General features: G+C 51.0%; 57 protein-coding genes and 1 pseudogene (2 of these 58 only partly in view). 37 read left to right on the top strand and 21 right to left on the bottom strand.

Features of this window, described 5'->3' with window-relative positions; translation table 11 throughout:
- Nucleotides 1–841, top strand: the 3' portion of a protein-coding gene (locus KZ483_RS02875) for an ABC transporter ATP-binding protein (RefSeq protein ID WP_220351280.1). 884 nt of this gene lie to the left of the window's left edge; the window shows 841 of its 1,725 coding nt (coding positions 885–1,725); its start codon lies beyond the left edge, outside the window; the stop codon is at nt 839–841.
- Nucleotides 838–2,850 carry an ABC transporter ATP-binding protein gene (locus KZ483_RS02870; RefSeq protein ID WP_220351279.1) on the top strand — a complete coding sequence of 671 codons (2,013 nt, stop codon included), beginning with the start codon at nt 838–840 and terminating at the stop codon, nt 2,848–2,850. Before KZ483_RS02875 ends, KZ483_RS02870 begins: the two co-directional genes overlap by 4 nt.
- A gap of 347 nt (nt 2,851–3,197) precedes the next feature.
- Here the strand turns inward: KZ483_RS02870 and aroC are convergent, their stop codons facing one another.
- On the bottom strand, nt 3,198–4,253 hold the full coding sequence (gene aroC / locus KZ483_RS02865; RefSeq protein ID WP_220351278.1) for a chorismate synthase: 1,056 nt from the start codon (nt 4,251–4,253) through the stop codon (nt 3,198–3,200).
- A 121-nt stretch (nt 4,254–4,374) separates the two neighbouring features.
- Here aroC and KZ483_RS02860 point away from each other — a divergent pair, with 121 nt between their 5' ends.
- Entirely contained in the window at nt 4,375–5,262 is an 888-nt protein-coding gene (locus KZ483_RS02860; RefSeq protein ID WP_258881514.1) for a LysR family transcriptional regulator, read from the top strand.
- A 176-nt stretch (nt 5,263–5,438) separates the two neighbouring features.
- Here KZ483_RS02860 and KZ483_RS02855 read toward each other — a convergent pair whose 3' ends face one another.
- The 3 genes from KZ483_RS02855 to purM form a co-directional block, all read right to left on the bottom strand.
- Nucleotides 5,439–6,188, bottom strand: a complete 750-nt coding sequence (locus KZ483_RS02855; protein ID WP_220351277.1) for a class I SAM-dependent methyltransferase — start codon at nt 6,186–6,188, stop codon at nt 5,439–5,441.
- A gap of 335 nt (nt 6,189–6,523) precedes the next feature.
- On the bottom strand, nt 6,524–7,720 hold the full coding sequence (locus KZ483_RS02850) for a hypothetical protein (RefSeq protein WP_220351276.1): 1,197 nt from the start codon (nt 7,718–7,720) through the stop codon (nt 6,524–6,526).
- 92 nt (nt 7,721–7,812) lie between these two features.
- Nucleotides 7,813–8,856, bottom strand: coding sequence for a phosphoribosylformylglycinamidine cyclo-ligase (gene purM, locus KZ483_RS02845; protein ID WP_220351275.1), 1,044 nt, complete (start codon nt 8,854–8,856; stop codon nt 7,813–7,815).
- Between the two features lie 190 nt (nt 8,857–9,046).
- On the opposite strand from purM, the gene KZ483_RS02840 reads away from it, so the two are divergent.
- Nucleotides 9,047–10,462, top strand: a complete 1,416-nt coding sequence (locus tag KZ483_RS02840) for a MocR-like pyridoxine biosynthesis transcription factor PdxR (RefSeq protein WP_220351274.1) — start codon at nt 9,047–9,049, stop codon at nt 10,460–10,462.
- Between the two features lie 360 nt (nt 10,463–10,822).
- Here KZ483_RS02840 and KZ483_RS02835 read toward each other — a convergent pair whose 3' ends face one another.
- Nucleotides 10,823–11,623, bottom strand: a complete 801-nt coding sequence (locus tag KZ483_RS02835) for a GNAT family N-acetyltransferase (RefSeq protein WP_220351273.1) — start codon at nt 11,621–11,623, stop codon at nt 10,823–10,825.
- A gap of 79 nt (nt 11,624–11,702) precedes the next feature.
- Here KZ483_RS02835 and KZ483_RS02830 point away from each other — a divergent pair, with 79 nt between their 5' ends.
- Nucleotides 11,703–12,158 (top strand): hypothetical protein, encoded by a 456-nt coding sequence (locus KZ483_RS02830; RefSeq protein WP_220351272.1) that lies wholly within the window; start codon nt 11,703–11,705, stop codon nt 12,156–12,158.
- 64 nt (nt 12,159–12,222) lie between these two features.
- On the opposite strand, the gene KZ483_RS02825 is transcribed toward KZ483_RS02830, so the two are convergent.
- A complete protein-coding gene (locus KZ483_RS02825) occupies nt 12,223–14,118 on the bottom strand; it encodes an outer membrane protein assembly factor BamB family protein (protein WP_220351271.1) in 1,896 nt (631 codons plus the stop codon).
- A 7-nt stretch (nt 14,119–14,125) separates the two neighbouring features.
- Between KZ483_RS02825 and KZ483_RS02820 the strand changes: the two genes are divergently transcribed.
- The 4 genes and pseudogenes from KZ483_RS02820 to KZ483_RS02805 form a co-directional block, all read left to right on the top strand.
- Complete coding sequence (locus tag KZ483_RS02820) at nt 14,126–14,368, top strand: hypothetical protein (RefSeq protein ID WP_220351270.1); 243 nt, start codon at nt 14,126–14,128, stop codon at nt 14,366–14,368.
- A 149-nt stretch (nt 14,369–14,517) separates the two neighbouring features.
- Entirely contained in the window at nt 14,518–15,594 is a 1,077-nt protein-coding gene (locus KZ483_RS02815) for an S-layer homology domain-containing protein (RefSeq protein ID WP_220351269.1), read from the top strand.
- 172 nt (nt 15,595–15,766) lie between these two features.
- The gene (locus tag KZ483_RS02810; RefSeq protein WP_220351268.1) at nt 15,767–16,315 is read left to right on the top strand and encodes a GNAT family N-acetyltransferase; all 549 of its coding nucleotides are present in this window, start codon (nt 15,767–15,769) and stop codon (nt 16,313–16,315) included.
- A gap of 134 nt (nt 16,316–16,449) precedes the next feature.
- Nucleotides 16,450–16,845, top strand: a pseudogene (locus tag KZ483_RS02805) (CHRD domain-containing protein); the annotation flags it as partial.
- Between the two features lie 194 nt (nt 16,846–17,039).
- Here KZ483_RS02805 and add read toward each other — a convergent pair.
- The 3 genes from add to KZ483_RS02790 all read right to left on the bottom strand — a co-directional run bounded on the left by add (nt 17,040) and on the right by KZ483_RS02790 (nt 19,852).
- Entirely contained in the window at nt 17,040–18,086 is a 1,047-nt protein-coding gene (gene add, locus KZ483_RS02800) for an adenosine deaminase (protein WP_220351267.1), read from the bottom strand.
- Between the two features lie 109 nt (nt 18,087–18,195).
- Nucleotides 18,196–18,744: a glutathione peroxidase gene (locus KZ483_RS02795; protein ID WP_220351266.1), complete on the bottom strand. Its 549-nt coding sequence runs from the start codon at nt 18,742–18,744 to the stop codon at nt 18,196–18,198.
- Nucleotides 18,745–19,039: 295 nt separating this feature from the next.
- Nucleotides 19,040–19,852 carry a class I SAM-dependent methyltransferase gene (locus tag KZ483_RS02790; RefSeq protein WP_220351265.1) on the bottom strand — a complete coding sequence of 271 codons (813 nt, stop codon included), beginning with the start codon at nt 19,850–19,852 and terminating at the stop codon, nt 19,040–19,042.
- Nucleotides 19,853–20,157: 305 nt separating this feature from the next.
- On the opposite strand from KZ483_RS02790, the gene KZ483_RS02785 reads away from it, so the two are divergent.
- From KZ483_RS02785 to bioC, 9 genes are all read left to right on the top strand, one after another.
- Nucleotides 20,158–20,982: a stalk domain-containing protein gene (locus KZ483_RS02785; protein WP_220351264.1), complete on the top strand. Its 825-nt coding sequence runs from the start codon at nt 20,158–20,160 to the stop codon at nt 20,980–20,982.
- 102 nt (nt 20,983–21,084) lie between these two features.
- Complete coding sequence (locus KZ483_RS02780; protein WP_220351263.1) at nt 21,085–21,984, top strand: hypothetical protein; 900 nt, start codon at nt 21,085–21,087, stop codon at nt 21,982–21,984.
- Nucleotides 21,985–22,125: 141 nt separating this feature from the next.
- Nucleotides 22,126–22,347: an ester cyclase gene (locus tag KZ483_RS02775; protein WP_220351262.1), complete on the top strand. Its 222-nt coding sequence runs from the start codon at nt 22,126–22,128 to the stop codon at nt 22,345–22,347.
- Between the two features lie 313 nt (nt 22,348–22,660).
- Complete coding sequence (bioA, locus tag KZ483_RS02770) at nt 22,661–23,992, top strand: adenosylmethionine--8-amino-7-oxononanoate transaminase (RefSeq protein WP_220353222.1); 1,332 nt, start codon at nt 22,661–22,663, stop codon at nt 23,990–23,992.
- 46 nt (nt 23,993–24,038) lie between these two features.
- Nucleotides 24,039–24,761 (top strand): dethiobiotin synthase, encoded by a 723-nt coding sequence (gene bioD / locus KZ483_RS02765; protein WP_220351261.1) that lies wholly within the window; start codon nt 24,039–24,041, stop codon nt 24,759–24,761.
- Nucleotides 24,762–24,800: 39 nt separating this feature from the next.
- Nucleotides 24,801–25,778, top strand: a complete 978-nt coding sequence (bioB, locus tag KZ483_RS02760) for a biotin synthase BioB (RefSeq protein ID WP_397376177.1) — start codon at nt 24,801–24,803, stop codon at nt 25,776–25,778.
- A 16-nt stretch (nt 25,779–25,794) separates the two neighbouring features.
- Nucleotides 25,795–26,979: an 8-amino-7-oxononanoate synthase gene (gene bioF, locus KZ483_RS02755; protein ID WP_220351259.1), complete on the top strand. Its 1,185-nt coding sequence runs from the start codon at nt 25,795–25,797 to the stop codon at nt 26,977–26,979.
- Nucleotides 26,976–27,710, top strand: a complete 735-nt coding sequence (locus tag KZ483_RS02750; RefSeq protein ID WP_220351258.1) for an alpha/beta hydrolase — start codon at nt 26,976–26,978, stop codon at nt 27,708–27,710. The genes bioF and KZ483_RS02750 overlap by 4 nt, the downstream gene beginning before the upstream one ends.
- Nucleotides 27,694–28,572, top strand: coding sequence for a malonyl-ACP O-methyltransferase BioC (gene bioC, locus KZ483_RS02745; RefSeq protein WP_220351257.1), 879 nt, complete (start codon nt 27,694–27,696; stop codon nt 28,570–28,572). Before KZ483_RS02750 ends, bioC begins: the two co-directional genes overlap by 17 nt.
- A gap of 165 nt (nt 28,573–28,737) precedes the next feature.
- Here bioC and KZ483_RS02740 read toward each other — a convergent pair whose 3' ends face one another.
- Nucleotides 28,738–29,241 (bottom strand): CcdC family protein, encoded by a 504-nt coding sequence (locus KZ483_RS02740; RefSeq protein WP_258881513.1) that lies wholly within the window; start codon nt 29,239–29,241, stop codon nt 28,738–28,740.
- 107 nt (nt 29,242–29,348) lie between these two features.
- A complete protein-coding gene (locus KZ483_RS02735) occupies nt 29,349–29,522 on the bottom strand; it encodes a hypothetical protein (protein WP_220351256.1) in 174 nt (57 codons plus the stop codon).
- 205 nt (nt 29,523–29,727) lie between these two features.
- Here KZ483_RS02735 and KZ483_RS02730 point away from each other — a divergent pair, with 205 nt between their 5' ends.
- The 6 genes from KZ483_RS02730 to KZ483_RS02705 all read left to right on the top strand — a co-directional run bounded on the left by KZ483_RS02730 (nt 29,728) and on the right by KZ483_RS02705 (nt 33,738).
- Complete coding sequence (locus KZ483_RS02730; RefSeq protein WP_220351255.1) at nt 29,728–30,309, top strand: thioredoxin family protein; 582 nt, start codon at nt 29,728–29,730, stop codon at nt 30,307–30,309.
- 186 nt (nt 30,310–30,495) lie between these two features.
- On the top strand, nt 30,496–31,077 hold the full coding sequence (locus KZ483_RS02725) for a type 1 glutamine amidotransferase family protein (protein WP_220351254.1): 582 nt from the start codon (nt 30,496–30,498) through the stop codon (nt 31,075–31,077).
- A gap of 223 nt (nt 31,078–31,300) precedes the next feature.
- Entirely contained in the window at nt 31,301–31,783 is a 483-nt protein-coding gene (locus tag KZ483_RS02720) for a MarR family winged helix-turn-helix transcriptional regulator (RefSeq protein ID WP_220351253.1), read from the top strand.
- A gap of 51 nt (nt 31,784–31,834) precedes the next feature.
- Entirely contained in the window at nt 31,835–33,007 is a 1,173-nt protein-coding gene (locus KZ483_RS02715; RefSeq protein WP_220351252.1) for an ArsA family ATPase, read from the top strand.
- Between the two features lie 112 nt (nt 33,008–33,119).
- Nucleotides 33,120–33,362, top strand: coding sequence for a hypothetical protein (locus KZ483_RS02710; RefSeq protein ID WP_220351251.1), 243 nt, complete (start codon nt 33,120–33,122; stop codon nt 33,360–33,362).
- A 1-nt stretch (nt 33,363) separates the two neighbouring features.
- A complete protein-coding gene (locus tag KZ483_RS02705; RefSeq protein ID WP_220351250.1) occupies nt 33,364–33,738 on the top strand; it encodes a DUF6463 family protein in 375 nt (124 codons plus the stop codon).
- Here the strand turns inward: KZ483_RS02705 and KZ483_RS02700 are convergent.
- Complete coding sequence (locus KZ483_RS02700) at nt 33,710–33,922, bottom strand: YwbE family protein (protein ID WP_220353220.1); 213 nt, start codon at nt 33,920–33,922, stop codon at nt 33,710–33,712. The two genes, KZ483_RS02705 and KZ483_RS02700, sit on opposite strands and share 29 nt — an antisense overlap.
- 371 nt (nt 33,923–34,293) lie before the next feature.
- On the opposite strand from KZ483_RS02700, the gene KZ483_RS02695 reads away from it, so the two are divergent.
- On the top strand, nt 34,294–35,445 hold the full coding sequence (locus KZ483_RS02695) for a sialidase family protein (RefSeq protein WP_220351249.1): 1,152 nt from the start codon (nt 34,294–34,296) through the stop codon (nt 35,443–35,445).
- A 299-nt stretch (nt 35,446–35,744) separates the two neighbouring features.
- Here the strand turns inward: KZ483_RS02695 and KZ483_RS02690 are convergent, their stop codons facing one another.
- Nucleotides 35,745–36,260 (bottom strand): DUF6843 domain-containing protein, encoded by a 516-nt coding sequence (locus tag KZ483_RS02690; protein WP_220351248.1) that lies wholly within the window; start codon nt 36,258–36,260, stop codon nt 35,745–35,747.
- 357 nt (nt 36,261–36,617) lie between these two features.
- Between KZ483_RS02690 and KZ483_RS02685 the strand changes: the two genes are divergently transcribed.
- The gene (locus KZ483_RS02685; protein WP_220351247.1) at nt 36,618–36,842 is read left to right on the top strand and encodes a DUF1450 domain-containing protein; all 225 of its coding nucleotides are present in this window, start codon (nt 36,618–36,620) and stop codon (nt 36,840–36,842) included.
- Between the two features lie 58 nt (nt 36,843–36,900).
- A complete protein-coding gene (locus KZ483_RS02680; protein ID WP_309568670.1) occupies nt 36,901–37,407 on the top strand; it encodes a ferritin in 507 nt (168 codons plus the stop codon).
- Nucleotides 37,408–37,496: 89 nt separating this feature from the next.
- Here the strand turns inward: KZ483_RS02680 and KZ483_RS02675 are convergent, their stop codons facing one another.
- Nucleotides 37,497–37,649 (bottom strand): hypothetical protein, encoded by a 153-nt coding sequence (locus KZ483_RS02675; protein ID WP_220351245.1) that lies wholly within the window; start codon nt 37,647–37,649, stop codon nt 37,497–37,499.
- Nucleotides 37,650–37,945: 296 nt separating this feature from the next.
- On the opposite strand from KZ483_RS02675, the gene KZ483_RS02670 reads away from it, so the two are divergent.
- Both KZ483_RS02670 and KZ483_RS02665 read left to right on the top strand, forming a co-directional pair.
- On the top strand, nt 37,946–38,527 hold the full coding sequence (locus KZ483_RS02670; protein ID WP_220351244.1) for a Gmad2 immunoglobulin-like domain-containing protein: 582 nt from the start codon (nt 37,946–37,948) through the stop codon (nt 38,525–38,527).
- A gap of 240 nt (nt 38,528–38,767) precedes the next feature.
- On the top strand, nt 38,768–39,094 hold the full coding sequence (locus KZ483_RS02665; RefSeq protein ID WP_220351243.1) for a DUF2087 domain-containing protein: 327 nt from the start codon (nt 38,768–38,770) through the stop codon (nt 39,092–39,094).
- Between the two features lie 141 nt (nt 39,095–39,235).
- On the opposite strand, the gene KZ483_RS02660 is transcribed toward KZ483_RS02665, so the two are convergent.
- The gene (locus KZ483_RS02660) at nt 39,236–39,670 is read right to left on the bottom strand and encodes an SRPBCC family protein (protein WP_220351242.1); all 435 of its coding nucleotides are present in this window, start codon (nt 39,668–39,670) and stop codon (nt 39,236–39,238) included.
- 314 nt (nt 39,671–39,984) lie between these two features.
- On the opposite strand from KZ483_RS02660, the gene KZ483_RS02655 reads away from it, so the two are divergent.
- A complete protein-coding gene (locus tag KZ483_RS02655; protein ID WP_220351241.1) occupies nt 39,985–41,769 on the top strand; it encodes an ABC transporter ATP-binding protein in 1,785 nt (594 codons plus the stop codon).
- The gene (locus tag KZ483_RS02650) at nt 41,738–43,525 is read left to right on the top strand and encodes an ABC transporter ATP-binding protein (protein WP_220351240.1); all 1,788 of its coding nucleotides are present in this window, start codon (nt 41,738–41,740) and stop codon (nt 43,523–43,525) included. Before KZ483_RS02655 ends, KZ483_RS02650 begins: the two co-directional genes overlap by 32 nt.
- On the opposite strand, the gene KZ483_RS02645 is transcribed toward KZ483_RS02650, so the two are convergent.
- On the bottom strand, nt 43,522–43,827 hold the full coding sequence (locus tag KZ483_RS02645) for a hypothetical protein (protein WP_220351239.1): 306 nt from the start codon (nt 43,825–43,827) through the stop codon (nt 43,522–43,524). The genes KZ483_RS02650 and KZ483_RS02645 overlap by 4 nt on opposite strands.
- 13 nt (nt 43,828–43,840) lie before the next feature.
- Nucleotides 43,841–44,296: a helix-turn-helix transcriptional regulator gene (locus KZ483_RS02640; RefSeq protein ID WP_220353219.1), complete on the bottom strand. Its 456-nt coding sequence runs from the start codon at nt 44,294–44,296 to the stop codon at nt 43,841–43,843.
- Between the two features lie 226 nt (nt 44,297–44,522).
- On the opposite strand from KZ483_RS02640, the gene KZ483_RS02635 reads away from it, so the two are divergent.
- The 5 genes from KZ483_RS02635 to KZ483_RS02615 all read left to right on the top strand — a co-directional run bounded on the left by KZ483_RS02635 (nt 44,523) and on the right by KZ483_RS02615 (nt 51,417).
- The gene (locus KZ483_RS02635; protein WP_220351238.1) at nt 44,523–46,277 is read left to right on the top strand and encodes a sensor histidine kinase; all 1,755 of its coding nucleotides are present in this window, start codon (nt 44,523–44,525) and stop codon (nt 46,275–46,277) included.
- Nucleotides 46,270–47,676 carry a response regulator gene (locus tag KZ483_RS02630; protein WP_220351237.1) on the top strand — a complete coding sequence of 469 codons (1,407 nt, stop codon included), beginning with the start codon at nt 46,270–46,272 and terminating at the stop codon, nt 47,674–47,676. Before KZ483_RS02635 ends, KZ483_RS02630 begins: the two co-directional genes overlap by 8 nt.
- Nucleotides 47,677–47,812: 136 nt before the next feature.
- Complete coding sequence (locus KZ483_RS02625) at nt 47,813–49,525, top strand: extracellular solute-binding protein (protein ID WP_220351236.1); 1,713 nt, start codon at nt 47,813–47,815, stop codon at nt 49,523–49,525.
- A gap of 89 nt (nt 49,526–49,614) precedes the next feature.
- The gene (locus tag KZ483_RS02620; RefSeq protein ID WP_220351235.1) at nt 49,615–50,505 is read left to right on the top strand and encodes an ABC transporter permease; all 891 of its coding nucleotides are present in this window, start codon (nt 49,615–49,617) and stop codon (nt 50,503–50,505) included.
- An 18-nt stretch (nt 50,506–50,523) separates the two neighbouring features.
- Nucleotides 50,524–51,417, top strand: a complete 894-nt coding sequence (locus KZ483_RS02615) for a carbohydrate ABC transporter permease (protein ID WP_220351234.1) — start codon at nt 50,524–50,526, stop codon at nt 51,415–51,417.
- 274 nt (nt 51,418–51,691) lie between these two features.
- On the opposite strand, the gene KZ483_RS02610 is transcribed toward KZ483_RS02615, so the two are convergent.
- Both KZ483_RS02610 and KZ483_RS02605 read right to left on the bottom strand, forming a co-directional pair.
- Nucleotides 51,692–52,942, bottom strand: a complete 1,251-nt coding sequence (locus KZ483_RS02610) for a sugar phosphate nucleotidyltransferase (RefSeq protein WP_220351233.1) — start codon at nt 52,940–52,942, stop codon at nt 51,692–51,694.
- 181 nt (nt 52,943–53,123) lie between these two features.
- Nucleotides 53,124–54,872 carry an alpha-glycosidase gene (locus KZ483_RS02605; protein ID WP_220351232.1) on the bottom strand — a complete coding sequence of 583 codons (1,749 nt, stop codon included), beginning with the start codon at nt 54,870–54,872 and terminating at the stop codon, nt 53,124–53,126.
- Between the two features lie 170 nt (nt 54,873–55,042).
- Between KZ483_RS02605 and KZ483_RS02600 the strand changes: the two genes are divergently transcribed.
- Nucleotides 55,043–55,378 carry a YflT domain-containing protein gene (locus KZ483_RS02600; RefSeq protein WP_397376145.1) on the top strand — a complete coding sequence of 112 codons (336 nt, stop codon included), beginning with the start codon at nt 55,043–55,045 and terminating at the stop codon, nt 55,376–55,378.
- Between the two features lie 130 nt (nt 55,379–55,508).
- Here the strand turns inward: KZ483_RS02600 and KZ483_RS02595 are convergent, their stop codons facing one another.
- Together KZ483_RS02595 and KZ483_RS02590 are read right to left on the bottom strand one after the other, a co-directional pair.
- A complete protein-coding gene (locus KZ483_RS02595; protein WP_220351231.1) occupies nt 55,509–56,660 on the bottom strand; it encodes an acyltransferase in 1,152 nt (383 codons plus the stop codon).
- A 180-nt stretch (nt 56,661–56,840) separates the two neighbouring features.
- Nucleotides 56,841–56,889, bottom strand: the final stretch of a protein-coding gene (locus tag KZ483_RS02590; RefSeq protein WP_220351230.1) for an SDR family oxidoreductase. Its footprint extends 755 nt past the window's final position; only the last 49 of its 804 coding nucleotides appear in the window; its start codon lies off the right edge, out of view; the stop codon is at nt 56,841–56,843.

Here is a 56,889-nt window from a genome sequence, read left to right as displayed (position 1 = left end):
GATCCCCCGTGCTTCCGCTTCTGCGGTGCGTATCAACGAAGTGCTTCAGATGCAGCCCGACATTAACGATCCTGCCTTTGAGACCGAGGCTTCGGCAAATGGAACGGTCGAATTCGAGAACGTGACCTTTCACTACCCGGGGGCCGAAATGCCGGCTATATCGAACGTATCGTTCATTGCGAGGCCCGGCGAAGTCACAGCTATTATCGGCGGCACCGGCTCCGGTAAATCGACGCTCATCAATCTCATTCCGAGGTTCTATGACACCACCGAAGGACGGATCCGGATCGGCGGCATCGACGTTCGCGAAATGACACAGGAAAGCTTGCGCGCCAAAATCGGACTCGTGCCGCAAAAATCGCTGCTGTTTACCGGCACGATTGCGGACAATATCCGCTTCGGCAGCGAAGAGGCGACCGATGAAGAGATCCGCCGGGCGGCATCGATCGCCCAGGCTAGCGATTTCGTGACCGCCATGAAGGACGGATTTGACTCGCCGATCGCACAAGGCGGAACAAACGTATCAGGCGGGCAGAAGCAGCGTCTGTCCATAGCCCGCGTGCTCGTGCGCCGGCCCGATATTTATTTGTTCGACGACAGCTTCTCGGCGCTCGACTTCAAGACGGACGCCAAGCTGCGCGAGGCGCTCCGTCCTGCGACGACCGAATCAACAGTCATTATCGTTGCCCAGAGAGTCAGTACGGTTATGGATGCAGACCGGATCATCGTGCTAGACGAAGGCCGGATCGCCGGAATCGGAACGCACCGCGAGCTGCTCCAGACCAATAATATTTACCGCGAGATCGTAACGTCTCAGCTGTCAGAGGAGGAGATTGCATGAGCGAGCAGCAGCGAGGACCGCAAGGTGCCGGCAGCGGCGGACCCGGCGGCGCGGCCAGCTCGGAGCAGCGGCCCGGCGGTCCTGGACCCGGTAACTTCGGCTTCGGCCCGGGACGGGGCGGACCCGGCGGGATGGGGATGCCCGTAGAGAAGGCCAAAGATTTCAAAGGCACGCTCCGTCGCCTTATCGGTTATCTGAAGCCGCACAGATTCGCTCTTATAGTCGTTCTTCTGACAGCGGTGCTCAGCACGGTCTTCTCGATTCTCGGCCCGAAAATTTTGGGCAAGGCGACAACTGAGCTGTTTAACGGGCTCATGGGCAAGCTGAACCGCATTCCGGGTGCGACCATCGATTTCACATATATTTGGCATATCCTGCTGGTACTCGGCGCTTTGTATATCATCAGCTCATTGTTCAGCTTCATTCAGCAGTATGTAATGGCAGGCGTCGCGCAGAAAACCGTCTACGACCTGCGCAAAGACGTCAACGAAAAGCTGGAGCGGCTGCCTCTCAAATTTTTCGACTCGCGTACGCACGGTGAAATATTAAGCCGCGCGGTCAATGACGTGGACAACATCAGCAGCACGCTCCAGCAAAGCTTGACGCAGCTCATCACCTCCGTGGTGACGCTGATCGGAGTCATCATCATGATGCTGACAATCAGTCCGCTTATGACGCTGATAACGGTCGTCACGCTGCCACTGAGCTTTCTCGCTATTCGCTTAATCGCGAAACGATCGCAGCTCTATTTCAAAGGCCAGCAGAAGGCGCTCGGCGAGCTCAACGGGCACGTTGAGGAAATGTACACCGGACATCCGATCGTCAAGGCGTTCGGACACGAGGATAAATCAATCGGCCGCTTCAGCGAAGTGAATGACCGTCTCTATGCTTCCGGCTGGCGGGCACAGTTCGTCTCTGGAATGATTATGCCGATCATGGGCTTTATCGGAAACATCGGCTATGTGCTAGTGAGCGTGGCCGGCGGGATATTCGTGCTGCGGGGTTCGATCACGATCGGGGATGTGCAGGCGTTTATTTCCTACTCCCGCCAATTTACGATGCCGATTACGCAAACCGCGCAAATCGCCAATATCATCCAATCCACGATAGCCTCGGCGGAGCGGGTATTCGAACTGCTCGACGAACAGGAGGAAGTGCCGGAAGCGGCCGATGCGATGGCGATCGTACCCGAAGCTCAGCTGGCTGAGGCACGGCGCGGCAGTAAGACACCGGGCGCTAACGTCATTGCTCTGCCGAAGGGCGATGTCAGGTTTGATCACGTGAAGTTCGGCTACAAGGACGACGCTCCTCTTATTGAAGATATGAACATCGACGTCAAATCCGGACAAACGATCGCTATCGTCGGTCCGACCGGCGCGGGCAAAACAACGCTCATCAATCTGCTCATGCGTTTCTATGAACTAAGCGGCGGAAGAATTACGATCGACGGCGTTGACATTACGAGATTTAAACGCGGCGATCTTCGAAGCCTTTTCGGCATGGTGCTGCAGGATACATGGCTCTTCAACGGCACGATCCGCGACAACATCGCATACGGTCGCGAGGGCGCATCCGATGAGAAAGTCATAAAGGCAGCCCGGGCGGCGTATGCGGACCATTTCATCCGCACTCTCCCTGAAGGGTACGACACGATTCTGAACGAGGAAGCATCCAATATATCGCAAGGGCAGAAGCAGCTGCTAACGATTGCCCGGGCGATCCTGGCCGATCCGGCGATCCTTATTCTCGACGAAGCGACCAGCAGCGTCGATACGCGTACCGAGATTCATATCCAACGTGCGATGAACGAGCTTATGAAGGGCCGCACGAGCTTCGTTATTGCACACCGGCTGTCGACGATACGCGATGCCGATCTGATCCTGGTCATGAACCACGGCTCAGTCATTGAGCAGGGTACGCATGAGGAACTGCTTGCATCGGGCGGCTTCTACGCCGATTTATACGAAAGCCAGTTCAGCGGCCCCAAACGGCAGCAGGAAGTGATTTAGCGTTGAAGAGAAAACAGCCCGTTCAGTTACCCGTTTGAGGGTCGCTGTGCGGGCTGTTTGTCGATTTCCGGCGACAGTGTTTAACAATCGAAGCCTGATTTGGTGTGAGATTAATTTTATCGGTCTATACTAAAAATTAACAGTACAATTTCTAGAAGCAAAAGCCGATAAAGAACTATATACATGTTAGTCAGGAGGTGAAACCGATGCTGAGACAATTGAATTGGGGCTTGATCCTGGGGGTCGGTTTTTCAATATCGGTGTGGGCTCTGGTTATCCTTTGGCTGGCCAAGCTGTAATCGCTGCAGCTTGATCATGCCGGTCAAAGCAATGAGGTGGTAAGAGCGTTATCCATGCAGCGCCGCTTGCCGCTTATAATGGTCTTCAATGACAAGGCACGCCATCGCCTCCACGACCGGAACTATTCTAGGACAAATGCACGGGTCGTGCCTCCCCATTGTCACGATGGTTTGTTCTTCCCCGCTAACGCGAATGGTTTGCTGCGGGACCGATATCGAGGACGTCGGTTTAACCGCCACTCTGAATACAATATCCTCCCCGCTGCTTATTCCGCCGACAATCCCGCCCGAATGATTGCTCTTGAATCCCGATACGTCCATCTGATCGTTATGCTCGCTGCCGCGCATTGCGGATGCCGCGAATCCCGCACCGAATTCAATCCCTTTAACCGCCCCTATCGACAGTATCGCCTTGGCCAGATCGGCGTCGAGCTTATCGAATACAGGCTCGCCGATACCCGGCATGACCCCACGGATTCTGCATTCGACAATACCGCCGCAGCTGTCGCCGGACGATGCTAATAATTCGATTTTCTCAATCATACGAGCAGCCGCTGCCCGGTCGCACGCCCTGACTATGTTGTTCTCGATTTCCTTCTCATCGAAAGCTTCGCATGCGATCCCGCCGATCTCCCGGGTATAAGCGACAACGCCGACCCCTCTCTTCTCAAGCAGCTTGCGCGCCACGGCTCCCGCCGCAACCCTTCCAGCCGTTTCTCTTCCCGATGCCCTTCCGCTTCCTCGGTGATCCCGGATTCCGTACTTCTTCAAATACGTGAAATCTGCGTGTCCCGGACGAAAAGAATGTTTAATATCGTCATAAGCCTCGGGCTTCATGTCTTTATTGAACAAAACGATAAAAAGGGGGGTTCCGGTAGTCTTCCCTTCATAAACTCCTGAAAGAATACTCACCTCATCATATTCCTTCCGCGGCGAAGTCACCGAAGATTGCCCGGGTTTCCGGCGGTCCATCTGGATTTGAATATAAGACTCGTCAATTTTCACTCCCGGCGTAACGCCGTCGATAATGACACCCACCGCTTCCCCATGCGATTCACCGAAGGTTGTAATTTTAAATATCTCACCGAATGAGTTTCCAGCCATTATTCATACCTCCTGTTGTTCTGGCGCTTTGACGTCTTCGTTACATTTCATTATAATTTTTGTTATGCAATAAATGAAATCATAATATTTTACGTTTGGTATAAAGGTGGTCTATATCAAAATGATGAACACGGAGTGGTACCGCATCTTTCTGTATACCGCCAAAGCAGGGAATCTGACAAAAGCCGCGCAGGAGCTTCACATTACGCAGCCTTCGGTTAGCTATACCCTCAAGCAGCTGGAGGCGGGCCTCGGAGTGAAGCTGTTTAACCGGCTGTCCAAGGGAGTCCGGCTTACACCGGAAGGGGCTGCGCTGCTGGAATATGTGGAACAATCTCTGTCATTGCTGGATGCAGGGGAACGAAAGATACAATCCCTTAAAGACCTTGCATCCGGTGAGCTGCGAATCGGCGCCAGCGGCCCGGTTATCAAGCACCTGCTCCTGCCGGCTCTGGATCAATTTCATGCCGACCATCCGGGAGTCCGGATACGCCTTTTTCAGGGGAGAACCTCTGAAATCAGCAGCCGTTTGAGAGAGGGCCAGATCGATATTGGACTTATTCATTTGCCCCTGCCGGATCCAGACCTTGAAGTGAAGCCGCTTGCCGCTATTCAAGACAGCTTCGTAGTCGGTCGTGCATACCGCGAGTTGGCCGCTCATCCGATTTCAGCCGGGGAACTATTCGGCCCGATTCCGCTGCTGCTTCCGTCCCGGGGAAGCAGCACCAGGCAGTTCGCCGATCAATGGCTCTCCGCTCACGGGTTGAAGGCTGAAGCGGATATCGAGCTTAGCAGCTTGGATATGTTAATTGAATGTGCCCGTCGGGGCTATGGGGCGGCTTTCGTCACCAAATCCTTCGTCCAGCAGGAGCTGACGAACGGAGACCTGTTTGAACTGCAGCCGACTGAACCGATCCCTGCCCGCACGGTCGGAATAGCGGTTAGGCGCGATCTATCGTTACCCATCATTGCCCGGCGTTTTATAGAGCTGCTGTCGTCATTCGTTTAGGGCCAGCGCAAAGAAGGAGCCATCCGCAGCATCGACGCTGAGGATGGCTCCTTTAAACCAGTTTATCCGAGCTTACTTTGCCGCCGGAGGACAGCATAGAACCAGATCGCAAGAGTATCCTCGCTAACGGTTTGTTCAGCTGAGCAGCCCTTTCTTCTTGCTTCAGGCCCAGTCGTTTATTTTCGGGCAATAATCATAAACCGCTCTGAGTTCGTTTCAATGCCCTTCTCTGATTGATTGCCTTCAATAAAGGCCGCGAGGCGCTGCAGATCAGCCTCGTCTTCGCCGAAACCGGGAATCGTCGGAGTGTGCTTTAGAAGAAAAATCAAATCCTCGTAAGACCGGTAATATTCAGCCGCATTGTACTCGAACGACTGAATGTCCGTAAAGCCGGCCTCACTTAGCTCCTGTATCAGCCTGTTTCGCAGGGTTCCGCTCGGGATGCCCCCGCCCTGTCCGCGGCCGAACGCCCGCTTTATATTCGCCTTGTCGCCTTCACTTACCTGCTGCGTGAGAAACACGCCGTCATCCGCAAGCACTCTCGCCGTTTCTTTCGCATTGAAGGGTGAATGCCGACAGGATATTATGTTGAAGAAGCGATCCGGAAATTCCAGCTTCTCCGCTTCCATTCGTACAAAGCGCACGTTTTCTCTTAGCGACTTCGACAAGTTATCAGCCGCGGTTCCGATCATACCGTCAGATTGATCGATACCAATCAGCAGCCGCGCCGCATCGGCAATCGACAACAGAGCTTCCCCGCCGCCTGTTCCGATATCCAGCAAGACATCGGTACTCCTGCACCGCTTGGTTACCTCTGCATAAAAATTCCATGATACTCCCTCGGAACGACATTTGATCCGGCTGAAATCCCAACCGTTCAGCGCACCTACTTTATCGTAAAATTCCTTGTATCCCGCTTCGTTCATATCGTTTCATCCGCCTTTCAATCCGGAAGTTTATCGCATTTCGCGCACGTCGCAATCGAATCAGGTCTGTTAGCGGTAAAAGGGCAGACTCCCCCCTCTACAGCCGGCACGCGTTTTTACCCGGCCCGAGAACTAATTACTTCGAACGATGCGGAAAGCCATCCGATTCACCCCGTTTTAGAAAGTTACGTTTATTGTAAACTATTGTTGGCCTTCAATGGAATAGCCGGCAGATTGGAGTATGCGACAGTGGATTAAGATCGTTATTTACATAATAAAAGTCTGCTGGAGCAAAATAGCTCAAGCAGACTTTATTGTTCATCTTAGCTGCCGTACTAGCTCAGCCAGCTGACGCTTTCGAGATTCAAGCCGAGCTTCTTGAGTTCATCCCTAGTGAGGAGCAGGCGGAAGCCGTAGACTCGACTGTTGCCACTTGTGGCAATGATGCTGCTCTTGCCGTTTGTCACTTTAAATGCGTAGTCAAGCCGTCCATCCGAAAGCTTATCGACCTTCATTCCGAATGCATCCATCAAGGAACGAACCGGAATCCATGTCTTGCCGCCGCTTTCAAAAGCATAGGGCAGTCCGACAGTTGTGCCGTTGATAACCGCTGCTGCTTCGTTATCGGTCGTTTCCGTCGTTTGCTCTACCGGGAGCTGGCCGGGATCCAAATCGGCAGGCGGAATAATCGTTGGCTTCAAATCGTCTGCCGGCTGGCTGTCTCCGTCGGGATAGTAAAACAAATCCTTATCCTGCTTGGTCATTGCACGGATTTTCCCGGAGCCCAGGTCATACACCCATTCTTTTCTTGTCGGTTCGTTGTAGGCGAATAAGATAAGCTGCTGCTTCGGTCTGTAACCATACATACTGGCGAGCAGCAGTCTATGGGACCCACCCGTCGCCGGATCGATCGTAATGATCTCGTTCTGACGCTCGGTCTTGCTATATGTGGTGGTCAGCAGCTTATTGTCCGGCATCCATCGAAGCCATGTGCGGCTTGGTATGAGTGTAGTTTCACGCACTTTACCGGTGCTGAAATCTTTGATTACAACACTAATTTGCTTGCGCTGGTAAAATCCCTTGCCCTGCTCGTATGGTTCCAGCGTGTAGTAGTCCAGTTGGCGCATACCCCATTTGCCGTCGGGAGATGGTAAGTATGTCGTTTCGTTTGTCACTTCATCGTAAACGGTGTCATAAACTTTTCTGCTCAGAATATCGCCGTAGACGCCTGCCTCCTGAAGGTATGTTTCCTTTGGTGATGAACTGCGGTAGATGTTGCCGTACTTGTCCGGCAGACTAAACCATGTGCCCTCATCCGTAGCGAAGATAACCCGGCTGAAATACTGGTTGTCCAAATGAGAATAAGCGTGAAAATAGGAACGGCCCGTTGCGCTATCCTTATAGACGGCATCGTAACGCCATTCCAGCGCCTTTGTTTGGACCTTAGCGGCATTAGCTGCAGCCGGCTGGCCGAGTAACGCGGTTAAGACGGCGATAGATATCGCAGATACCGCAAACCTCCGCAAAATCATGTTTGATCACCTCATCGAATGAGTTAAAGAGCGCTATATTAACTAACGCTCTATCGATGACATAGGTTGCTGTGAACAAAACTTAAATATTGTTACTCCCGTAATTGGAGCTCACCCTCAAACCGCACCTGCCTGTCCCCTTCTACTATTTTCCCGATTATAAAAGAATGACAATCATGTCTTGCCAGATGTTCCTGTATCCTCGGCATCGCGTCCGGAGAAGCAACAAGCGCGATTCCAACCCCCATGTTGAACGTCCGCAGCATATCGGCGGGCGGCACCTTCCCGAAAGCTTGAATTGTGTGGAAGATTTCAGGAATTTCTATGCGGTCTAATGAGACCAATGCATCCATACCCGCCGGCAGAATTCGGTTTAAATTTCCTTGGAGACCGCCGCCCGTAATGTGCGCCAACCCGTGCAGCTCCGGCTTGCCAAGCAGCTCCTTGAGCGGACCATAATAGCACTTATGAGGCCGCAAAATAGCATCCACAAACGTCTCTCCATCCACCCGCCCACCCAGAACAGCGGGAAACTCCTCCATAAGCTTGCGAACAAGCGTATACCCGTTCGTATGCAAGCCGTTCGATGCCAGTGCAAGCACTTCGTCGCCTACCCGAATCCGGCTCCCGTCTATGATATGATCCCGATCAACGACTCCCAGCACGCTTGCACTCAGCATGTAGCTTCCTTCCGGCAGTACTTCCGGCTGCTCTGAAGTCTCCCCTCCAACCAGGCTGCATTCCTGCTCCCGGCAAGCCTCGGAGATATGGGTGACAATTTGCACGACAGTCTCTTTCTCGAGCTTGCCGCAAAGAATGATGTCTAGCACCGCCTCGGGCTTGGCGCCCATCACTATGATGTCGTTGACCAGGTGGTTGATCAGGTCGAAGCATATGCCGCGTATTTTGTTATGTTGAAAAGCAAGCAGCTGCTTGGAGCCGGGTTCCTCCGCTTTCAAGACGAGAACAGGATGTTCAATCCCTGTAAAATCTGCTTCAAACAAGGAGGCAAAGGCGCCCGGCCGATTCAATACACGCTTGTCTTTTGTATGCATATGGCCGGCCATCTCCCGTTTAGCCTCCTCCGCATTGCCGATATTAACGCCTGCAGCTTCATAAGTAAGCTTCTTGTCCATACGATCGCCTCATCTCATTTATTTGATTTCAATTGCTGTTACTTAAGAGTATTGACGAATAATTGACATTTTCAAATGTACAGAAAATATTTAATATTAATGACAGATGGGGACGATCTGAAAATAGAAAGGCTGAGTAAGAATGTTGATTCCTCCGCGGCTGCCAGAGCGTATGCAAGAACCGGTTTATATGCAGATTTATCATTTTTTCAAGGAAGAAATGCTGTGCGGCCGAGTGCCGGCGAACGCGAAGCTGCCTTCGATCCGCCAGCTTGCACAGCATTTGGGCGTAAGCCGTAATCCGGTGGAAACGGCATATGCACAGTTGGTTGCGGAGGGTTATGTCATTAATAGGGCAAAGAGCGGCTATTTTGCCGCTGCCCTCGAACAATTGGCTTCAGCGCATTCCAAGCAGCCGGCCACACGGATTGTTGACGGAGAGACTGAAGAACATACTGCACTGCTTTCCCGCGCGGCGAAAGATATTCCAGGTGGGGATAATATCGCATTCGAATATGATCAAACGGATACAGAGCGTTTCCCGCTAGCTGTGTGGAGAAGGATGACCCTTCGGGTTCTGGAGCCGACAGCCCGCAATCTGCTGGATTACGGGGAACGTAAGGGTGAGCGTCGTTTGCGCGAACAGATCACCTCTTATTTACGGCAAAATAGGGGAGTGGTGTGCGATCCGGAGCAGGTGATCATTACCGCCGGCACGCAGCAGGCTGCGATCCTGCTAAGTGCTCTGCTGAAGGACGAGCACCGCCTGCTGGCTGTCGAAGCCGCGATGCATCCGGGGCTGTACCGGCTGTTTCAGCATCAGCGGTTAAACCCCATAGCCATCCCGCTTGAGGCGGACGGAATTTCAGTAGAGACTATTACGGCTAACCGATCCATTCGCACCGTATATGTAACACCCTCCCATCAGTTTCCGTACGGCATAATCCTACCTGCAGCGAAACGACTTCAACTGCTGCAATGGGCGGACGCGTCAGACAGCATTATCATCGAGGATGATTATGATAGCGACTTTCTGTACGAAGGACGTCCTGTGCCTGCTCTGCAAGGACTGGACCAGACTGGACGCGTTGTCTATATGGGTACCTTTTCTAAAGCGCTCGCTCCCGCTATAAGGCTAAGTTTTATTATTTTGCCGCCTTCTTTGCTTCAGAAGTACGACCGCGAATTCACGTTTTATGACCAAACCGCCTCACGTCTTACCCAAAAGGCGATGGAATTGTTCATGGAAGAAGGACATTTTGCGAGACATGTACGTCGAATGCGCAAAGTTTACCGGACGAAGAGGGAAACGCTTCTGGAAGCAGTGGACAATTATTTGGGTGGACGGGCGACGATTTCGGGTGCAGCATCCGGTCTGCATGTCATTTTGGAAACGGACAGCGTGCTGCCTTCATCTATTCTGGTTACGCGGGCAGGTGAACAAGGCGTCCGTCTGCGTCCCATTTCGGATTATCATATTGACGGAGAGGCTTCGCCCGGTTTCCCGGCGGACCCTAGGGCGCGGTTTGTCCTGGGTTTCGGCGGACTTTCCGAGCATAACATCGTCGAAGGGATACGAAGGATCGCACAGGCATGTGTCCCTTAGCGTCAACATAAACCACTGTACTTATTTTACCAAGTTCATTATGATGAACGTAACTTATCTCAGAAAGCGAGTGATTGTTATGACAATCGTCACCCGGGTACACACCATTGGCTTAAAGGTGCGGAAGGGATAAAGCTAAACCAGACTAATCAAGTAATCCTTCCGCAATCACAGCAGTATATAATCGGAGGGAAACGATAATATGTCTTTTAGCGCATATGGAGAACTTTGTACGGAGGTTTACGATTTAACCAAGAAGGTCGGAGATTCATTGGGGATGTATCTCGATGAACGAGTGGAATACATCCCCTTGTTGAACATTTATCGTATTATTTTTCTCTTCTCATTCTTTAAGCTTTATCATCGCCCGCCTTGTTCCGGTAAGCTGACTAATAAATGCTCCAGCTTCATAAAGGGTGTCAAACCAATGGATTCCGCTAATCTTACCGATGCCAAATTCGCCTCTAATACATGGTACCGCGGCGTTAACCCCCTATTGATGATATGCTGCAGTGCAGCGCAAACGACCTTCTTTCCGTATCCGCGCCCTCTCCATGCTTCCAATGTATGTACTGCGCCCACTTCCCATATATCCTTGTAATTTTTGAAGGCCAATGTTGCGCTTACGGGAATTCCCTCTTGAAAAACAGCAAAGGCGAACGCTCCGTTTTTAAAATAATGCTCGATCTCCTCCCTGATGTACCCATTATTTAACCAGAGCGGGAGGAGTCGCTCGTCCAAACTACCACTTATTACCACATCTCCATCATAACTAAATTCCACTCCCGAAGGGGCGGTATAGGAATAAAAAGTCCTGGCATTCTCCAAGGGAAAAAGCTGGGCTAACCGGCGTTTGCTGTTCTCCCTATGCAGCTTAAAGACGAGATTCTCCGCAGCCGGAATGTGTTCGATCAACTTTGGGAAGATCTCATCACTTGTATAATCCATGAAGACAACATAGTCCATGTCCGGATATGTCTGTTGGTCGTACGGACAAGCTTCGACGGGCAGGAGCAGCAGAATTCCCAATGCACCGTTGTCCGCCGCTTGTATTAAATAGCTTGTCATGGCGTCGCCATACGTTTCTATCATTTTCAAAAGGGTAATATTGCCTAAGCGGTCTTCCTCCAATAGTGCAATGATCCTTGACGCTTGTTCCATAATAAAGTCACTCCGCTTCTTTTGTTTGAATAAATATACTATTTAATTTATTATTATTCAATTAAATAACGGTCTGCATATGCAGAACACGAATCGACCCTTGATCACTATAGAAGAGATGATAACGGAAGGCGAACTGTTTCAATCCGTTTATTCCGAATTAATACAAGAAATCGATCGGGGCGAGCACGCCCGCGGAAAACTGAATGAGTTTCGGCTGATGCAGGCTGTTGCGCATGCCAAGAACGGTTTAGGTGTCCTTAGCTTTGAACGCCGACAAACGATAAATGCCATTTTTGAAACCTTCACAAGCATTTACCTGAAGGACGGGCGAGCCGCGGCTCAGAACTGGGCACAGCAATCGTTTGGCTGCAGCAGCAGCAGCGAAACGACAAGTAGCGCGGAGAATACGGAGGTTTTATTAAGAATCAAAGAGATCTCCCGTCTAATTCAAGAAAAGGAAACTGAATTGCTTCAGTTCTACCGGGAATTTTATATGCTGGAGCGATATTTGGCACAAGACTATGGGCAATAAGCGCCGTTACGTTTCTAACCAAAAAAGAGGACACCGGCAACCGGTATCCTCTCTTGTCATCAGTTTAACTTAAAACAATAATTTTTTGTCCGACGGATAAATACTTGTTTGGATCCAAATTGTTTAATTTGATGAGCATATCTGCGGTCGTTCCATATTTCTGCGCTATCTTCCATAACGTATCGCCGGCTTGCACGACATGGACTGTGTTCTGCGCGTTTGATGTTATAATAATTAAATATTTGGCAACGTATCCCGAATCCACATAATAGCTGTCTTTTTGATATTCAACGTAATACCAATCGCCGGAAGCCCCTACAATTTTCATCGTGGTATTCGCGGGGATTACCTTCTTCACATCATACTGTGTTCCTGCAGCTGTTCTAATATTCACATTCTGACGTGCGATTCCCGTGCGGTCCTGGGATATCTGCGAGTTGGTGAGGGCGGCAATCAAAGGCTTGGAGATATAACCGGTCTGAACATTGCTTAGCATGCGATATTCGACTTGGTACCAATCTCCCGATTCCCCGATGATTTTAATCTCCGTTCCTGCAGGCAGCACACGAACAATCTCATACCCGGTGCCTGCCCCCTTACGCAGGTTAGCATTGCGGGTGGTTAAGCCGTAGTTATCCGTGATAAAAATGACTTTGTCCTGTGCTTTGATGGTTGCCGTGTTTCCAGAGCGGTCAGTCAGCTCCATGACAAGATAATATTTACCGTAAGAATAGGAATAACCCCGCACGTTCTTCCCGTCCCAGGATATTTCGTTCAATCCGGCATTAACTCTCCCCTGGTCATACTGCTGGACGACTTGACCCGCTTCATCAATGATTTTTATTTTCACGAAGGCTGTTTCACTGATCGTGTAAGGAATTTTCATACGTCCTGCCGCATCAGTTGTTGGAAGATAGCTGAGTGACGGCAGATTGAATGTACCCGTCGGTGCAACCGTATCTACCGGCTCCACGCCGAATGTAAACAGTCGACTGTTCGTGTCCGAGAGCAGCAACGTGTTCTCGATTAATCCAACAGGATATAAACCGACAATATTCGAATAAACGGTAAGCGGCAGGCTTACCTTAAGCAATGATCCATCCGTAGAGTTAAAATATTTCAATTTATTGTTATTTTGTACGATGATCTGGTTTGGGGTAAGGACAATGCCATGGGAGCCTTTTATTTTCGTTGTTCCCTCAACATCTGTATACATAACCTTCCACCGCTGCGCACCTGTGGCGGAATCGACCGCCATTATGCTGCCATCCTGATCAAGTGCAATGACTGAGTTGCTGTTAACAGCCAACGGTTCCTCAAAATAAGTCGCCACATTGTATTGCCAGAGAGTGCTTCCCGTAGCAGCGTTAAAAGCTGTAACCCAGCCGGGGTTCGTTTTTTTCGCGATATCGTGGCGGTCGAGATACAGTTTTTCATCTTTATATACAGGAATTTCGCTTGAAGTTAAACCGCTTGCACCCAAATCGGCAGTCCAAAGGACCTCACCTGTTGCTGAATCCAATGCATATAAGTGGTAATACATCTGTACCGGATTCCTAACCGTAAAATAAATACGATTGCCCCCGACGGCAAATTTTCCATCCGTACTCTCTGCAGATTTTAATGCATAAGTCCATTTTTCCGCACCTGTGCTTAAATCAAGAGCAGCGACCTTCTTGTTGCTTTCTCTATAGAACAATAAAGTTGAGTCGAATGTCAGCCTAAGTGGGTTAGACGTATCTTTCGACCATTTGATTACAGGCTCGCTTTCGTTATCCTCAAGGGCATACAATTTGTTATACGTTGAGGCATAGATAATACCGTCTTTAGCAATGATATCAACGAAACGGTCATTTGCATCTGCAGAAAACTTCCACTTCACTTTATCGGTTGAAAGGTCGATGGCGGAAAGCACATTATATGCAAAACGATCCGTGCTATACAACTGACCGCGATCCACGGAAAACATGGATGAAGCATTGTCAATGGGGTCTTCTTGCAACACGGAGTTAAGCGGCAACGAAACTGAGGAACTGTTGGTGTTCCCTTCGTCACCATACCGCATATGCCAATCCAAAGGCTTGCTTTCAGCCAAAACAAACAAAGGAAAAGCTGTGAGTAAGAAACAAGCGGCGATTAATGAAAACAGTATTCTCAAGGTGACGTTATACCTCCCGAAGTGTGTGTTAGAACATTTCAATACTGCTTAAATAAAGCCGGCCCGTCAAACCTAACAATTTGGCAGTTGAGGAAATATAAACTTTGTAAATATCCAACCATAATTTACACCTGGCTGAACAAGTATTTTTCTGTTACTCTTCTCTCTGATAATTACAGAAAAGAGGGGAATAACCAAAAAATGAAACAACGACTTCTTCGTAATGCATTTCTTCGTTTGGTCATGTCATTATTCATAGCTCTAATGCTGATTTATCCGCTTAACTTGACGGTCACCCAAGCAGCCCAAATAGATCCTCTGGATATGTACTATCCAACGGACATCGACGAGCACTGGGCTTATGACGAATTGGACAATTTCGCTAACGCCGATTTGCTGCGCGGCTATGTAGACGCGGAAGGAAACGTAACGCTTAAACCGAACAACCCGGTAAGCCGTGCGGAGTTTGTTGCCATTCTTGTTCGGGCCTTGGGGTTGACAAGCGACAAGGCGGGCAAATCATTCGATGATGTCCGCGAAGGCAAATGGTATTACGAACCTGTTCGAATCGCCAGCTCGCTGGGCATTGCAGGCGGCCTGACCGACACGAAATTCGGGCCGGACCGGCTAATTACCCGCGGTGAAATTGCAACCTTGATCGTCCGGGCATTTTCTTCCTCCGTGAACTTTGCAGGACAAGCCAAGACCTTCTCCGACGTTCCGGAATACTACGCCAAAGCTTTCATTCTGAAAGCAAGCCAAGCCGGTATTGTCAGAGGAATTACCGAAACCGAGTTCAAGCCGTACGCCAATGCGAAAAGAGCGGAAGCAGTCGTCATGCTGCAGCGCGGTTTAAACCTGCAAACAGGCAATTTGCCCGCAGATAAGGATTTGCTGAAAGTGGTCTCGGATAACGAATCGCAAGAGTATTCGGCCGTGACGGGTCATAATTTAAAGGAATTGTACAACGTGAGCGCCCGGTTCAAGACAGGATATTATCTGGCCTATAACAATACAGCGACAGACGAGCTTATTGAAATGGCGCAAGAAGGCATTCAAATCGAAATGGAGCAAGAAAGTGCCGCAGCTCTCAAGGTAACCGAAAAATCAGACCGGTTTGCCGTCGTCGAGTCCGCAGGCGGGAGTTATAAAATCACGATTACCCAAGGCACGAACCAAACCTCTGAATCGAAGCCTTCGGACGGTACGTACATGCTGAAGAAGATGCCCGATAATACGTGGAAGATGTACGCGTTTTTTGAAGGCGCGAGCGAATAAAGCGAAAGAGAGAAATGACATTCGAGCCATAACGGTTTGAATGTCATTTTTATATGCTGCCGGCTATAACGATGGTGATTTAACATGTACACCGAATATTTTCCCGTAAGTATTGCATTTTTCGGCAGCTGTATTATAATTCTTCAAAATCGTTTATTAAGAGGTGTGTCCAATGCAGCCAACTTTCGAAACGGAAAGGTTAGTTCTGAGACCGTTTGAATTAGGAGATTCAGTCCAAGTGCAGAAGCTCGCGGGAGATATCGAAGTGGCCAGGACAACACTGTCCATTCCCTACCCTTACCCTGATGGGGCGGCTGAATCCTGGATCAGCGGTTGTCATGGCCGGTCAGAAACCGGCGACGGATTCGCTTTTGCGATGGTCGGCAAGGACAATTCCGTATTGATAGGATGCATAAGCATCAATATAGCGAAACCGCATAATAGAGGCGAGCTTGCCTATTGGGTGGGAAGACCTTTCTGGGGTAAAGGCTATGCGGCCGAAGCTGCAAAGCAAGTGGTCCAATTCGGGTTTGAAACGCTGAAGCTGAATAAAATATGGGCCGCGGCAATGGTCAAAAACCCGGCCTCGTCGAACGTTATGTCCAAGGTTGGGATGAAACACGAAGGGACCTTTAAACAACATATATCAAAGTGGGATCAATTTGAGGACTTGGTTTACTATGGAATGATTAAGACGGACTATGATAATATGGTCAAATAATCGTTCGGATTGTCCTTAGGGGACATTCATAACGGCTGTATTGCCGGATTATTTGGCGGTTTCTATTAGGTCGTTGTACAATCATGTCTCCCTGTCTCTGAATACTTTATAGAATCATTCAGAGGGAGGAATAAATAGTGGCTAATTTTGTAGCGAAGCTTCGGGGACGCTTTGAAGTGCCGCCTGTTGATACGGACGCGACCGGTATGGCGTGGTTTCGGCTAAGCAGCAGCGGCGAGCGCCTGCATTTCCTGTTGAAAGTCAAAAATATCGAAAGGGTCACCGAAGCCCACATTCACCTGGGCGCAGCCGGTGAGAACGGGCCGATTATCGCATTTTTGTTTGGTCCCAATAAGTTCGGTATTACAGTCCGGAAGGGAATTGTGCGGGGGAGCTTAACGAGCGAAGATTTGGTCGGACCGCTTAAAGGGTCCACGATTGAGGATCTCGTCAAATTGATGCAGACTATGGATACCTATGTCAATGTTCATACGGTGCAGAATCCAGACGGTGAAATCCGGGGACAAATCCAGGCCGACTCGAAGGAAAAGTTCGACCGGAAGGTCAGAGATTCGAAGAAATCTGCCGCCAAAGTTAAACGCACGGTCGCGGTAAAAAGACGTTAAGGCCGGCAATTATACTTCTGACTCAGAAAGATAAGAACAGTATAGCGAATCGTATACTTTCTTATCCCTTACCAGAAAAGGAGCCGAGAGGCTCCTTTTTACATAAAACCAAGCTCCAAGCGGGCGTTGTTAAACTTCTCCAACAGCCGTTCCTTGACGGCTTCCTCGACAAATGCGGCACGCAAGCCGTTATGGATGATGTCCGCTATCTGGTTCTCGGTCACTCCGCAATGTTCCATCAGCATTCGGTATTCGTGAAGGAGGGTTGTCCCCGAAACGGTACGGTTATCCGTATTTACAGTTACGAGCAGACCTTCATTAAGATATTCAGGCAGCGGATAGAGTGTCCATTCGGGGACCGCCTTTGTCTGAATATTGCTGACGGGACACATTTCAAGCGGGATTCGCCGGGCTTTTAGCAGCTCCAGCACTTCCCTGTCTTCCCGTACCCTTACTCCGTGCCCGACGCGGCTGGCCCCCAGATGAACCACCGCTTCGTAAATGTTGGCCGGGCCGGCCGCCTCTCCGGCATGGATCGTAACCGGGAGCCTTCTCTGCTTCGCAAACGAGAACAACTCATGAAACAAATGAGCCGGATAACCGGCTTCATCTCCGGCAAGATCAATCGCAGCCACACCGCGGCCATGCCACTCAGCCGCGGCTTCCGCGACCGCCTTATTCGTCGTCAAATCATGATGCCGCATGCAGATGACGATTACCCTCGCTGTCACGCCGAACGCCTCTTCCCCGCGTTTAAGGCCGCTGATCACATGTCCGATAATCGCTTCCAGGGACAGCCCTTTCTCCGTATGAAGCTGCGGCGCAAAACGGACTTCCATGTACAGGCACCTCTCCTGTGCCGCCTGCATGACGAGCTCGAACGCGACGCGCTCAAGCGCTTCCCCATCCTGCAGGAAACGAAGCACAAACGCAAAGGTGCCTAAATAATCCTGGAGGCTATCGCAATCTTCTGCGGCCCTTATGAAAGGCAGCAGCCCTTCCGCACTGTCTGCGGGAAGAGAAATGCCCTGGGATCGGCCCATCTCCAGAATCGTTTCCGGCATTACGCTTCCATCCAGATGAACGTGCAGATCGACCTTCGGCAGCATGGCCATCCTTTTCTCCGATTGGGCAGTCAATGACATTATGGCATCTCTCCTCCTGAACAGGCGTTTACCTATTCGTCTCTACTCTCTCTATATTATATTATGCCCGGCCCGGCATTTATCCTCTATTCTACGGTAAATCCGGTGTTTACAGCAGCGTCTCGATATCGGCTGTCATATCCAGCGGCTCAACGGTAGATTCGAACCGTTTGACGACCTTGCCTTCACGGTCAATCAGAAACTTGGTGAAATTCCACTTGATCGAATTATCGCTCATCCGCTGAGGGTGCTTCTCGCTCAGATAGGAGTCCATCTTTTTGCCGCCTGGCTCAGTGGTGTCAAAGCCTTCGAAGGGAGCCGCTTCCGTTAAGTATTTGAATACAGGATGAGCGGTCTCATCACGGACGTCTGTTTTCGCAAAGAGAGGGAACGTTACGCCGTAATTGATTTGGCAAAAGCTCTCCACTTCATCGTTGCTGCCCGGCTCCTGCTCGCCGAACTGATTGGAAGGAAAGCCGATAATTTCGAGACCCTGGCCCTGATACTGCTCGTAGAGCTTCTGCAAGTCGGCGTATTGGCGCGTGAAGCCGCACTTGCTCGCCGTATTGACGACGACAATCACCTTTCCTTTGTAATCCGACAATGATTTGTTTTCACCTTTGATTGTTTCCGCTTGGAAGTCGTATAAAGTTGTCATTGATAATCCTCCTAATGATTTTGTAAAATTAAATTGTGTACAAATTATATTTCTTATAGTAGCAGTTTGAGCATGGTATGTCAACTTGCCTGAAGTCAGAGTAGTATGGCATCCAGATATATTTTTTCACTTCATGCCTGACTAACGGATTGTTCAATAAAATGATCCAGCACCTCATCCGTCGGGAAAACCGCCAGAAAAACCCCGATTCCCATTGACCAGATTGTAGTAAGAGCGGGAAAGAATTCATACCTGATGCAGATTATGTGGCAGAAGTAAAATCATCGGCAGCTCATTAAATAGATCTGGCGGTCACTATGTAGTAGTAATTTGTTACTCTGAGTCCTCTGGGAGCAGCATGCTTATTGAATATTTCCTCTACACCACCAAAGCATTCCCTCCAAACGAACTCCTTTAAGCTCTTGGTTTGGCCGAAGCATTTCTTAATAAGAACGTCCTCAGGAGTTGAAAGATATTCGGTTTCTTCAATGACTTGGATATCTATGTCCGATAGTCCGCTATCGGGGAGTCCAAGGTGGTCCGAAAGTTGTTGTATCGCTTGGTCTTTATTCCAATTTAACGGGGAATATAGACCGGGAAACAGCGCCCTCAGTCCCCCATCCGTTCCACCGTGGATAAATTGAAGGACTGCACCGCCTGGTTTTATGACCCGACTTCCTTCCCGATTCCGTTCAGTGAACAACCAAGGACCTTTTTTCGAATAAACCACGTCAAAGTAATGATCAGAAAATGGTAAACCATCGTCAACATCTATTGTCAAAAAACGAAAAGAGCCCGCTGGTTTACATCTGTTTGCTGTTATAATAAATCCCTCTACAGCATCGATTCCGACGGCTTCTTTTGCTTGTGATGCCCACTTATTAAGAAAATCACCGTGTCCGCAACCAACATCGAGCACCTGAGAGCTGTCGGTAATATACGACGATAACTTCCGCCCGAATATGATTTCGGCTGTAGGTTCGTCAAATTCCGACTTCCAAGGATATGCGTAGCTTCCGCTTTCTTTAACAAGCCGTTCATAAAACTCCTTGGTCTGCGGAGGAGTCCAATCAGGATGCTTCATCGGATCCGGGAACACTATGGACATTCGTCTCACTCTCCTATTTGATTTGGAATGCGGCGGCGAAGCAGTGCTGCAAATTTCTTTCCCTTGAAACATCTCACCTTCCTTTAATAATAATATTAATACTTGGTAATGTGATTAAAATTTTGGCTATGTTAATCATCTTTGTTGTTGATTTTCTTATTAAGCTACCGGGCAGATTAAACAAGATTTACTGGGTAATAATTACATGGTATCGTCTTGAAACAAAAATGAGAATCTCGACGTTTAAGAGAGAAGAGAACATCAACTCTCGTCTATATTTGTGACGAATCAAATGGGGAGCCATAATGAACAAAAAGATGGCTATGATTATTACGTTGTGCTTCTGCGTGATTGGAATGTCAGCATGCGGCAAAGCGGCTGTAGAGGGGCAAAACGTAGCGTCTCACATGGTACAAGCGAGCGAGGTAGCGGAAACCACACAAGTAACCGAAAAAACGTCTTCTTGCGAGACACCACCGAAATTCCTAGTCTGGTCTAAAAAAACCTATTACTTGAAGGAGACGCACAGTACAGCCGAACCTATGGTACATTATGGGTACATGAAATGTGAGAATGGTTCGTATACGCAAACGATATCCGATACAGCAGAATTCAATGTATATAGCGCTGGACCTAGCAGTGACCTCCTTTACTACGGTGAATGGGGAGGTAAAAGGGGATACGCTTTATACTCCTTAGGGGTACCTGGTATTCCTGTGAATGCGGCAGCCACTGTTAAATCAGTAAAAATCGAATATGCTAACGATAGAAAAGCAAATCTAAATAACGAAGAATACATTCTCATTAGGGGAAGTATCTTAGTCAGCCCAAGTTATGTAACGGATGTTCTTCCATTTCTTGTACCAGGGAAAGGGATCTGGTGGAACAATGAGCAGAAAACTTTATCATTCGCATTTACAGATAAGGATGACTACATCAAAGAGAGATTTTTGATAAAAATAGGTGAAAAGAAATTCAAAGATAACAATAAGATCTTCCCAATTCGTCAAGAAGCGATTTTGAAGAATGGACGTGTGTATTTGCCGCTAAGAGGTATCGCAGAAGCATACGGTAATGTTGTCAAATTCACTAAGAGCAATGGATTGGTAACAATTTCCATTGAACAGTAAGCTGAAGTGCGGTGACCTCTCTCTAAGCTCCCATGAAATTTAAAACCGCAGTTATGTAATTAGCCGTCCTCGACTGAGAATATGTTTTAGGAGGACTGTCAAGTGAAAAAGTTGATTTATCTTCTTCTGTATGGAATCGTTACAGCAGTCGTATTGGTGGGATGCAGTTCATCTGTATCTGCGAAACATTCCAAAGGCAACATAAATCAATCCGCACCCAATGACAGTTACAAGAATGCCTCACCATCAAATACGTCAACAAATCAAGCCTCAGCAAATCCAAATGGCAGTGATGCGGATTCGGCTCCAGCCAGCAATCAGCAGGACGGCAAAGCGGCCTTAACAAAACCTCAAACAGAGCAGAAATACATGATCCGATTAGATGCTAAGTCGTACTCCGTTTCTTATACTGATGAGGCTGAAAAAAAATTTATATTTGCTACAATGACCGATCGAGGAGTCGTTTGGACGCCTGCGCCGGAATTGGCCGACAAGAATTCAATAGTAAACATTCATCCGATAACCCCCATTACGTTCTATTTAAGTCCGAAATCAGAGAAGGATTTAACTGTGCAGAAGTCGGTTAAACTTTTTTCACTGCCTTTAACGGTTACAAAGAAATCAATTCCGGAACCTTTGTACTCATTTGTGGAGGGCGTACATGCCTCGGGAGCATGGTTGGTTTATACGACTGCCTATAAACCAACAGAAGTACCACAATCTCCGTGGTTCGAGCTTCATGTATATAATCTTCAGACAAAAAAAGACCGCCGTGTAGCTACACTCCATTATGCAGGCGGTTATCATTACGGTTATAACATTTATAAAACGAAGATTTTTTATTGGCAGGAGAGCCCGGGACCGGATCCCAATCCTCTAATAGATAAGTATTACGTTTATGACATATTAACGAACAAAACAAAAGAAATCCGGCATAATAGCAACGACAATACCGATGTCATTCGATATGATGGGAATAAAATTTCGTTGGATATGATGTAATAAGGTCAAAAAGCCATCGTCACGTCAAGTGACGATGGCTTTTTTTGTGCGCTTTAGCACTGAAGAGGATATCCACAGCATGAAGGATATTCAGTGCATGACGAGTAAATCAGGCTATTCGAAATATTAGAGGAATAATCTTTGTACTGGTTCATCAAAATGTTCCCGGCCACCGCAGTGGTTGTCGAAGACCTCTTTGTCGATGGCGATGAGGCTGCAAGCCGCACCAGTATAAGGGGAATCACTACCGTCGGAAGGCAGCCGATGATCCTTGAACTCATTCGTATGGACGATAAACGAATTGCAGAAGTCTGGGGGCTAACGAATCTGGGTGAGGTTGTTGGGTTAGATCGTCCGGACTAAACTACGACGGAATACGATAGTTTAGTTAACCGCCTTTTAGTGGGCGGTTTTCTTTTGTTCGAAAATCAACAATAAACAGTAACAGAGCCAAAATTTTAGAGTGGTAAATCAGATAAGTTAGGGACTGCCCGCAAATAGGAGCCGATACACCTTTTCAATATAGATTTAGTCCCTCTCCTTTACAAGGCCTGCCGCCGTCTGCTAAAATGGCTACGTTTCATTGTTAACCTGTGAGCATAAGGTTTGGTTAACAATTCATAGGATGAACGGAGAGTGATATGGCTTGGCATCGGTGTATGAGCAGCTATCCGCCATGAACAAGGCGCATCTATGGCATCCCTTCACGCAAATGAAAGATTACAACGGCTCGGACCCGCTTATTATCGAGCGCGGCGAGGGCATCATGCTGTACGATGTACAGGGCCGCGCCTATTATGACGGCTTCTCGTCGGTATGGCTGAATGTACATGGGCATAACGTGCCGGAGCTGAACCGGGCGATTACCGAGCAACTGGGACGGGTGGCGCATTCGACGCTGCTTGGAATGGCCAATGTTCCGGCGATTGAACTGGCTGCGAAGCTGGCGGAGATTGCCCCGCAAGGGCTTACGAAGGTATTTTTCTCGGACTCGGGCGCTACCGGCGTGGAGATTGCGCTCAAAATGGCTTTCCAATATTGGCATAACCGGGGCAGGAGCGGCAAAACGTCCTTCATCACGATGAAGGATGCGTACCATGGCGATACGATCGGAGCGGTGAGCGTCGGCGCGATTCCGCTTTACCATGAGATTTTCCGTCCAATGCTATTCCCGGCGCATATCGTGCCTTACCCGCTTACATATCGCCATCCCGGCGGCCCGGCGGGTGCGATGGAGTCGACGCTTGCGGCGCTTCGCACCCTTCTTGAAACGCGCGCGGATGAAATTGCCGCTTTAATTGTCGAGCCGATCGTACAGGGTGCAAGCGGTATTATTGTGATGCCGCCAGGCTGCTTGAGCCGGATCGCGTCGTTGTGCCGCAAATACGGTGTGCTGCTGATCGCCGATGAGGTGGCGACCGGATTTGGCCGTACTGGCGCGATGTTTGCCTGCGATCTGGAGAGTGTTTCGCCGGATTTGATGGTCGTCGGCAAAGGGTTGACAGGCGGCTATCTCCCTGTCGCCGCGACACTTGCCACAGGCGAGGTATTCGATGCGTTCTATGCGGATTATGAAGAACGGAGGACGTTCTTCCACGGCCACTCGTTCACAGGGAATCCGCTCGGGTGCGCCGTGGCGCTTGCGAGCCTGCGGCTGATGGAGGAGCGCGGGATGGTCGAAGGCGTTAGGGCAAAGGCGGACTTGGTCGCCCGCAAGCTGGCTCCGCTTGCAGAATACCCGCATGTCGGCGATGTGCGGCAGCAGGGCCTGATGGTCGGCATCGAGCTGGTCCGCGATAAGGCGACGCATGAGCCCTACGACTGGGAGCAGCGCATCGGTGTGCTCGTTTCCCTGCGGGCACGGGAGCTCGGCATGCTGACACGGCCGCTCGGCAACGTCGTGGTGTTTATCCCGCCGCTTGCCAGCACGGAGGCGGAGCTCGGCGCGATGACGGACATTCTCGCAGCAGCAATCCGCGATGTGACCGAAGGAGGATGGCGGTCATGAGCCGTGGCATAGGCAAGTTAGGCGAGCGCTTGAGCGGGTGGCGAGCATGAGCCGGGTACGAGGCTTGTTTGTAACCGGCACCGATACCGGGGTCGGCAAGACGGTGGTTACGGCGGCGATTGCCGCAGCGCTTCGCGCCGGAGGGATGAACATCGGCGTCTGGAAGCCGGTGCAGTCAGGTGCGCCGCTTGGCAGCGGCGTCACCGACGCGGAGCGGCTGCTGCGCGGCGCCGGCATTGACGAGCGGCCCGAGGCCGTGGCGCCGTTCACCTTCGACGCGCCGCTTGCACCGGCGCTTGCCGCCCAAGCCGCCGGCGTGACGCTGACGCTCGAAGCGCTGGCCGCCGCGGGAGAGCCGCTTGCCCGGCGCTACGAGGCGCTGCTCATAGAAGGCGCCGGCGGTGTCGCCGTTCCACTCACCGAAGACGCGCTTGTCGTCGACTGGATCGCCGCGCTTGGAACGCCGGCTCTGATCGTGGCCCGCGCTGGTCTCGGCACTGTCAATCACACGCTGCTTACCGCGTCGCTGCTGCGGCAGCGCGGCATTCCGATAGCGGGTGTCGTGCTGAACGACGGAGCGGATGGTTTGGCACGCGGATATGATCCAAGCGTCGCAACGAATGCGGAATTAATCGAGCGGTACGGCGGTTTGCGGGTTCTGGGTCGTTTTCCGCGCGTAAGCGACGAACCTGAGACAGAAGAACTGGCCGGTAGCGCCGGCCTTACGATAGATTTGACGCCTGTTATAGCGGCGCTGGCTAGTACATAAATGAAGGAGATGATCGTTATGACGACGATAGCAGCCACAATGGATTGGAATGCTTTCGCCCGGAAGGCGCTGAATGGCGAGCTTTTGACACCCGAGGAGGGACTGGCTGTCCTGGAAGCGGGCAACGACGAGATACTGCCGATTATGCAGGCCGCTTTCGCGGTCCGGAAGCATTACTACGGCAAGAAGGTAAAGCTGAACATGATCATCAATGCCAAGAGCGGCCTCTGTCCCGAAGACTGCGGCTACTGCTCCCAATCGATTGTCTCAACGGCCCCTGTCAAGAAGTATACTTTGCTCGATAAGGACACGCTGCTGGCAGGCGCACGCGAAGCGATGTCGCGTAAAGCGGGTACCTACTGCATCGTAGCCGCAGGCAAAGGTCCGACCGATAAGGAGCTTGAGCAAGTCGTAGAGGCAGTGCGCGAAATCCGCGATACGATGCCGCTCAAAATATGCGCGTGCCTGGGCATCTTGAAGGACGGCCAAGCCGAACGGCTGGCCGAAGCCGGCGTTCACCGCTACAACCACAACCTGAACACCAGCAGGGCCAACTACCCTTCTATTACGACGACACATACGTACGACCAGCGTGTCGAAACAGTGGAACAGGTCAAAACGCACGGCATGTCCCCCTGCTCGGGCGTTATTATCGGCATGGGCGAGACGGACCGCGAAATCGTCGAAATGGCATATGCCCTGCGCGAGCTTGATGCGGATTCGATTCCAATTAACTTTCTGAATGCGATCCCGGGAACTCCGCTGGAAAATGCGGGACGTACTCCCGCCATGAAAGCGCTGAAGGTGCTGGCGCTGTTCCGTTTCATCTGCCCTTCGAAAGAAATACGGGCGGCGGGCGGACGCGAAGTGAACCTTCGCACACTGCAGCCTCTGTCGCTGTATGCGGTCAATTCGCTGTTTGTCGGCGACTATCTGACGACAGCGGGTCAGGAAGTGACCACTGATCATCAAATGATCGAAGACCTGGGCTTCGAAATCGAAATGTGCGCACTATGATGGCGGTGACCCTTTCATGAAATGGATGGAGCAGGAATTGGAAAAACTGGCCGGGCAGGCGCTCGAGCGGTCGCTGCGTGACTGCGCTGCCGTGTACGGAAGGGCAGGCTATGTACTGCGCGGCGATCGTACGCTGCTGAATTTGTCGTCCAACGACTATTTAGGCCTTGCCCAGCATCCCGCAATAGCAGAGGCGATGCGGGATGCGCTGCTCAGCGAGGGAGCCGGGGCCGGGGCTTCGCGGCTGGTGACAGGCAGCCGATCGGCGTTTCACCGGCTCGAGGAGTCCCTCGCCTCATGGCAGCAATGCGGGTCTGCGCTTGTTTTTGCTAACGGATATATGGCTAACAGCGGCGTGATCAGCGCGCTTGTCGGGCGCGGCGATGTCGTGTTCAGCGACCGCCTCAACCATGCGAGCATCGTGGACGGCATTACGCTCAGCCGCGCCGAGCATGCGAGGTACCGGCACAATAATATGAACGATTTGGAGCGGCTGCTGGACAAGCACCGGGATGCGCGCCGCAAGCTGATCGTCACGGACACCATCTTCTCGATGGATGGCGACTCCGCGCCGATTGCAGAGCTTGTGCGGCTGAAGCGTGAATACGGCGCTATGCTGATGGTCGACGAGGCGCACAGCGGCGGCGTTTACGGTGAGCAAGGCGAAGGTCTTTGCCGCGCGTTGGGCGTCCAGGACGATGTCGACGTGCATATGGGAACCTTCAGTAAAGCGTTCGGCGTGTACGGGGCTTATGTATACGGAAGCGAGACGCTCATTCGCTGGCTTACCAATAAAGTGAGGCCGCTCATTTATTCGACGGCGATGCCTCCGGCAGTTGCCGCCGGTGTCTTGGCTGCTCTTGAAATTGTGCAGTCGGCGGACGGGGAGAACCGCCGCCGCCGGCTGCTTGCCGCAAGCAGCCGCTTCCGCTCCACGCTGGCGGAGGCCGGCTTTCGCGTTGGAGAGGGCGATTCGCCCATCGTGCCGCTGATCGTGGGCGATAATGTCACTGCGCTGCGGTTCAGTTCAGCTCTGGAGACCGAAGGCATAGCGGCGGTTGCAATCAGGCCTCCGACCGTACCTGCCGGGACAGCGCGCATACGGTTCTCGCTGTCCGCCGCGCATACGGACGAGGAGCTGGCCGATGCCGCATTGCGTATCTGCGGCATCGGCCAAGAGCTGGGGGTACTGCCGCGATGACTGCCGGCGGCACGATATTATGGCTGAGCGGCTGGAGCTTCGGCGACGCAGTATTCGAACCGCTGCGAAGCCGCCTGCCGGAGTGGCGGCATATCGCCGGACACTATTACGAAGCCGCCACGGCGGAGCAGATGTATGCACGTGCGGCTGAGGCATTGCTTTGCGCTCGGCGGGAAGCATCAGGCGGGCCGCTGCTGGTCGCCGGATGGTCGCTTGGCGGGCTGCTGGCATTAAGACTCGCCGGGGAGTCCGGAGCGGACGGCCTCGTGCTGCTGGGTGCGACCTCCCGTTTCGTGCGGCCCCGGGGCGAAACCGACAAGGGCTGGCCCGATGCTTATGTCCGGCAGATGGCCTCAGCTATCAAGCGGGACCGCACACCGGTCGAGCTCAAATTCCGGGAAGGCCTCTTTACAGCGGGCGAGCTGGGGCGAGGGATCGACAGACTGCTCCCTCCTGCCGGCAGCTGGCCGGACGATGCGATGCTGGCTGGGCTTGATGTCCTTCGCCGCGAGGACTGCAGCCCGCTGCTTCCCGGAATCGCCTGTCCGGCGCTAATCGTCCATGGTAGGGACGACACAGTTTGTCCTTTCGGCGCCGCGCGGGAGCTGCACAACACACTTCCGAAGGCGTCGCTAATCGCCGCCAAGCAATGCGGCCACGCCCCTTTTCTGGGGCGGGAAACGGAAACCGCCGAGGCAGTCAGGAGATGGTGGCATGAGCAGCAGACTTGAGCTTATTCGACGTCAGTTTAACCGAAGCGCTGCGGGCGCTTACGATACCCATGCCAATGTGCAGCGAGCAATGGCGCAATCGCTCGCGGAATTCGTAAACCGTCACCCTGACCTGCGTGATAAATCGAATGTCGACATCCTGGAAATCGGCTGCGGTACAGGGGCATTGACCGAAAAGCTGCGAGCGGCTTGGCCTGCCGGCAATATTACAGCGCTCGATGCGGCGCCCGCCATGCTGGATGCGGCAAAACGCCGGGTTGACGAGACAAGCAATGCCCGCTCCATACACGCCGCCCCTCATATTCCGGGCGTTACGCATATCGATTTCGTGCTTTCCGACGCGGAGTCCTGGGCGGCCGCAGCGGCTTCCGGTTCTTTCGACCTGATAGTGTCAAGCGCCTGCTTCCAATGGTTTGTCCGTCCCGGGGAGACGCTTCGCGAGCTCAAACGGCTGCTGCGTCCGGGCGGGATTCTGGCATTCACGACGTTCGGGCCTCAAACCTTTCGCGAACTGCACTCCGCCTTCGAAGAGGTTTATCTCTCGAAGGGTTTAACACCGCTGCACCACGGACTATCCCTTCGGCCGCCGGAAGAATGGCTCTCGCTTCTCGAAGAAGCCGGATTCGGGCAAGGACGGCTCGAGCGAATCGCCCGTACCGAAAGCTACCCGACCGTCAGGGATTTTCTTCATTCAGTCAAAGCGGTTGGAGCCAGCGCAACGGAAGCCTCCCATTCACCCGGGCTCGGACAGCGCCGTTTATTCGCTGAAATGTTTCAGGCCTATGAGTCCCGGTTCAGCTGCCCCGGCGGCATTCTTGTCACATATGACCTCCTCATGCTGAACGCTTCTGTTCAGGCGTAACGCTGAACGGCATTATTTCCAATGAAAAGACCCTTCAGCATTTCTCATTTCCGCTGAAGGGTCTTTCGTTCTGTCCGGCCGGCGACTTCCGGACAATAATTTAATCGATGCTTCACTTTGTCGTACTTTGCTTACGCCGCACAGGTAGAAGGATTCGTCTTTCGTTCAAGTGGAAGAGCCCTTCTTTTCCTGTATCAGTTTCGTGTAGGAGCGCAGCATAGCAATCCGCCAGACGGCTATCATCCCGAAGGCCAGGATGAAGAACAGCCCGCCCGTCTGCGGGATTGTGATCGATTGCTCCACCACATCATGCAGCAGCAGCCTGACGATCAGGAGCCCAAGAAGGATGAAGATGAAGGTCTTCGACCTTTTCAGGACGACCGTCTCCCCCACGAGCTCCAGCCTGGAGGTGCGGATGAGGGGATACGCGAATAACAGTGCGCCCGCCGCGAAGGCCGCCAGCGCCCAGCTCCAGGGGATGCGCATAACTGGCGCAGCGAACATGAGAAAGCCTGTCGACATACCGATGGGCGGAATGATGATTTTACGCATATTCGTCGGTCGGTTCGATGCTCGCAGCCGGAGGAACAGGACGGCAATGCCTGAGAGCAGCGATATGACAATCGAAGCGATATGTCCAAGCGGTAACGAGTGCGGGAGTAAGCTCACGCGGACGCAGCCCCTTTGTTTATGAGTATAGAAGTGCAAGGTATGCTTTTCTTTTATCCTACTCTATTTGCGATTCGCGTTGCAACTGACGCCCTGAAAACCGGGGTTCAATCAATATTTCGCACAAACAGATATGCGATAAATCCGATCGGTCCCAGAATCAATACAACAAGAGCCCACAGACATCCAATATTGCCTCCCTTCTTCTCGGACGCATCGGCCCATACCCAGAACAGACCGATAATAGAAATCAGCCATAATATAATAACTACTGTCAACATGGTTCACCTCAATTCCCTGTTTTGCGTGCATCGCCTTATCTGTCTTAATTAATGACAAAGGGCGACGTGTTATTCATGCGTTTTTCTATTTAGTCCTTTATTTTAAATACCAGGAAGATGCGGATGTAGTGGTTGTAACCAGGCTTGAAGACCGTTATAATTGGGAGTAATCACCAACTTTGGCTTTGGAAGAGGAGGAAATAGGATGGCTTTCACACTGCAACTCGGAGCACAAGCGCCACGCTTCTCGCTGCCCGCAACGAACGGTCAGACATACTCCCTGGATGATTTCTCAGATGCGCCGGTGCTCGTGGTCTTCTTTACTTGCAATCATTGTCCATATGTTATAGGTTCCAATGAAGTGACCCGCAGTACGGCGCTGAAATTCACCGAACAGGGTGTCCGTTTCGTCGGTATCAACTCCAACAGCGCAGCCACATATCCGAACGACTCGTTCGATCACATGGTTGAGGAGATGGAGAAGCACAATTTCCCTTGGGTTTACCTTCACGATGAGTCGCAGGATGTCGCGCGAGCCTACGGTGCGCTGCGGACGCCGCATTTCTACGTATTCGATGCGGATCGGAAGCTGATATACACGGGACGGGCCGTCGATCAGCCGCGTGATACGAGCAAAATGACGGTCAACGATTTGGATCAAGCCCTGACTGAGCATTTATCCGGCAAAACGATATCGGTGCCGCTCACAAATCCGATTGGCTGCAATGTGAAGTGGGATGGACAAGACGCTCACTGGATGCCGGAAGAGGCTTGCGATCTGGTATAATTTTTTCTCGCAGGAAGTGAACAGCCGGCCCACAGGCCGGCTTTATTATTTTCACAGCATGCTAAGCATATTTTCCACTTCGATACATCAGCTGCCTCCACGTACAGATCTGCTGACAAGGGTTGACAGGGGACGTCTGTTATTCTGACGAAGAGATAAAAATAATGATGCGTGGAGGTATTCCTTATGAAAGAAGTGCTGGTATTCGTTACTGACGGTTTTGCCGATTGGGAAGCCGCTTATGTGTGCCCGGAATTAAATAAACCAGGTACAAATTACCGTGTAAAGACGGTAGCAATCGATAAACTCCCCAAAACGTCCATGGGCGGGCTGCAGGTACTGCCGGATTACGAAATAAGTGATCATTCCTTCCATTCAGAAATGGCGATGCTGATCATTCCCGGCGGAACCGGATGGCATGAAGAAAAGAATCAGCAGGCCAGAGAACTGGTCGATTATTGCTTACAGCATCAGATTGTTGTAGCAGCCATATGCGATGCAACCACGTTTCTGGGCAGACACGGTTTTCTGGACGAACGCCGGCATACCGGGAATACGTTGGAATATTTAAAGCAAGGAGCTCCCGAATACCGCGGAGAAGCTCATTATATTGCGGCGCAGGCTGCAAGTGATGACTATTTGATCACCGCAAACGGCAGCGGCGCTGTGGAATTCTCGAAATTGATTCTTGAAAAGCTGGGAGTTCTTCAAGGTGAAGAGCTGGATCAATGGTATAAGATATTCAAACAGGGCTATTTGAGTATCTAAAATTTTACAATACTGGGGCGTCCTCTTTGGGCGCCCGTTTGCGTTAGAACGGCTGCGCCGCGTTACGCGGAACATATGGAGAATCGCATTTGCTTTTCTGCGTCCCAAGGTCCCTTAAATGGCAGCGGAATTGAGTAAGAATTGAATCGGCGCTTGCATTTATTACGAAAGCGTAGTAACATCAGATTATAAATAGTACGACTTCGCAGTAAAGAGGACGGATATGGACCAACTTATTGAACTCTTATTTAAACAAGGTCTTCGGCCTTTAAGCGTATTTCCCGATGCCACGGCACTGGAAGAGCAGTTGAGCCGATCGGATTTGAGTACACTCATGGTGCTGCTTTTCCACGGGGAAATGACGATGTCCGATCTTGCTTCCGAGCTGGGCGCTCCCCTCAGTACTGTGACCAGCATCGCCAAGCGGCTTGAACGGAAACGCATGATCGTCAGAAAGGTTTCAGACAAGGATCAACGGAGCATTCTTGTCACTCTCACGGAAGAAGGCGAGCAGCTTGCCGGTAAAGGGAAAGAGACGCTTAATGATTTATTCGAACGCGTGCAGGCTGCGCTCACGCCAGAGGAGATCACCCAGTTCATAGGTCTCGCCATTAAAGTCGGCAAAGCTCTTCAGCAGCCAGTCTCATCCGGCAAAACGGCGGACATCGCGGAACAGAAGCCGCGTAAAATTGAAATCGGCGACTAATTTTTTTACACATATACTACGATTTCGTAGTAACTTTCGGGAGGCGGTTCTATGAGAATCATTATTTATACCGGTAAAGGCGGTGTCGGTAAGACCAGCATTGCCGCGGCTACCGCAATTCGGCTTGCCCAGCAAGGCTCGCGGACGCTCGTGATGAGCACTGACGCAGCCCACAGCTTATCCGATGTGCTGAACCTTCCGCTCGGGCCGGATCCTGTGGAGGCCGCACCCCTCCTGTGGGCTCAGGAAATCGACAGCATGCAGGAAACCGAGCGCAATTGGGGTGCGGTGCAAAGCTGGCTGACACAATTTATGAACTGGGCGAAGTTAAACGATGTCTCGACCGAGGAAATGCTTGTTTTCCCCGGGATGGAGGAGCTGTTCTGCCTGCTGCAGATCAAGAAGCAGGCGGACAGCGGCCGGTTCGACACCCTTATCGTCGATTGCGCGCCGACCGGCGAAACGCTGAGGCTGCTCAGCTATCCGAATGTGCTTAATTGGTGGCTCGAGAAAATTTTCCCTTATGAACGCCGCCTCGTTAAAGTTATGCGTCCTGTCGCCAAGCTTGTGACCGGCGGCCTGGAGCTGCCGAGCGACGAGACGATGAACAGCATCGAGAGGTTCATTCATGATTTGGAGGATTTGCAGGGCGTGCTGCTCGACCCTGAGGTCACTTCCGTTCGTATCGTTCTGAATCCGGAGAAAATGGTTATTTCCGAAGCGAGGCGGTCGTTCACCTATTTGAATTTGTTCGGCTTTCATACGGATGCCATCATCGTTAATCGAGTGCTTCCGGATGAAGCCGGCGAAGGCTTCATGGCGCAGTGGAAAGAGCTGCACAGGCGATATGAACAGGAAATCGAGGACTGCTTCAGCCCGCTGCCGATCCTGCGCGTGCCGCTTATGCCGGGCGAGGTGATCGGTCTGGAAGCGCTGGGGCAGATCGCCGGGGAAGCTTTCCGCAGCGTCCAGGCAGGCGGCATACTGCACAGCGGGCGGACGGAGACGATCCGCAAGGATGGTGAGACATACACGCTCGAGCTGTCGCTGCCCTTCATCCGCAAGGACGAGGTGCAGTTAACCCAGCTCGGCGACGAGCTGACTGTACACGTCGGCCCTCATAAGCGGAAGGTTCATTTGCCGCGGTCGCTGATGGGACGGCCGATTGAGGGCGCCCGCTTCAATGACGATACGCTGCTTATTCGCTTCGGGGAGCGGCAGTGAAATGAGCCTTATCAAACATTAACCTTTACCGGCGGCTTCCTTGCCGGGATTTCTGGCTCGAAGGTGGAGGTAAGTCCGGGGAGTATTACAAAAATTTGAGGAGGTTGGAAAAATGGAAAAACCGCTTGTCACATGGGCGCGAATCGTATCTGAGGCAGGAGAAACGATTGTGGAGGAGCTTGTGCCGGAGGAAGCAAGGGGGCACTTTCGCGCTTCGCTTCGGGAAGCGCTAATCGGCAGCCGGGTGATTCTGGACAGCTTTATCGAGCAGCTCGGCGAAGACAAGCCGCCCGCGGTGCGGCCGCGCGGCAAGAGCGCGCGCCCTGCGAAAACCGTCGAGATTGAGGGCAACTGATATGACGACAAACATAAGCATTCAACGGCGTCTTAGTCCCCTTCTGCTTGAATGGACGGCGTACCTTCACTGTGCTATCGGTGTTGTGCTATTTTACGACATACTTCAAACGATCGGTTCTAATGGCGTTTTCAACGCGATCGCCGGTCATTATGACCGTGGATTCGCTTTCTGGTTCCTTTTCTCCGGAGCTTTAATGTGGGTGGCCGCCCGGTTGATGCGCTGGGTGGTTAAGGAAGTTGGCGCGCAGCTTCCCGCAAGACTCGGTTGGCACCTTATCATCCTGTCCGCCGCCGGTGCCTTTATTTTGCCCGTATCCGGCTTCTGGTTAGTTCTGCTTCAAGGCATTATCCTTGCCCTTGGCCGGAATCGATAATCGATTTCACTCTTCCTACATCCCCGTTCTGGAGCCTCACTTTAATGCCATGCGGATGGTTAGGAGACTTGGTTAAGATATCCTTCACTACACCGCGTGTCGTCTGTCCCGTAGCTTGGTCTTTTTTCAATACGATATCGACGACCAGACCGGGACGGATGGCCGCCCGCTGCTGCCCATTTATGTTCATATCGTTCTTCCTCCTAAAGTTTTTACGACACTTCCTGGGCAACCTTCCTTGCAAGTAAAAACTGCTTCGGAAGCGTACGCTTAGTTTTTACGACACTTCCTGGGCAACCTTCCTTGCAAGTAAAAACTGCTTCGGAAGCATACGCTTAGTTTTTACGACACTTCCTGGGCAACCTTCCTTGTAAGTAAAAACTGCTTCGGAAGCATACGCTCTGCATATCAATGCTTATTATCATAAAGCAAGCACCGATCGGATGCAAAGAACCCTTGGCGCATCCGCCCCGCAACAATTTCTTGCATGCTGCCGTCTGGAGAATGAGAGAATATGTTTCAAACGGGGTAATATGTAGAACGAGGTGAAACGACATGAGGAAGACAGGGATTACTCTGCTGGGCATCATTTCACTTTCGGCAATGCTCCTAACTGGCCTATTGACCGGGCAGGCGTCGTCCGCTGCGGCTGCGCCGGCGGCAGAATGCCGGACGGACAATCACGGGTTGACTCTGACCGCGATGCCGGATACGGGCGATGCACGTTTTCAATCGATCCAATTTCTCAGCTCGAACATCGGACGAGCCGCCGGCAATGGTTTTATGATCGGCACTTCGGACGGGGGCTGCCACTGGCAGTCGATTTATTCCGGCGGCAAATACAGCTTTAGCCAAATTCAGTTTCTGACCAATTCGCTTGGCTATGTAATGGCGCAGACAAGAACCGATCAGCCGAACCTGCTGTTCCGTACAGCGGACGGCGGCGCCAGCTTCAAACAAATTCATACAGGCGCTTATGCTTTCGAACGGGTGAATTTCTTCTCGGAGAAGGTGGGGTTCGGCTATGCGCATGCCTTCACATTTAAAACGACAAACGGCGGGCAGACTTGGACCAAGGTGCCGACGCCGCCTAACACACGCTATGTTCATTTCATAACGACGAGTAAGGGATGGGCGATCGTCCTGCGCCCCGGGCAAGGCTATGAAATAAAGCGCACCGTAGACGGCGGGCATACATGGTCGAACAAGCTGACGGTAAAATCCGAGTCAGCCATAGGCGGAGCGATCTACGGCACGGACAGCTCGGACGTGTGGGTGGTGCTTCTCGGAGGCTCCGGTATGTCTCAAACCTCTTACTCCCTCTTTCATACGAAGGATGGAGGGACGAACTGGAAACAGCTCGTGTCAAACTCTACCGCCGGCGGAGGTCCTGCTCCGGGGGCTGAGATCGAGGGTCTGAACGGGCCTGTCGGCTACCCTGAGGACATGCAGGTCATTGGCCGTCAAGCCGCGTATTTGGCCGCCTCATCCGGAGCTTATGAGAAAGTGTCGATTGGCCGGTCACTTGACGACGGCGCAACCTTCAAGGTGGTCTCTGGCGTAACGGGCTATGGCGGGAAACTCTCGTTCACTTCACCTAAGCGGGGCTGGATTGCGATCACCAGCATCTCGTATTCGGCAATTTACTCGACGGATGACGGCGGCATCACATGGACGAAGAAATTTTCCATTCCCGAGAAAGACTAACCGCAGCCGTGTGCACGGGCTTGCGTTAACCCTGACATCGCGTATGGTTCATTTATCGGCTTGCATTAACCCTGACACCGCGCATGGCATTTAGCGAGACGCTCTGTCCCATATTCTAAAAAAGCGATCCCCCGGCAGCCGACTGCCGGGGGATTTCTTAGCATAAACGTTTGGAAGGAAGGCTGCTCGCCTTTACCGGGAGAACAGGCCGCTTAAGCTCTCCGTGTTCCTGCAGATAAGCCTTCAAGTAAGCCCCCGTGTAAGACCCTGTCACAATCTATCACGTTATTCGTTTTGGTCTATTCATCGGACTGGTTGTTTTTCACAGCCTCTCGCCATTGTTCTTCCGTTCCTACAAAAAAAGTAAGTCTACTAGGTAACATTTCAGTTTGGCCATCGGGTCCAGATATACTGCCCCCTGAAGTGCCCTGCCCATGGATCATTGACACATCTGTCGGTAATTCAATTAGCCGACCATCTTGCTCAACATAATTTAAAATCAATGTCCCTGAAACGTTCTTGCTTGCAGTCATTACCTTTCCAGAAGGTGGAACCTCATAGATAATAGTACGGCCCTCTTTTTTTAAAGGAGGAAAACCGGGTTGTTCGAATGTAACCTCAACCCAGCCCGTAAACCCTTTTGGCAATAAGAATTTATAAGTAGGTTTCTCCGCAGATTTGTTTAATAAAGCAAGGCCCACTGCCACAATGCAAACAGTTACGATCGCAATGAATAATAAAAGAACTAAATTAGAAAAACGCGCTTTTTTTATGTTAACCGATGGCCCTCCCTCGACAGAATCACTAATTAGCATCTCGAAATACAATTTTCTTTAGGTTCGGACCAGCTGCTGCATCCGGGACTATCCTAATCCCGAAATAAACCCGTGACTTGTTTAAAAGGACCGTCATCATTCCCACTTGATATTGGCCAGCCGTTCGAGCGAACTGATGTTCCCTATTTTACCATACACATACAGAAAATTGTTACCTTTTTTACGGGATTATTGTTGATTTCACATTTCCGATGAAGCGCCTATATTCCATACAGATGCCTAATGGAGGAATTGTCTAACAAATGTATTAAAAAACCTTTTGACAATGATAATGAGAATTACTATCATTGTAATGAGAAGGATTTTCACATACCTCGGAGAGGTCGGTACGGACTGATGAAGAAAATCAAATACTGCTGCAAAAACTTGAAAAACGGCTCCAAGAAAGTTTATAAATCACTTAAAAATGAATTTCCTGAGATCAAGCAAAAGAAGAAGGATTGCCTCGGCAGCTGCAAGCTATGCTCGAAGCAATGCTTTGTCTTGATTGGTAAGTCTGAGGTTATCGTCGCGCCGAGTGCGGACGTTTTGTATAAGAAGCTCAAGCATCGGATAGGCTAAACGCATAAATTATGGTACGATATAGAAAATTATCATTGAAAGGGGGGTGCGGCCGATGATGAACGATTCGCTCAGCCAAGCCTTAAACGACCAATTGAATTTCGAGCTGTACTCCGCTCATGTGTACTTGGCTATCGCCGCTTACTGCTCGGGTGAAAGCCTCGACGGCTTCGCTAATTTCTTTATCGTGCAGGCAGAAGAAGAACGGTTTCACGGCATGAAGATCTATAAGTATTTGAATGACCGCGGTGTGCGCGTGACACTTTCCGGTATGGGAGACCCGAATAACGAATACAGCTCCATTCTTGACGCCTTCCAGCATGCTTACGAGCATGAACAAGAGGTCACGAAGCGCATTTATCATTTGTCCGATCTGGCCATGAACGACCGGGAGCATGCGACCATTCAATTTCTCAAATGGTTCATCGACGAGCAGGTGGAAGAAGAGGCCATGTTCGACAGCATCATTAATAAGCTGAAGCGGATCGAACACGACAGCAACGCCTTCTTCATGATGGACAACGAATTCGCGCAGCGTACATTTACACCGCCTGCCGCCGGATAACAGCGCAACAGCTTTTAAGCGCAAGAAATTCATCTGCAACGCGTATATATTCGATCCTCCGTTCAATACAGCAAGAGGGTGCCCGCCGGTCATGTTGACCAATCGGGCACCCTCTTATTATGTTTTCCGCCTATCCTCGTTTTCCCCTCAGCCCCTGTTATGACGCTGCCGACAGCAAACCAAGCCGACAGCAGCAGAACCCACACCCTCCACTTGTTATTCATTCTTCGTTTACGTTCCATTACAGAAATCCCCCACTCAATCAGATACGTACTGTATCAATTTTAGAGTAAAGGAAAATTCAAACAAGTGACTGGCGTCAAAGCTTCCTATGACTGCAGTCATCCGGAAGTGTATCCACCCCAAGAGAACATCAATCCCCGTCTTCCGACATAAATTGGTGGGCTTGTTGTTTATACTATACAGGTTACCGTTAAGGGGAGAGTAAACAATTTCCACCGGAAATATTGCAACATGTTCACCTTAATCCACATCTATAATAGTGAACGCCAGGTGAAACTACTAAGGAGTGATACGCATGAAGTCAATTGGTAAGCTCGTGCTGGTTTGGATCGCGGTTCTCCTCATTGCGGCGGTTGCGGGCGGCTGTGCATCCAGCGGCGATACCGCAGACAAGACAGCGGGCCAGCCCACGCAAGGCGGCGGGAACGGTAAGGTCAACGATCCGGACAAAACCAACCAAACGGATGGCGCAGTTAATTCGGGGGATAAAAACACCGGGGCGGAGAATTCCGGCAAAGACAAAGAGGGACAGCCCAAGATAGTCGCAGAAAACAAGGCGTTCCGCGTTTATTCGCCTGCTCCGAACAGCGAAATCGACGGTCCCTTCGTGGTGAAAGGCCAAGCCAGGGTGTTCGAGGCCGCATTCAGCTATTCGTTCGAAGACGGTCACAATATATTGGCTGAAGGGCATACGATGGCTGATATGGGAGCGCCTGAATGGGGGAACTTCGAATTTACCGTTACTTTCAAGGAGCAGCCGACAAGTCCCACCGGTGTGCTGACTATATTTGAAATAAGCGCTGAAGACGGAAGGCCGATAAACGTACTTCACATCCCGCTCAAATTCGACAAGAAGCTGCTCAAGCAGGTGGGTTAGAAAAATCCGTTCTTTCTCAGCATGAACATTGAATATTGATTCGGGCTTTCCTTCGCGGAGGGCTCTTTTTTATGAAGACTAAGTTAATCTTATGTTGTTGATTTTCTTATATTAAGATTTGCTTTATTCAATTATTGAAGGAAAAAAGCGTTAAAAACCTTGTTCAGAGAAGTCTTGACATTAGATCCCAATTTAATTATTATCTAATTAGATTAGTATCTAATTATATGGAGGAACATTATGTCTGAACAAATTGCAAATGCACTGTCCAAAAACGAAAAGCTGAAGAAATCTGTACTTCGAAATTTTTTCACCGAGCAAGGCATCATAAAGCATCTTCCGTCACAATTGAAAAAAAAGTTAATAGTACTTGAGCACCTTGCGAACCAGCTTAATGCCAATAAAAAGTACACGGAAAAAGAAATAAATGAATTCATTAAACCGCTGAACGAAGACTACGCTACGATACGCAGGGAACTTTTTATACACAAATTTGTGAATCGAAATAACGACATATACGAAGTGAATGAACCTGGTGATTGGCGGGATTGGAAAACTCTCAATTAGGAGCTTTGATCAACGCCGATAATTAATCGTAAGTCTTCTTCCTGAAAGGGCATTCGACTATTATTTGCTTACTTAAAAAAACCTTCCCAAAGGAAGGTTTTAAAAATAAGTTTATTAACCTGGATGTCCGATTTGTTTATCCTAATCTTCCTTGGAAACTTCACTGTATTTTTTAAAATTATCCAGAAACGCCTGCCAGCCTGCTTTTTGCTGCTCAACGGGGTGGGTCTCTTCTGCTTCAAAATCTTCAATCACCCTAGTGTCGCTTTCTTGACTAATAAAAGTGACCGTGACTTTTCTTCCATCTCCAAGGGTGTAAGAAATAAATTCGTTTACTCTGATTTCATCATAAACTCCACCAAAATCGAACCCAAAGCTTCCATCCTTTGCTTCCATTCTAGTAAGAAATTTTCCGCCGACCCTTAAATCATTTTCCGCCTTTGGTGCATGCCAGTCATCAGAAGCAAAAGACCATTTTGTTATATGCTGCGGTTCTGTCCAATATTCCCACACTTGTTCAACTGGCGCATGAACTGTGGTTTCTACCGTTATTGTTACTTTATTACCTGTTTCCATTATAGTTACCGCCTCACTATATTAGATTTGGGTTTATCGTTAATTATACCATTAAACTGGAAACCCTATCAATCATAAGTTCCATAGTGACCGCAAACAATGAAGTTGAAACATAGCCTTTATGAAAAGTTATGTATCCTTCATAAACGGGCGAAAGAACGAGAAAATACAAGCATTCGTTTTCAGAAAATGCTCTCGGTCCCGGCAGCTGCAACAAATCAAAAAAGGCGAACATTTGTTTTTACCGTTTGACCCTTCCACGCGGTGACTGCTACGATAAATGCGTTTTCACCTTTCTGTGGAGGTAATGTCCTATGAGAATACCGGACTGGGTTATATTCTTTGTAAAACAATTCAGCCGATCTAAAGCGGCGTTTGTGCTTGTAGTGCTGTTAAGCGTAATTGCCGCAATATGCGGAGCGGCTGCCCCGCTGCTGATCGGCCGGTTAATGGACGAAATAACCCTTCACGGAGGCAAAGGCATGGCCCGGACCTCTCTGTTATTACTCAGCGCCTTGCTGCTGTCGGAGCTGTGTTTTTCGGTTCGGTCATACGTATCGGCTAAGACGATGATTAAGCTATCCTACTCGCTGACCGAGGAAATACTGGCGGCCGTGCTCCGCACCTCCTCCGTTTTTTTCACCAAAACACCAAGAGGACAACTCCTTCAGCGCTGCACGCAGGATACAAGGGCCATCCAGCAGTTCGGTTTGTCTACACTTCCCGGCTTCGTCCAGGAACTTCTGCTCGCCTGTGCGGCGATGGCGGTCATCTTTCGCTGGAATTGGGTGCTTTCAGTGGTTCTGTTGACGGCTTACGTTGTTCTCTTTATTCCAGTGCAGCTCTATGGACGAAAACGCAGCATCGCCAGAAAAGAGCTGGTTGCGCACGACGCCCGTCTGCGGCAGAGCCTGCTGGAAAAGCTTGAGGCCCTTAAGCAGATCAAGCTGTACGGCACCGAGCGGAGGGCTCTCGCGGACGTTGCAGACGATCAGGCTAAATGGGCAGACCTCACCTACCGGGAAGGCATCGCTCAGAGCTTATATAAGACATTTCCGCGGATTCCCGATTCCTTGGCTCCGGCATTCGTCTTTCTGTTCGCCGGTTGGCAGATGGCAGCAGGACAGGCTTCGCTCGGACAGCTTGTGACGATTATCGCCTACATCCCGGCGCTGAACGCGCCGGTTCGCTCATTCTTCGAGCTATATGTGAGCTTTGCGGATATCAAGGTGCGGATACAGGGAATCAGGGAATATTTGCAGCTGCCGACTGAGCCCGGCATAGAAGGAGGCTTACGTAAGCCGTCTGATTACCTGGGGCAACCGATCATATTTGAGGGTGTCCATGCGGCAGGGGAACGCGGTGAGTTACTTCGCAATCTAAGCTTCACCGTTGCACCGGGCGAGCATGTAGCCATTGTTGGGCCGAGCGGTGCCGGGAAAAGCACGCTGCTGAAGCTGCTCCTCCGGCTGCACGAGCCATCCGGGGGCAACATCAGGATCGGCGGGATTCCGATCCGTGAGCTGGATGCGACGCATTTGCGAAACCGTGTCGGATATGTAATGCAGGAGGGTATTTGGTTCCGGAATACCCTTTATCGCAATTTAACTTATTTAGGGGGAGCGGATAAGCCGGTGCTGGATATGTGGATGAAAGCATTCGGGGCGGAGGATATTATTTCGCAGCTTCCCTTGGGCTATGATTCAGAGATCGGCCCGAGCGGCAATCGCCTTTCCGGGGGACAGCGGCAGCTGCTTGGACTGGTCCGTACGATGGTGAAGAAACCGGACATACTGCTGCTCGATGAAGCTACCTCCTCGCTTGACCAGAAGAGTGAAACCGGCGTATATAGCGCGCTGAATACATATGCAAACGGAATTACCCGGATCAATGTCACCCACCGCTTGAGAGGAGCTGTCATGGCCGACCGGATCCTCGTGTTGAACGAAGGCGAGCTTGTCGAACAGGGTACCCATGGAGAGCTTATGAGCCTTCAAGGTCTGTACGCCAAGCTGTGGCAAGAGGAAAGTATGCAGAGAGATTACGAAGCGGAGGGATACGATAGTCATGAGTTTAAGCTTGCACCCGTCGCCCGATAAACAGCAAAGTGCAGGTACCTATGTCAGAAGGCATCTTGCGCCGCATTGGAAAAATTTTTCTTTAATTGTAATGAAAAATATAGTCGGCAGCCTCCTGTTCATGACACCCCCCTTCTTGACCAAATACATTCTTGAGAGCGTGCTCCCCCAGCGCAATTGGAATCTGCTGGTCATCGTTACCGTATGCATGGTGCTCGCGCCGATAATAGGGAGCATGATGATTTTATTTGAGAATATTTGGGGACGATTCATCATTCGGCTTGCCGGTGCTGGACGGGCGGATTTGTACAACGGTATCCAGCATCAGCCGCTTAGCGTACTCAATAATAACCGGGCCGGCGATCTGCTGACGCGCATGCTGGATGATACACGCTCTATCACGCATATGGTGAACGGGCAGCTCGGCTTTATGCTGTTTCATGTAGTGACCATTACAGCGGGGGCCGCGATTCTACTTTTTCTTCAGCCGGCTTTAGCGGCCGTCGTTCTCATCCTATGGGCGGGACAAGCGGTACTTATGACGATTCTGGGCCGCCAGGTGAAGCGGAGAGCGGCCGCTGCGGCCCGCCATAATTCGCTTGTGTCTGAGATGGTGCGTGAGCTGGTATCCGGTGCCGCCCTCATCAAAGCCGCGGGGCAGGAATCCCTTGCTGCGGGGAATGTCCGGGACTGTCTTCGCCAGGAATGGAACCATACCAGACGCGGGGTACTCGCCGATCACCGGGTTCGCATGATTCAAGGCTCTTTGAACGCATGCTTTATGGTCCTTATGTATACGGCAGGCGGATGGTTAGCGCTAAACGGCAAAATAACGATTGGTTCGCTCGTCGCATTCGTCGCCGTGTATAATTGGCTGCGGCCGTTCGGCATTTATCTGATTGAAATGGTATTGGACCTGGTGAAAGTATTACCTTCTGTTGACCGGGTGGCGGACATTGTATTTCCCGTGCCGCCTGCAGGCGGGGGCGCTGTACCGAAAGGGCCATTAACACTCGAGGCTCAGCGTGTTTCCTACCGTTACGATAATCGGTTGGCGCTTGACGACGTCAGCTTTCGCCTCGTTCCAGGCTCGATTGTGACTATTGCCGGACATCGGGGTTCGGGTAAATCGACGCTCGCCGATTTGCTCCTGAGGCTTATTGAACCCGCTTCCGGCATTATCAGCTTGAACGGTATCCCCTTTGGCCAAATAGATCAATCGTGGCTAAGACGTCACGTGCTTTGCGTTACTCAGGATGTCATGCTGCATAGCGGCACCATCCTGGATAATATCGTATACGGCTTCGAGGATTACGAGATTGAAGCCGTAATGGAAGCAGTCCGAAGCGCGGAGTTGGAGGAGTGGATTTCCCGCCTTCCTGAAGGGTTGTCCACGCACGTTGGAGAGCAAGCCCTGCAGATCTCCGGTGGAGAACGGCAGCGGATCAGCATCGCACGGGCGCTGCTTCGCAAGCCGGCGATGCTCATTATGGATGAAGCGACGTCGTCTCTTGATCAAGGAACCGAACGGAGACTGCTTGACCGATTGATCGGTAAACTTAAGGGTACGACTTTGATCTTCATCACCCATCGCCTTGATGTCGCTCTGCGATCGGACGAGGTACTGGTGATGCACGAAGGCCGCCTGTTGGAGAGAGGCACTCATACGGAACTGGTTTCACGGCCTGGTATCTACCGGGAGTTGTGGTCGGAACAGGAAACGCCGCTGAAATTCCAGCACAATGATCAGCTTCGGAAGACAAGGCAGTCAGGCTAGTCTCTTCTCCTGACTGCTTTTTTTATTCCAAGTAAAACACCAGTACTAACCAACCCCGTAACAACAAATGCGATTCCATAAAACATCACTCCGAACACCTGGGCTAAACCATCGCTGACATAAGAAAACCACCACGCCCCAGCAATACCGTATAACAGAAGCGCCACACCTATTGATAGGAGCAATGATTTACGCATCGAATTCGTGTTTCGAAAATGTAAAATTGTGCAGATCATGACCGCTATGAACACAACGCCCATGACGCCAAAGTGTAACAAAGTTTCTATGTCGACATCTCTCATGAAGGACACCTCATTAGTTGGAATTGTTTAACTCATTCAGATGATTCAATGCTTCTTCTTTATCGACGGAACTGTACCAACGATAATCTTGGTCATCTAATATTCGATAATGCTGACTAATCAGATTTTGCTGCAAGCGGTAATGGCCCTTTTTGCCGATTTCTTTCCACCAAATTTTACCTCCCATTGTTTTTTCCTTGGGACTTACTACAGCTTCATGAGCAATAGTCGTAATTACCTCCAACGGGTCGTCACCTAATGCGGCTTGTAATATTTCGCTATTTCTGAATAAAGAACAGACAGCAACGGCATTGGTCCAGCCTGCGGAAGTTCTCCCCTTCTCGATTTGAACAAGCGTTTTCTTCGAGATACCAAGGAGCTCAGCCATTTTATCCTGGGTGTAATCTTGTTCAGTTCGAACAAGTTTAACTTTATTCGAAATAAGATCGATCATTTTCTCTTTGTCCATAACCATAACCATCACCCCTGTCGGATTTGTTACCTTTCGCGCTTTAAGTGTATTTTTACACATTTAATGTTATTTGGCAATCCTCTCCCGTGCTGAAATAATTGGAAAACGCTATCCACAAAACAGTTATTTACCAGCGATCACAAAGACCCGGGTGTATTCTTAAAGAAAACCCTGTATGCTATAATACCTCCGTACAATGGACAATGGGGATGGGAGAGAGGTTATGCAAATCAGGCAGTTGTTTCACGGTCATCCACAGGCCGGACGATCATTGCGCCGCACACTTGTCATCTACATTATAATCGGATGCCTGCTACCGCTCGTGCTGCTCTCCTTTATGACTTATTCATCCATATACTCCATACTGGAAAATAAAATCCAGAGCGGGATCAACGCCAGCTTGAAGCAGGAAGCCGCCAGTCTCGAGAATACAATCAACAATCTCGATTTTGCGTCCAAGCAGTTTGCGCTTGACGGTCAAATCGTGGATGAAGTCTCGGCTTTCCTGCAGGAGAAGCAAATTTATAAGAAATCGCAGATTATGGAGAGCATTAACAAGAAAATCACTCTGGTTAATTTTACGAACCCTTATCTGGGGGTAACCGCCTATATTATGCCGGAAGCCGCGGATCCGGTTCTGTTTACGAATTTCAGCATAGGCCGCGGCTTAGATATCGGCAAGCTTCCACCGTTTATGAATTATAACGGGGCCTCGTATTACGGCCCCCATAAGACGATGTACAGCGGCAGCGACAATATCGTGTTCTCGTCGACGCGGATTGTCCGCACGCCGGACGAGCGTAAGCTCTATGTTTACCTGGAGACCAACTACAACTTGTTCCGCAATATATTGAACCAGGAGTCTTATGGCATGAAAGTGTCCCATCTTTTGGTTAACGAACATAGCCAGATCGCTTTTGTGGAGGATAAGGATACGCCGGCGGACATTCAGACGACAAAGTGGTACGAAAGCTCACAAGTAAGCGGGGAATACGAAGGCTATCGCCTCTTCCGCTATACGAGCCCTCAAGGCTGGCAGCTCATAACTGCGGTCCAAAACTCGACCTTCAACAGCGAAATTTATTTGTGGCTCAAGCGAATCGCGATTTTGGCCTTCGGTACGCTGGTGTTCGCTCTATTGCTGGCGCTCTTTATCTGGAAGCAGGTCTACCGGCCGCTGCGCAAAGTAAACGTGGAGATCGTGCGGATGGCGGAGAACCGGGAGATGCCCGTTGCCTTCACGAATGTGGAGGAATTCGACCTGCTCCTTGGCAACTTTCAGGACATGAAGACGAAGATTAATGAACTGATCAATGCCGTGGAGCATAACGAGAAGCAGAAGAGCCGGCTTGAAATCGAGAAGCTGCTCAGCCAGATCAACCCCCATTTCCTTCACAATACGCTCAATACCGTGCAGTGGATGGCGCGGATGAACGGCCAGAAGGAAATCGACAAGCTGGTGACTCTGCTCGTCAAGGTGCTTCAGTACAATCTGGGCAAGCAAAGCATTATTGTAACGGTTCAACAGGAAATTGACGCGCTGCAAAACTACATGGAGCTGCAGCGTATCCGCTACGATTATGAATTCGAGTTCAATTTATATGTGGATGATGATGTGCGCGGACTGGCCATCCCCCGTTTCCTGCTGCAGCCGCTCGTCGAGAATGCGATCTACCACGGTACAGGCGAAAGGCAGGGACGCGTCGACATTACGATTCGTTCATCAGGGGCGAATACGGTACTGCTTAAGGTCGAGGATAACGGTTCAGGTCTGGACCCTCAGACGTTCGAGCAGATGCTGACGGAAGATGGCGATGCCTCGCGGCGCGGGCTTGGTATTGGTCTGTCGTATGTAAACAGACTGCTGAAGCGGTTTTTCGGCGAGCATGTGCAGATTCGCCTGGAAGGGTTGGCGGATGTGGGAACGGCGCTCACCATTGAGATTCCGAAGAAAACGAAGGAGGATTTCAATGATTAAGGCAATTGTTGTCGATGACGAGAAGCTGGTTCGCAAAGGGTTTATTTCCATGATCGATTGGGCTACCTACGGAATCGTAATCGTCGGCGAAGCAGCAGATGGCAAGGCAGCACTGGAGCTTCTGTCTCAAAGCGAGGCCGACCTGCTGTTCACGGATATTACGATGCCCGGATTATCGGGCTTCGATCTGATCAAGCAGGTACGGCAGCGCTATCCGCGCATGCATTCCGTCGTACTGACCTGCCACCATGAATTCGATTATGTCCATGAAGCTCTGCGGCTCGGAGCGATTGATTATATCGTAAAGACACTGCTCGAGATGGATAATCTCGATCAAGTAATGCACCGTATCGTCGAGCGAATAAGGTGGGAGGAAAGCAGCCGTTCCGGCTATTCGGCGAGCACGGGACAGGAGCCGGCCGCGGCTTCATCCGCGCTGCTGTTCTTCCCAATCTCTGCAGGCGAAGAGAGCAGCGAGCTGTTCCGGCTTCCCCTTGCGCAGCGGAATCCGCTCATTTCATTAAACGGCATGTGGATGGCCCCGCTAACACACACACCGTCGCGTGAAGAATTGAAACGGGAGCTTGGCGGCGGAGCCTCGAGCCACTGGCAGGCGGCGCTTATAACGGGGCTGACTGATAAGCCGCTGGAGGTTATCAAGCGAACGCTCGCTGCCAAACTCGGACGGTATCTGTTCTATGAATCCGCGCAATCGCCCTATATCGTATCTGTTACTTATGAAGAGCTTGAAGGGATGCCGGAACCTTCCGGAGCGGACACCGAAGCCGCTTTCAGCCATTGGCATTCGCTGAAGTGGGCCTTCTATGCCGAGGAATGGGACGCCTTCATCCGGAAGGTAAGGCAGCTCCAGCCGGAGCCTGCGCGGATTGTCAATTTTGCCGCTGCGCTCCGGAAGGACTGGGGCGAACTGTTCCGGTTGGAGGACGAGGATGCGGGGTTTACCATATCCCACGGACGGAGCCGGACCTGGAGCGAGTGGAAGAACGATTTCCGCCGGTTCTCCGATCTCGTGCAGCGGAGGATGGTCGAGCTATCCTTTTCAAAGGACGTCATGCTGAGTCTCGTCCGCGCGGTCCAATTCATGAGGCGCGAGTCCGGGAGCAAAATCAATCAAAACGATGTTGCCCATCATATCAATATGAGCCGCAGTTATTTCAGTCAATGCTTTGCCAAATTTGCCGGGGAGTCGTTCGGAGAGATGCTTCGTAATATGCGGATTGAGCGGGCAAAGTCCCTGCTGCTGGAAACGGGTGTGCCCGTATATGAAATCGCTTCGCTTGCCGGTTTTGAGGATGACAAATATTTCAGCCGCGTCTTTCGTGAACATGTCGGCAAACTGCCGACCGAATACCGGGCTGATGGTGGGAAAACGGTTTAACCCGCTATGAATTCGGTTCGATAATTGCAGACGTCCCCAAGCGAACACGAGTCGGTTTTCCCTCCTGCACAGCATGTCTGCCCGGTTATACTGAAAGCGTAACCAATAATTACAACAAAAGAAACGGGGGAATACCATGAAAGCGAAACTGCTTCTACTCACGCTGGCTTTCTCATTAGTGCTCAGCGCCTGCAGCAGCGTAAACAAAGGTTCGTCATCCGACGAAAAGTCGAATAACGGCAGTGCCGCGAATACGCAATCCAATTCCGGCGGCGGTACTACGAAACCGTCCGATGAAGATTTGGCCTACGAGAAATACAAAGATCCCGTGACGCTGACCATCGGCTTCAAAATTCCCGATGACAAGCTGGCGGACGGCGACACAAACGATAACAACATAGCCTCGCGTTATTTTGAAAGCCTCACAAACATTAAGGTCGTTCACTCCTGGGAAGCGAAGGGCGATGACGCATTCAAGCAGAAGGTTAACCTCGCGATCGCCAGCAATGACCTGCCTGATGCAATGGTCGTCGACCGCAATCAGCTGCGTAAGCTCATCGATAACGACATGCTGGAAGATTTAACGGATGTCTATGACCAATACGGCTCCAAGCTGGTGAAGGACATTTACGCCTCCACCAAAGGCATGGCTCTGCAGGACGCAACCTCTGACGGCAAGCTGTACGGGCTGCCGAACGTGGCGATCGAAGCCGATGCTCCGTCACTCCTATGGGTGCGCCAGGACTGGCTCGACAAATTGAAGCTTCAAGCGCCGAAGACGATCGATGACATCGAGAAAATCGCGCAAGCGTTCGTCGATCAGGACCCTGACGGCAACAACAAGAAGGATACGCTTGGCTTGACGGGCGACAAGCAGGTCGTTTACGGACAGAAACCGAACCCGAACGGCTTTGACTCCATCTTCGGCTCTTACCATGCTTTTCCGAAAAACTGGATCAAAGACGCAAACGGCAATGTCGTCTACGGCTCGGTCACACCCGAGAACAAAGAAGCGCTTGCCAAGCTGGCTGATTGGTACAAACGCGGCCTGATCGACCAGCAGTTCGCGCTGTACAAAGAAACGCAGGAGCCGATTGTTGCCAACAAAACAGGCTTGTTCTTCGGTCCTTGGTGGATGCCGTATTGGCCGCTGGCTGATTCTGTAACGAATGACACGAAAGCCGATTGGCACGCTTACGCGGTGCCGACTGATAAAGACGGCAAATTTGTAACCCACATGGCCCCTGTGACGGACCGATATATCGTGGTGCGCAAAGGATATGAGCATCCCGAAGCTGCTGTAAAAATGCTTAATGTATTCACCCGCTACGAAAGACGGCAGGATCCGAACACGGCGGAAGTGAAAAAGCTCGATGATTACGCTGTAGCTACCGGCGTTCACATCCGCAACTACTATCCGTTCGACCTGCTGCTTGACTACTCCGACGCCGTTGTGAAGCGTTATGAGGCGGTTCAAAAGGCGTTAAAAGGCGAAGTCGACCCGGCGACATTCGATCCGGACACGAAGCAGGTGTATGATTTCTCCGTTATAGAGAAAGAAAATCCAAAGAAAAACATGGATGCTTGGAAGCCGGCAATCGCTTATGCCCAAGGCGGAAGAATTCTCGCAACCGAGCCTATGGATAAAGTCTACAGCGTCTTCTACGGCACGACCCGCACGATGGAAACGAAGTGGGCGACGCTCGAGAAGCTCGAGAACGAGACGTTCTTGAAAATAATCGTAGGCGATCTGCCTGTCAGCGCCTTCGACGATTTCACAGCACAGTGGAAGAAGCTCGGCGGTGATCAAATCACAGCCGAAGTGACCGATATCGTGAACAAGAAATAAACAGAGTATCAGCGGGCTCCCGGCAGCATAACGCTGGGGGCCCCTCCTTTTTCCATTGCTTACAAATTCGATAAAAAGCGGTGAAAACCATGAAAATAAGAAAGAATGCGATTCATTATAATGTCATGGTACTTCCCGGTATCATCTTCCTTATACTGTTCAGCATTGTGCCGATGTTTTATGCGGTGATGGCTTTTCAGAATTTCAAGCCGGGCAGGGGCATCTGGGGCTCGGAATGGGTCGGGCTGGAAAACTTTAGTTATTTGTTCATGCTTCCCGACAGCAGACTGATCTTCTTCAACACGGTCTTTCTCGCGGTCATGAAAATCATTGCCAACCTTATTATCCCGCTCGTATTCGCGCTGCTGCTGAATGAGGTCCGGCAGCGATTTATGCGCAAGACCATCCAAACCATTGTCTATTTGCCGCACTTTCTCTCCTGGGTGCTGCTTGCGACTATATTTTTCGACGTGTTCTCACTCGACGGTATGGTCAATAAACTATTCGGGCTGTTCGGCGTCGATCCCATTCTCTTCTATGCCAGTAACAAATGGTTTCCCGGGATCATCATCGCAACTGATGTGTGGAAGGAATTCGGCTTTAACGCCATCGTCTATTTGGCCGCCTTAACCGGCATCAATCCAGTGCTGTACGAAGCTGCGGATATCGACGGGGCGAGCCGCTTCCGCCAGCTGTGGCACGTTACGCTGCCCGGCGTGCGCACCACGGTCGTGCTGCTTGGAACGCTGGCACTGGGCAACGTCATGAATGCGAATTTCGATCAAATTTTCAATATGTACAACCCTCTCGTTTATCAATCGTCCGATATTATCGACACTTACGTGTACCGGGTCGGCCTCAATGATCTTCAATACAGCCTGGCAACCGCAGTCGGCCTGCTGAAATCGGTCGTCAGCTTTATTCTCGTCGTCGTTTCCTATTTCATGGCCAGCCGTTTTGCCAACTATCGCATTTTCTGATGAATGAGGTGAATTACTATGGTGGGAAGGACCAGTTTATCCAACAGAGTTATCGACGGAACGATACTTGCCGTGCTGATCCTGTTTACACTCGCATGTCTTATCCCGCTTCTGCATACCGTGGCCGTCTCGTTCAGCGATAAGACGGCGGCTGACGCCGGGAGAGTGGTGCTCACGCCGATCAAGGCGACGACGGCCAGCTACTCGAAGGTACTGGACGATACCCAATTCTTCAATGCATTCTTCATTTCAGTAAAGAGGGTGCTGTTTGGCGGATTGCTCAACTTTGCGCTTAACATCATGATGGCGTTCGCGCTGTCGAAGGAACCGAAGGAGTTCCGGATGCGCAACACATATATGTGGTTTTTGGTCTTCACCATGCTTTTTAGCGGCGGCATCGTGCCATGGTTTATGACGATCAAATCCTACGGCATGCTGGACTCGATGTGGGCACTCATTCTGCCCCATGCGGTGCAGGTGTTCAACGTCATCCTGCTCATGAACTTCTTCCGAAATTTGCCGAAGGAGCTGTCCGAAGCGGCGGAGATTGACGGGGCCGGACCCTGGTACATTATGCTCAGGCTGTTCGTTCCTCTGTCGCTGCCCGCAATCGCCACCGTAACGCTGTTCAGTATCGTGTTTCACTGGAACTCGTTCTTTGACGGCCTTATCCTGATGAACAGTCAGGACCATTACCCGCTGCAGACGTACATCCAGACACTGGTCGCCCAGCTTAGCGCCCAGGCGATGACGGCAATGTCGCCGGACCAGCTGGCAGAAGCGATGGCCGTCTCCAACCGCACGTTCAACGCGGCCAAGATCATCATCTCGATGATTCCGATACTGCTTATCTATCCGTTCATCCAACGTTTCTTTATTCACGGGATCACCCTTGGGTCGGTAAAAGAATAGGCGGCGTGCGAAATAGTGCACTAGTGACACTATTTCGCTCCCTGCACCTGCATTCGGCCGAATTAGTCGCACCCATGGCACTATTTCGCTCCTTTTAACCCGGGGCTGGCCGATAAAGGCAATGCCAAGTGGCCAGATCAACTATATAAAGAAAAATGAAGCCTCCAGCACCACTTATCACGTGGATGTGCCGGAGGCTTCAATTTTCTCATTCTCACGTATTCCGCACCGCCTCGCATAAGCGGATCATTCATGCGGATACACTTCCCGGGTTTCATGACCTGCCCTTCTCGAGGGAGAGGATCGGCAGGGACAAATCCCGTTCCTCGAAGAAATCATTCGGCAGCCGGCAAGGGGTAACGACAAACCGCGGCGGCGCTGCCAATCGCTCTTCCGCCACAACTACCGTTACATCGCCGTTCATGCTGCCGATCACGGCTCCGTCTTCAATTACAGCGCCTTCGCCGATTATCGCGCGGCATAACCACGCATTGCGCCCGATCCATGCTCCCGGCATAATTACACTTTCCCGGATATCGGCCCCTTGTCCAACAGCAACGTCACCGAATATAACCGACCGGTCTACGTCACCCTCGACCGAGCTTCCATGCTGAATGAATGAATTCCGGATTTCGGCCTTCGGGCATACATACGAGGCGAGCGTCTGCCTCGTGTCCCGCGATATAATCGGCCATGCTCCCTCGGGCTTGGCAGTTATTTCTGCAGCCGGAACAATGTCGCCGGCGATGAAATCCATATGTGCTTCCCACAGGCTGTCAACGGTGCCGACATCCCGCCAGTACCCTTCAAACGGGTGTACGCCCAAGCTTATGCCAAGCTGCAGCATGCGGGGGATGATATCTTTGGCGAAGTCGTGACTGGAGGACATGTCCCTGTGGTCTTCCACAAGAAGGGCCCGCAGATCCGCCCATCGGAACATATAGATACCCATCGATGCCAAATTGCTTTCCGGTCGCCGGGGCTTTTCCACAAAATCGAGGATTCGATCCGCTTCATCGGTATGAACAACACCAAATCGGCTCGCGTCCTTCCATGGAACCCGCTTGACCGCGACTGTTGCGGCGGCGCCGCTTGCGATATGCGTGTCCATCAGTTTTGTGTAATCCATTTGGTAAATATGATCTCCGGACAGCACCAGAATATGCTCGGGGTTGTAATGGTCGATGTAGTCGATATTCTGATAAATTGCGTCTGCGGTTCCCAGATATTCACCGCCCTCGGCCTTGCTTGACGGAAGCAGGGCAATGTCGGTCCGCTTCGCGCTTTCACTCTTGCGCCAAGCTTTCCCGTCTCCGATATGGCTGTGAAGCGATTCGGATTGATACTGGGTCAGTACTCCGATCGTTTCAATACCGGAATGTACGCAGTTGCTGAGCGTATAATCGATGATCCGGCAGCGACCGCCGAAAGGAACAGCCGGCTTGGCCAATTTGTTTGTAAGAGGCGCTAATCGACGGCCTTCTCCTCCAGCAAGCAACATGGCAATACAAGAATTAGCTTTCATCTCGGTTACCTCCCGGAGTCGAAATTTGCTAGGCTTATGCCTTCGCGTAACTCTATGTTGTATTAAATAAACGCTCCGGGATTAAATGAAACGATTTTAAAAATTTCCGTAATATTGGAAGAATTGTGCTTCAATCGCCTGCTGATCGGGTATTGTTCACGCACCGCAAACCTCTCATACACTACTTGATCGTCCGCCACAGGATGCGGTAACCGAACGGCTCCAGCTCCACATTTTGCTGCCCGTCCAACACCGGGACATGCACCCCGGTCAAGGCATCGTGCCAGTCGTTCGTATCCATTTTGTGCTGGAGGTAGGTATGATCCCCTGTATTGTTCATCCATATCGTAAAATGCTCTCGTTCGCCGAGCCGCTCGTAGATAATGCGGGAATCGCCCTCATCCGCCTTCAGGAAACGAAACCGGCCGCTGCGGAGAACGGAATGCTTCTTACGAAGGTTAATCAGCAGTTTATAGAAATCGAAGAGCTCCCGGTCCTGCCCTTCCATTTCCCAGACCATACAGGGACGGCACTCCGGATCGTTGCCGCCTTTAAGCCCGACTTCATCGCCATAGAAAATACACGGTGTGCCAATATAGGTGAGCAGAAAAACGACGGCCAGCTTTAGGCGGGGTTTATTCTCTCCGACGCGGGTTAATACTCGGGGCGTGTCATGGCTCGATAGGAGGTTGAATATCACCTCGCTTGTCTGCTGGGGGTAACACATAAGCAGGTGGTTAATCTGCTCGGCGAAAGTGCGGCCGTCGACTTCTTCCGAAGCGAAGAAGCTCATCGCTTTATCCGCAAAAGGGTAATTCATGACGGAATCGAATTGGTCTCCGAGCAGCCACATGAGCGAATTGCTCCAGACCTCGCCGATAATATACGCATCGGGTTTAACCGCCTTCACCGTTTGACGGAAATCCCGCCAGAAATGATGATCCACCTCATTCGCCACATCCAGCCGCCAGCCGTCGATGTCCGTTTCCCGGGTCCAGTACTCCGCCACATCAAGCAGATACTTCTTCACTACGGGGTTGGACGTTCTCAGCTTCGGCATATGGCCGTAGAATCCGAATGTATCGTAAGTCGCCACGCCGTCATTTACCCGGGCGGGAAAGGAGCGGACGTAGAACCAATCGGCGTACTGTGATTTCCTGCCGTTCTTAACTACGTCCTGGAAAGGCGGGAATTCCTCTCCCGTATGGTTAAACACGGCATCAAGCACGACGCGAATACTTCGGTTATGGCAAGCTTGAACAAGCTTTCTGAGCAGCTCCGTATTGCCAAAATGCGGATCAACCTTCCGGTAATCAACCGTATCGTATTTATGATAGGACGGCGACTCAAAGATCGGCGTTAAATATATTGCGGTCACGCCAAGCTCGCTCAAATGATCAAGCCGGTCTATTATTCCCTGCAAATCGCCGCCGAAAAAGTTATCGATTGCGGGAGGACTTCTCCATTCCGCGACGCCTTCCGGATCGATATCGGGATTTCCTTTAGCGAAACGGTCCGGCATTATTTGATAAAAGACCGCTTCCTTCGCCCATTCCGGCGCCGTGAAAATATCGATCTCGTGTATATAAGGGAACTCATAGTAGCCGCCCGCCGGATAAGGCTGCTCGGGATATAGTCCGGACTCCATCATATAGATGGTCTCATCGCCGCTTCTCAGCCGAAAGCCATAGGAAAAGCGCTTGTATTTCGGCTTGACTGCGGCTTCCCAGTAGTCGAAGAAATGGTCGGCAGCGACCTTTTCCATCGGTACATCCTCGTGACATCTATCCCAGTCGTATTTATCTCCGGTCACAGCCGTAATTTCCTCGACATCATTCCGTTTCGTCTGAACACGGAGATGAATCGTGTCCTTGTCATAGGCATAAGCCCAGTTGCTTCGCGGCGTATGGTGAAAGCATTCAGGAAACATAGCCCTCTCAACTCCTCTTTCCGGCAAGTACGCGTCCAAACGTCGCTTACTCAACATATACACCGGGACCATGCCTCCTGAATCTCAGGGCTGATTCAGCCATGGGTGCGTTCGGGTAAAACAGGACTAGCCTCACCTGGCGAATCCAATTGAAATTCGGAGGGATTTATATGCAAGAAATGAGACCGAGCATTCAAATTGTGACGACAGCCATGGATGCACTGCACGCGGTGCGCGAGTTGAACAAGCAAGGGTATAAGCAGGATGATATTTATGTTCTGGCACATGACAGCGACCAGACGAAATCGCTGGCCGATGCATCGAATGCCAATCGGATCGGCCCGTCGGAGGAAGGGGTCTTCACATCTCTGGCAAATGTATTCCGTTCCCGCGGTGACGAAATTCGCGCGAAGCTTCAGTCCATCGGACTTACCGACAGCGAGGCCGAACGTTATGAGGAGGAACTCGACCGCGGCCGTGTACTCGTTATTACGAATCTTCACTAACCCTATCGGCACACACGAATAGGCTGCAGCCCAAGGCGCAGCCTATTCGTCTTGTGTGCAAATATGCAAAAACACCTGCCTCCTGCAGCCGCAAAGATGCAAAAACCCGCTTGCCAAGGAGGCAGCCGCCCTAAGCGGAGAAGGGCTTAGTTTGATGCCGGACACGGCCGCGGGAGGACTTAAACCGTACAACAATTTGACGTATTAAGAAGGCAAGCAGTATTGAACCGGCCGCACAGAGAATAAATGCGGTTATTGTGCGGACCGTTACGGATCCGCCCGGGAACAAAACGTCCGCAATTATCTCCGTGAATCTCAGCACGCAAGCATGAGCGAGATAAGCGACATACGAATAAGTTCCGCACAGAGCGATTGTCCTTCGCAGGGAGGCCGGCGAAGTTTTGACAAAAATCATGGAAAAAACATAGACGGCAAGCACCGATACGATGAGATACACAGCCATATCGGGCCGCAGGAGCACCAAGCCGTCGTACCGGATGCCGAGGCTCGGAACCAGCTTGAAGGAAGAGACGGTAATATACAGCATCCCTGAAAGCAGAACCGCAAATAAGCCCATAATATAATAGCGGTAGCGCACAAGCCATTTGTGCCAGCTTTCCAAATGCAGGCCCGCTGCCGCGCCAAGCGCAAAGTAGAAAAAGTACATCAGCGCGTTCCGGTCCAGATAAGTGGTGAAAAACCCGGTCAGAAACGGAATGTCCAGCTGCGCCGCAGTTCGGTAAATCGTTCCTTTCAGACCCATTAGCAATAAATAAAGAATCCCCAGAAGCAGGATGGCCAGGGCGGTCTTATTGGCGGACGTTGGTTTTAATCGTTTAACTGCCTTCTGAAGAAGCGGAAAAAGCAAATACAGCTGAAAAATCATCACAATATACCAAAGGTGGTAGGATGCTTTTCCTGTCGCGATCATGGCTCCCAGCTTGGACAGCGAACCCGCTTCGAGCAGATTGAGCTGCTGAAACCCGACCGCGTATAAGACGGCCCAGGGCAAGTACGGCAGCACGATATCCTTCAACCGTTTGCGTATGAAGATGCTATACCGTATGTCTCCTTCGTAGTTATAAAACAGCACAAGTCCGGTAATGAACACAAATAACGGAACGGCGAACTTTGACAGCAGCAGGATCAGCCCGAGGAGCACCCCATCCTCAAGCCGCGCCTCAGGTACCGGGTAATAGTGGGCAATGGCGTGCTGCATGACGACTGCGAGAAACGCAAACCCCCGAAGCGTCTCGATTTCCTCTATTCTCGGTTTGCTCATGAGAACTCCTTTCACTTTTTGAATCCGAATGTCCCTTATATATAAACATATCCCGCATGTTTTTAAAATTATTTTTTGGAAAATGGAAGTCATTACATCTCCCGCCCGCGATCCTGGCAGCGCAAAAAAACGGCCTCCTCGCAAGATGCGAGCGTAGGCCGTTCGAGTGGGGAGAAGCGCTTAACCGTGCAGCAGCGATTCCGCGCCGTCGATATAAATGGGCGTTCCC

Source organism: Paenibacillus sp. sptzw28 (assembly GCF_019550795.1).
In the GTDB taxonomy this organism is placed as follows: Bacteria; Bacillota; Bacilli; order Paenibacillales; family Paenibacillaceae; genus Paenibacillus_Z.
Note: the sequence above shows the minus strand (reverse complement) of the source record. Positions and strands in the feature narration are given on the sequence as shown.

Bases quoted from the DNA above. Each gene is read 5' to 3' on its own strand.
- KZ483_RS02795 (WP_220351266.1), bottom strand. From the start codon at position 18,744: ATGACAACTTTATACGACTTCCAAGCGGAAACAATCAAAGGTGAAAAC.
- KZ483_RS02730 (WP_220351255.1), top strand. From the start codon at position 29,728: ATGGCTTTCACACTGCAACTCGGAGCACAAGCGCCACGCTTCTCGCTG.
- KZ483_RS02715 (WP_220351252.1), top strand. From the start codon at position 31,835: ATGAGAATCATTATTTATACCGGTAAAGGCGGTGTCGGTAAGACCAGC.
- KZ483_RS02840 (WP_220351274.1), top strand. From the start codon at position 9,047: ATGCAGATTTATCATTTTTTCAAGGAAGAAATGCTGTGCGGCCGAGTG.
- KZ483_RS02870 (WP_220351279.1), top strand. From the start codon at position 838: ATGAGCGAGCAGCAGCGAGGACCGCAAGGTGCCGGCAGCGGCGGACCC.
- KZ483_RS02790 (WP_220351265.1), bottom strand. From the start codon at position 19,852: ATGTCCATAGTGTTCCCGGATCCGATGAAGCATCCTGATTGGACTCCT.
- KZ483_RS02785 (WP_220351264.1), top strand. From the start codon at position 20,158: ATGAACAAAAAGATGGCTATGATTATTACGTTGTGCTTCTGCGTGATT.
- KZ483_RS02685 (WP_220351247.1), top strand. From the start codon at position 36,618: ATGAAGAAAATCAAATACTGCTGCAAAAACTTGAAAAACGGCTCCAAG.
- KZ483_RS02665 (WP_220351243.1), top strand. From the start codon at position 38,768: ATGTCTGAACAAATTGCAAATGCACTGTCCAAAAACGAAAAGCTGAAG.
- KZ483_RS02855 (WP_220351277.1), bottom strand. From the start codon at position 6,188: ATGAACGAAGCGGGATACAAGGAATTTTACGATAAAGTAGGTGCGCTG.
- KZ483_RS02710 (WP_220351251.1), top strand. From the start codon at position 33,120: ATGGAAAAACCGCTTGTCACATGGGCGCGAATCGTATCTGAGGCAGGA.
- KZ483_RS02620 (WP_220351235.1), top strand. From the start codon at position 49,615: ATGAAAATAAGAAAGAATGCGATTCATTATAATGTCATGGTACTTCCC.
- KZ483_RS02670 (WP_220351244.1), top strand. From the start codon at position 37,946: ATGAAGTCAATTGGTAAGCTCGTGCTGGTTTGGATCGCGGTTCTCCTC.
- KZ483_RS02705 (WP_220351250.1), top strand. From the start codon at position 33,364: ATGACGACAAACATAAGCATTCAACGGCGTCTTAGTCCCCTTCTGCTT.
- KZ483_RS02850 (WP_220351276.1), bottom strand. From the start codon at position 7,720: ATGATTTTGCGGAGGTTTGCGGTATCTGCGATATCTATCGCCGTCTTA.
- KZ483_RS02645 (WP_220351239.1), bottom strand. From the start codon at position 43,827: ATGAGAGATGTCGACATAGAAACTTTGTTACACTTTGGCGTCATGGGC.
- KZ483_RS02735 (WP_220351256.1), bottom strand. From the start codon at position 29,522: ATGTTGACAGTAGTTATTATATTATGGCTGATTTCTATTATCGGTCTG.
- KZ483_RS02640 (WP_220353219.1), bottom strand. From the start codon at position 44,296: ATGGACAAAGAGAAAATGATCGATCTTATTTCGAATAAAGTTAAACTT.
- bioA (WP_220353222.1), top strand. From the start codon at position 22,661: ATGAACAAGGCGCATCTATGGCATCCCTTCACGCAAATGAAAGATTAC.
- bioC (WP_220351257.1), top strand. From the start codon at position 27,694: ATGAGCAGCAGACTTGAGCTTATTCGACGTCAGTTTAACCGAAGCGCT.
- KZ483_RS02660 (WP_220351242.1), bottom strand. From the start codon at position 39,670: ATGGAAACAGGTAATAAAGTAACAATAACGGTAGAAACCACAGTTCAT.
- KZ483_RS02680 (WP_309568670.1), top strand. From the start codon at position 36,901: ATGAACGATTCGCTCAGCCAAGCCTTAAACGACCAATTGAATTTCGAG.
- KZ483_RS02750 (WP_220351258.1), top strand. From the start codon at position 26,976: ATGACTGCCGGCGGCACGATATTATGGCTGAGCGGCTGGAGCTTCGGC.
- KZ483_RS02815 (WP_220351269.1), top strand. From the start codon at position 14,518: ATGAAACAACGACTTCTTCGTAATGCATTTCTTCGTTTGGTCATGTCA.
- KZ483_RS02725 (WP_220351254.1), top strand. From the start codon at position 30,496: ATGAAAGAAGTGCTGGTATTCGTTACTGACGGTTTTGCCGATTGGGAA.
- aroC (WP_220351278.1), bottom strand. From the start codon at position 4,253: ATGGCTGGAAACTCATTCGGTGAGATATTTAAAATTACAACCTTCGGT.
- KZ483_RS02625 (WP_220351236.1), top strand. From the start codon at position 47,813: ATGAAAGCGAAACTGCTTCTACTCACGCTGGCTTTCTCATTAGTGCTC.
- KZ483_RS02830 (WP_220351272.1), top strand. From the start codon at position 11,703: ATGCAGAACACGAATCGACCCTTGATCACTATAGAAGAGATGATAACG.
- KZ483_RS02810 (WP_220351268.1), top strand. From the start codon at position 15,767: ATGCAGCCAACTTTCGAAACGGAAAGGTTAGTTCTGAGACCGTTTGAA.
- KZ483_RS02630 (WP_220351237.1), top strand. From the start codon at position 46,270: ATGATTAAGGCAATTGTTGTCGATGACGAGAAGCTGGTTCGCAAAGGG.
- bioB (WP_397376177.1), top strand. From the start codon at position 24,801: ATGGATTGGAATGCTTTCGCCCGGAAGGCGCTGAATGGCGAGCTTTTG.
- KZ483_RS02635 (WP_220351238.1), top strand. From the start codon at position 44,523: ATGCAAATCAGGCAGTTGTTTCACGGTCATCCACAGGCCGGACGATCA.
- purM (WP_220351275.1), bottom strand. From the start codon at position 8,856: ATGGACAAGAAGCTTACTTATGAAGCTGCAGGCGTTAATATCGGCAAT.
- KZ483_RS02655 (WP_220351241.1), top strand. From the start codon at position 39,985: ATGAGAATACCGGACTGGGTTATATTCTTTGTAAAACAATTCAGCCGA.
- KZ483_RS02820 (WP_220351270.1), top strand. From the start codon at position 14,126: ATGGATGAAGCATTGTCAATGGGGTCTTCTTGCAACACGGAGTTAAGC.
- KZ483_RS02610 (WP_220351233.1), bottom strand. From the start codon at position 52,942: ATGAAAGCTAATTCTTGTATTGCCATGTTGCTTGCTGGAGGAGAAGGC.
- KZ483_RS02675 (WP_220351245.1), bottom strand. From the start codon at position 37,649: ATGGAACGTAAACGAAGAATGAATAACAAGTGGAGGGTGTGGGTTCTG.
- KZ483_RS02605 (WP_220351232.1), bottom strand. From the start codon at position 54,872: ATGTTTCCTGAATGCTTTCACCATACGCCGCGAAGCAACTGGGCTTAT.
- KZ483_RS02690 (WP_220351248.1), bottom strand. From the start codon at position 36,260: ATGCTAATTAGTGATTCTGTCGAGGGAGGGCCATCGGTTAACATAAAA.
- add (WP_220351267.1), bottom strand. From the start codon at position 18,086: ATGTCATTGACTGCCCAATCGGAGAAAAGGATGGCCATGCTGCCGAAG.
- KZ483_RS02615 (WP_220351234.1), top strand. From the start codon at position 50,524: ATGGTGGGAAGGACCAGTTTATCCAACAGAGTTATCGACGGAACGATA.
- KZ483_RS02595 (WP_220351231.1), bottom strand. From the start codon at position 56,660: ATGAGCAAACCGAGAATAGAGGAAATCGAGACGCTTCGGGGGTTTGCG.
- KZ483_RS02720 (WP_220351253.1), top strand. From the start codon at position 31,301: ATGGACCAACTTATTGAACTCTTATTTAAACAAGGTCTTCGGCCTTTA.
- KZ483_RS02695 (WP_220351249.1), top strand. From the start codon at position 34,294: ATGAGGAAGACAGGGATTACTCTGCTGGGCATCATTTCACTTTCGGCA.
- KZ483_RS02835 (WP_220351273.1), bottom strand. From the start codon at position 11,623: ATGGAACAAGCGTCAAGGATCATTGCACTATTGGAGGAAGACCGCTTA.
- KZ483_RS02860 (WP_258881514.1), top strand. From the start codon at position 4,375: ATGATGAACACGGAGTGGTACCGCATCTTTCTGTATACCGCCAAAGCA.
- bioF (WP_220351259.1), top strand. From the start codon at position 25,795: ATGAAATGGATGGAGCAGGAATTGGAAAAACTGGCCGGGCAGGCGCTC.
- KZ483_RS02650 (WP_220351240.1), top strand. From the start codon at position 41,738: ATGAGTTTAAGCTTGCACCCGTCGCCCGATAAACAGCAAAGTGCAGGT.
- KZ483_RS02600 (WP_397376145.1), top strand. From the start codon at position 55,043: ATGCAAGAAATGAGACCGAGCATTCAAATTGTGACGACAGCCATGGAT.
- bioD (WP_220351261.1), top strand. From the start codon at position 24,039: ATGAGCCGGGTACGAGGCTTGTTTGTAACCGGCACCGATACCGGGGTC.